This is a genomic window from Mesorhizobium sp. M0808, from assembly GCF_040320025.1.
Taxonomy (GTDB): domain Bacteria; phylum Pseudomonadota; class Alphaproteobacteria; order Rhizobiales; family Rhizobiaceae; genus Mesorhizobium.
Genome location: NZ_JAMYOX010000003.1, coordinates 63,309 through 118,318, shown reverse-complemented (window position 1 = coordinate 118,318; position 55,010 = coordinate 63,309). Strand labels below are relative to the sequence as shown.

Sequence of the window (55,010 nt, the reverse complement as noted above, 5' to 3'; positions counted from 1 at the left end):
CGCCAACGAGGAAGACGCGATCAACCCGGTAGCGATCGGCAAGCCGGGCGTTCATCATGTAGGCCGACGCCCAGGCGACCGAATCCACCTGCACATCGGCGCGGCCTGTCCGCTCATTAATCAAGCGGCCCAGTCCTTCTACCGAGAGGTCCACTTCGCCGTCTAACGGAATGGGTGCCTGAATTTGGAAGAGATCGGTTCCGGCGAGCGGGCAAATCGCGACCATTCGCTCCATGTCACCGTCGTTGAACTGGTGCCACGCATCGCGGTCTAGCCCGGTCAACAGCACAGCCGCCACGATCGCACGCACGCCCAGCGTCTTGCCGGGGAAATCCAAGCCGAGCGTGCCCCGCACGAAGCTACGCCCGCCGTCCGCCCCGACAAGATAGCCTGCGCGAACGGTTTGCTCGCCATTCGGCCCCGCAAGACGTGCCATGACACCGTTCTCGCCTTGCTCGAACCCAACCAACTCACATCCGTACTCGACCCTATGGCCTAGTTCGGCTAGCCGCTCTCGCATGATCCGTTCGGTGAGGAATTGCGGGATCATCAGCGCGATATGGTAAGGCTCCGCCGGCGTCGGATCGGGACGCTCGCCGGTGTCCTTTTCGGTATAGCTGCCGTCATCGCTATACACGCGCAACGGCGGATAGACGCCGCCTGCGGCAACGACCTTGTCGAGAATGCCGAGGTCTTCGAAAATCTCCTGTGTTCTGGGCTGGATACCCTTGCCGCGCGAGCCACGGAAGGGGCCCCTCATCTTCTCGATCAGCCGGAAAGACATCCCGCGCCGTGCAAGCTCGATCCCCAGCGTCAGGCCAGCCGCTCCTGCGCCGCAGATGAGCACATCTGCCGCAAAACCATTTGTCATGTCGATCTCCTTGTGTGTAAAATGCACATAATAGGAGAGTTGGAGTGCCGTCAATGAAAAAGGTGAAAAATACACATATCGAAAGTCGTCAGATTCGCGAACTCCACGGAGCGCTGATCGAGATTGCCAGCCTTATGAACCGGCCTCAGCGCGATGAGCAGATGGTAAAGGAGGCCGGAATTGCGCTCGACCGCGCACTGTTTCCCCTGCTGGTCGGGATAGAGCGGCTTGGGCCGATCGGGATAGTGGACCTCGCTGACCGGGCTGGCCGCGATTACACCACCGTCAGCCGCCAGGTGGCAAAACTCGAAAGCCTTGGCTTGGCCGTGCGCCGGCAGAGCGAGACAGACCGCCGTGTGAATGAGGCTGTCGTCACGCCCAAGGGCAAGGCGACGACCGACAAGATTGACGCTGCACGAGAGAGAAACGCTCGCGCCATCTTCGAAAACTGGGACGCACACGACATCGACGAACTTGTGCGGCTTATGCGCAAGTTTGCCGACGCTGTGAAAGAAGAACCAGAGGACTCTAGCGCGTCCTGAGATGTCACATTATTCCTAAATTTTGTGACCAGATCGCCGACACGGAAACGTCAGGGAAAATTCCGTCGCAAAATTCGGACGCAAAACTCGGCATTCCGCCAATGACTTTCGCGACAGCCAAGATCATCGTCCTGTGTCAGCTTTCTTGAAAATCTTGAACAAACCGGACCGTCTCTTTCCCACCCTGAGCGTCTGTTGTCGTTGGGTACCAAGCGTCAAAACTTCATCACTAGGGCGTTCCCGGCAGCCAGCCTGGTTCGGCAAGTTCGAAGGCGGCGAAATCGAAACCCGGCGCCACGGTGCAGCCGACCAGGGTCCATTCGCCGAGGCTGCGCGCCGACTGCCACCAGCCTGCCGGCACGACGATCTGCGGTCGCTCGCCCGCGGCAAGCGCCGTACCGAGGATCTCCTCGATGACGGGACCGCCTTCTCGGTGTATCGATAGCGCCAGCGGCGCGCCGTCATAGAAATGCCAGACCTCGGCCGCGTCCTTGACCCGATGCCAGGCCGACAATTGGTCCTTCTCGAGGAGGAAATAGATCGCCGTCGAATGGCCGCGGGCGCCTGCCGCGCCGTCGCGAAAGGTCTCGGCATACCAGCCGCCTTCCGGATGCGGCTTCAGGCCGAGCAGGGCGATGATTTCGGCGGAACTGGTCACGACCCTAGCTCCTGGCGCCGCTCAGAAATTGTCTTTGCGCTTGCGGATCTCGGCGAACACTTCGGCGTCGGAGGCGTTCTCCAGGCCGAGATGCCTGCGGATCGCCGGGTCGTGCCAGCGCAGGAACGGATTGGTCGACAGTTCCTCGCCGATTGTCGTCGGCAGCGTCGGCTTGCCGTCGGCGCGCAGCGCCTCGATCTTGGCGGCGCGCTCTTTCAGCGCCGAATTGGTCGGGTCGACGGTCAGCGCGAAACGGGCGTTGGCCAGCGTATACTCATGGCCGCAATAGACGACCGTCTCGGCCGGCAGCGCCGCGAGCTTCTTCAGGGATTCGTACATCACCGGCGGCTTGCATTCGAGCAGCCGCCCACAGCCGAGCGCAAACAGCGTGTCGGCGGCGAAAGCCACTTTCGACGCCGGCAGATGATAGGTGACATGGCCGGCGGTATGGCCGGGTGTGGCGATGACCTCGATCCGCTCATCGCCGAGGTGGACGACCGAGCCTTGCTCGACGGTTTCGTCGATGCCGGGAATCTTTGCCTTTTCGGCTTCCGGCCCGACAATGCGCAGCTTGAAGCGCTCCTTCAGCGCCAGATTGGCCTCGACATGGTCGAGATGGTGGTGGGTGGTCAGGATCATCGTCGGGGTCCAGCCGGTGCGCTTGATCGCTGCCAGGATCGGCGCCTCCTCGGGCGCATCGATGAGCGCCGTCTGACCGCTTTTCGGGTCATGCACCAGCACGCCGAAATTGTCGCTGCGGCACATGAATTGTTCGATCTCGACCGGCATCGCATCTCTCCCTTTATTGCCGCAGACATAGGGCGCCTGCCAGCCGATGTCATCTGCCTTTGTTGAACTTGGACTGCTTCGAAGCTACCGTTCCGCGCATGCATTCAGACATTGTCGATCTCCGTTCGTTTTATTCGACCACGCTCGGCCGCCTGGCCGAACGCTCGATCACCATGGCGCTGTCCTCGATATGGGCCGTCGTGCCCAACGAGCGGCTGGTCGGCCTCGGCTACACCTTGCCGTGGCTGGAGCGCTTCGGCAGCGATGCCGAGCGCGTCTTTGCCTTCATGCCGGCGACACAGGGCGCAGTGGTCTGGCCGGCGACGGGGCCGACGGCGACCGCCCTGGTCTTCGATGAGGAACTGCCGCTGGTCGATTCCTGCATCGACCGCATGCTGCTCGTCCATTCGCTCGAACATGTCGAGAACCCACGCGAGACGCTGAACGAGATCTGGCGGGTGCTGTCGCCGGCCGGCCGTGTCGTCATCGTCGTGCCCAACCGGCGCGGCGTCTGGGCACGCTTCGAGCATACGCCTTTCGGCAATGGCCGGCCGTTCTCGCGCAGCCAGCTGACCGAATTGCTGCGCGAAGCGAATTTCACGCCGGCGGCGTGGTCCGATGCGCTGTTCTTCCCGCCGTCGCCGCGACGTTTCATGATGCAGTTCCACAATGTGCTGGAACGTGCCGGCCGGCGCTTCTGGCCGATCTTTTCGGGCGTTATCGTCGTCGAGGCGCAGAAGCGGCTCTATCAAGGCGTGCCGGTCGCCCAGCGCGCGTCCCGCCGCGTCTTCGTGCCGGTTCTCTCGCCGCATGGCGCGCCGACGCTTGGCCGGCTGTCGCGGGCCGAACACCCGGCACCGCCAGGATGACGCGTTCGTGATCCGAGACGTGCTTTTTCACGCCTATCTGACGATATCAGGTTTGCTGTCCGATTGAAGGCCGTGCGGCCGATCCCTATGACCGGTTTGGCATTGCTCCGAATGCAAGGATTTAACCGATGGATGATCGTCCGGATGTCGAGGCCAGCGCCCAGAAGCTTGCCACGTCGATCGAAGCCAGCAGCCTGCGTGAGCAGCTGGCAACAATCAAGATAGCGCTGACCACCTCGCCGGTGCGAAAACAATTGCTTTGGGCAGCGATCGGCATCGTCGCCGTCATCGTGGCGAGCTCGATCGGGCAGGTTCTGCTCAATCGCTGGAACCAGCCTTTCTACGACGCGCTGGCGCGGCGCGACATGCCGGCTTTCCTGCATCAGCTTCTGGTCTTTGCCGGCATCGCCGGCGGGCTTGTGGTGCTCAATGTCGGCCAGACCTGGCTCGACCAGATGCTCCGCCTGAAGCTGCGCGAGGCGCTGACGCTCGACCTGATCGACGAATGGATGCGGCCGGCGCGTGCCTTCCGGCTGACCCATGCCGGCGCCATCGGCGTCAATCCCGACCAGCGCCTGCAGCAGGATGCCGGGCATCTCTCCGATCTTTCCACCGGTCTTGGCATCGGCCTGCTGCAGTCCTGCATCCTGCTTGCCTCGTTCGTTGGCGTCCTGTGGTCGCTGTCTTCCGGCTTCGTCTTCCACATAGGCGGCCATTCGCTGGCCATACCCGGCTACATGGTCTGGGCGGCGATCCTTTATGCTGGCACCGCCTCCTGGTTGAGCTGGCTGGTTGGGCGGCCGTTGATCCGCTTCAACAACGATCGCTATACGCGTGAAGCGGAGCTGCGCTCCTCGGTGGTTCGCGTCAACGAGAATGTCGATGCCATCGCGCTGGCGCATGGCGAGGCCGATGCCAGGCGCCGGCTCGAATTCGATCTCGGCACGGTGCTGGGCGCCATGCGGCGCATCTACAGCGCCCAGATCAATCTTTCCTGGGTTACCGACACCTATGGCTGGATCACTGTCGTCGCGCCGATCCTGGTCGCCTCACCGGTCTATTTCGCCGGCGATATCAGCTTTGGCGGCTTGATGATGGCAGTCGGCGCTTTCAACCAGGTCCATTCGTCGCTGCGCTGGTTCATCAACAATATCGGCGGCATCGCCGATTGGCGCGCTACGCTGATGCGGGTCGCCGACTTCCGCATCGCGCTTGGCGACACCGACGCGCTGCACGATACGGAACGGCGCATTTCGTTCGGCGAAAACCCGGACGGCAGCCTGACATTCGAGAAACTCGAGATCGCCTCGCCGGAGGGATGCACCAAGCTTGCCGAGCCGCATGTCGAAATCCGCGCCGGCGACCGGGTCATGATCACCGGAGATCCGGGCGCCGGCAAGACGCTGTTCTTCCGGGCCATTGCCGGTCTGTGGCCATGGGGCAGCGGACGGATCGGCATGCCGGCCGGAGAAGCGCCGATCTTTGTTCCGCGTACCCCCTATTTTCCGCTCGGCAAGCTGCGCGAGGTGCTCAACCATTCAGACGGCGCGGCGGAGGCGAGCGATGCCGAGATCTCGGAGGTGCTGGCCGATGTCGGGCTGCAACGCCTGTCGTCCTCGCTCGATCGCTCGGCGCGCTGGGAGCGTGAGCTCAGCGACGACGAGCAGCGTCTGCTGGCCTTTGCCAGGCTGGCCTTGCGACGGCCGAAATGGGTGATCATCGACGAGGCGCTGGACGCGTTCGACGGCCCAACGCTGAGGCAAGTGCTGTCGATGCTGGAGAAGCGCCTTCCCGACGCCGCGATCCTCAATATCGGCCGCGGCCAGCACAATGCCCGCTTCTTCCGGCGGGCGTTGACCATCGTCAAGGATGCCGGCCAACCGCCACTCAAGCCGGCCCGTATCAGGGCAGGTGCCATCGAACCGCCGCCGGTTATCGTTTCGGCTGGCCGAAAGAAATAGAAGGCAAGCTTTATTTCGCCGCGATCGCGGCGAAAAACTGTCGCGATCGTTTCAGATGGGAACGTTCCGATCAGCCATGCTTGACGCTCTCGCCCTGCTCGCCTGCCTTGCCTGCACCCCGGCGGCACCTGCGGCCGCACCGGCCAATGCAATTGCCGTCGATGTCGAGCTGGTGCTGGCCGTCGACATCTCGCAGTCAATGGATGAAAGGGAGTTTGCCCTGCAGCGCGCCGGCTATGTCGCGGCGCTGCGCCACCCCGACTTCATCAACGCCGTGCGTGCCGGCACCTTCGGCCGCATCGCCATCGCCTATTTCGAATGGGCCGGCACCATCCGCGACGATGCGGTCATTGCCTGGCAGGTCGTCGACAGCAAGGAGAGCGCCAACGCTTTCGCCGACAAGATCGCGGCCCGCCCGTTCAGGAGCTTTCGCGGCACCTCGATTTCCGGTGCTGTGGCTTTCGGCGCCGAGCTTTTCAACGGCACGGCCTTCACCGGCAAACGCCGCGTCATCGACGTCTCGGGGGACGGCCCAAACAACACCGGCTTGCCGGTCACAACGGCACGCGATGCGGCGCTGGCGAAGGGCATCGTCATCAACGGGCTGCCGATCCTGATCAGCCCGTCACCCACCTTCAGCCATCTCGACCGGTATTATGCCGAATGCGTTACCGGCGGGCCGGGCTCGTTCGTGCTGCCGATCTATGCTGCTTCCGAATTCGCCACCGCCACTCGCCGCAAACTGATCCTCGAGGTCAGCGGCATCGAGTATCCCAAGGTGGATCCGAGGACGATCCGCATCGACGCACCGATCGACTGCCTGCAAGGCGAGCGCGACCGAAGGTTTTTCTCGGACCCATATTTCCCGGAACTTGACCGATAAGGCTGGCCCAGGGGTAAGCTAGGCTGGTGGCAGGCCGAAGGCCGGGAACAGAGATGGCCCGAGCGGCCCTATGAAGATCGTCAAGGAAGCGATCCCGCCCTCGGCTGCGTCGAACACATGCAGGGAATGGGCCCGCCATTCAGGGCCATCGTGGCTGCGGGAATAAACCCCGACCGCCGGCTGGGCATTGGCCCGGGTGGCCAGCGTGCGAAAGCCGCCAAACCTCGGCCAGACGGTCTCGAAGAAACCGCGGATCGCTTCGCGGCCTTGATACCATTCACGCCAAGGCGGCATGGTGTAGATGGCGTCCTCACGCAGCAGCTCGATCAAGCTGTCGAGATTGGCGGCCTGCCAGGCCTGCATGTAGCGTTCGAGCAGCAGGCCTTCTTCGCGGCTGGGCCGTGATCGGCTGGCCGGCCGTCCCTGAGGATAGCGCGCTGCCAGCGTTACGCGGGCCCGCTGCAACGCGCTGTTGATCGAAGCCGTCGATCCGCCCAGCAAACGCGCCGTCTCGACAGCCGACCATCCGAGGACGTCGGCAAGCAGCAGCGCGGCGCGCTGCCTGGGCGGCAGATCCTGGATCGCCGCGACGAAGGCGAGCTGGACGGCCTCGCGGCTCTCGTAACGGGCTTCCGGACCTGGCTCGCTGCCGGCAATGTCTGGAAGCTCGGCGTCGGGGTAGGGCTCCAGCCAGGCGATGTCGGCTACGGGCCCGCCTATGGCCGCCCCGTGCGAGGGCTGCCGTCCGGGTTCCCGGAGAATGCGACGCGCCCTCGACCTCGCCTTGATGGCGTTGAGGCAAGCGTTGGTCGCGATCATGTAGAGCCAACCGCGAACCGAACCTCGCCCGTCGAACTCCGATCTTGCGCGCCAGGCGCGAAGCAACGTGTCCTGGACGAGGTCGTCGGCCTCGTGCAGCGAACCCATCATGCGATAACAATGCAGCTTGAGCTCGCGGCGATGGGCGGCCGTGACCTTCTCGAAGGCCAGCCGATCGAGGATCGGCTGGCGTGCTGGTTCCAGAGGTGGTTGAGCGTCTGTCATGTGGCTTGTGCGGTTACGAGCGAGCGTTGCATTACGCGCCCCTCAGGCGGCCGGGGCAAGCCCGCTACCGCTCACCATGAAGGAACTGCCTTGCGGCTGGCCGGTGGCGAGTGCGACCACCGCCCGTCCGACATCGGCCGGCGTTTGTATGTCGGTCATGGCGGCGATGAAGTCCGCCGGCTGGATGCCCATATAGGCCGCTATGCTGTCGACGCCGGCCTTGCCCACGCCGGTTTCCGGCATGATGCGCATCGGCGCGAGCGCCATGAAGCGCAGGCCGAGGCCAAGCCGGTCGGCCTCCTTCTGGCTATGACCGGCCAGGAACATCTGCATGCGTTTTGCGCCGGCATAGCCGCCGGCGTTCGGTGGTCCGCCGGTCAAGGCCGCGCCGCTGGAGATCAGAACGATCCGGGTCCCCGGCTTGAGCGGACGCCGCAGAGCGGCCCGGCAAAACAGGAACGACGCCTTGACGTCCGTGTCCCAATTTGCCGAGAACGCCTTCCAGTTCTGTTCATGCACCGGCGCAGAAGGCGCCAGCGCGCCTGCACAGATCACCAGCACGTCCGGCTCAAGCGCGGCGAAGACCTTATCCGGGGCGGAGTCCACCGTAGCATCGACCGCGAGCGTCTTCACGCCCGAGACCTCCCAGGCAAATTGCGCCAGGGCCTGTTTTCCGCGGGCAACGGCCAGCACCGCCGCTTTCTCCTTGAGAGCGGCCTCCGCGATCGAGCGGCCGACACCACGGCTGCCTCCGACGACGACGACATTCTGATTTTGCAACGATCCCATGGATCACCTCTCGTTCCCGGCCGCCGGACCATCCAGGCGCGCTCATCGATAAGGACAGCGCAGGTGTGCCAAAATCATCGGTGCCAGGTGGAAATATCTTTCAGGTGACGGCAGCCGCGCTTCGTTTTTGTATTCAGTGTCATTACCTCTGGGGTAATCGACCAGCGCATTACGTCTCGGCAAACTGCTCCCATCAAGCCGGTTGTCCGGCCTTCGACCACAAGGAGATACGCCATGACCGCCTACGCCGTCGCCCATATGCGCCAGGTCACGCCGGGGCCGCAGATCGTCGAGTACCTGCACAAGATCGATGAAACGCTGGAACCGTTTGGCGGCCGCTTCGTGGTGCACGGAGGCGAGGTGGAAGTCGTTGAAAACACCTGGCCGGGCCACCTCGTCATGATCGAATTTCCAGACATGCAGCAGGCGCGCGCATGGTACCGCTCGCGCGCCTATCAGGAGATCTTGCCGCTGCGCACCGAGAATTCTCAGTCCGACGTGGTCCTGGTCGATGGCGTTGCGCATCCGCACAAGGCCACCGACGTTCTCGAATAAGGGGACGATCTGCGACGATTGGCTCTTATCGTTTCAGCAGAAACACCGCCTGCTGGCCGAAAAAATTCCAGAACCACCACGGCATCGAGAAGCCGATCCGCTGGCCATTGGCGTCGAGCGCGGTCGCCTTTTCCACCGTCGCGCCAAGCTCGTCGCACAGATTGACGAAATCGCGAATGGTGCAGAAATGGATGTTGGGGGTGTCATACCAGGAATAGGGCAGGTCCCTGGTCACCGGCATGCGGCCGTTGAAGAGCAACGAAAAGCGCACCCGCCAGTGGCCGAAATTCGGGAATGAGACGATGGCGCGGTTGCCGATCCGGAGCAGTTCGTCGAGCACCAGCTTCGGATTGCGTGTCGCCTGCAAGGTCTGCGACAAGACGACGAAGTCGAAGCCCTTGTCGGGATAGAATTGGAGATCCTTGTCGGCATCGCCCTGGATGACCGACAGGCCACGCGCCACGCATTCGTTGACGCCGCGCTGCGACAGCTCCAGGCCGCGGCCATCGACCTTCTTGGTCGCCTGCAGCAATTCGAGCAGCAGGCCGTCGCCGGAACCGACATCCAGCACCCGCGACTGCGGCGGGATGAGATCGGCGACGACTTCGAGGTCGACGCGCTGGGCGCGGTTGACGCTCATGCGTTCGCCTCTTGCCTGGCGCATGATCCTGATCCGAAAAGTCTGCAACTTTTCGGGGTCATGCGCTGATGCCTGGCGCATGGTCCTGATCCGAAAAGCCGGCAACTTTTCGGGGTCATGCGCCGAGCCCTCTCGCCCGAGCGGCCGAGGCGATGAAGCCTTTGATGGCGGCGAACAGTTCGGGCTCGTCGAGCAGAAAGGCGTCGTGGCCGCGGTCGGTCTCGATTTCGACGAACGATACCGAGGCGCCGGCCGCGTTCAGCGCGTGCACGACCGAGCGGCTCTCTTCGGTCGGGAACAGCCAGTCGCTGGTGAACGAAACCAGGCAGAAGCGCGTCTTGGTGCTGGCGAAGGCATCGGCCAGCCGGCCGCCATGGTCGGCGGCGAGATCGAAATAGTCCATCGCCCGGGTCATGTAGAGATAGGAGTTGGCATCGAAGCGATCGACGAAGGTCATGCCCTGATGGCGCAGATAGCTCTCGATCTGGAAGTCGGCATCGAAACCGAAGGTCAGCGCTTCGCGGTCCTGCAGGTTGCGGCCGAACTTGCGATGCAGCGCTGCTTCCGACAGATAGGTGATGTGGGCGGCCATGCGCGCCACCGCCAGCCCCTTTTCCGGCCGCTTGCCATGCTCGAAATATTTGCCGCCGTGCCAATCGGGGTCGGCCATCACCGCCTGCCTGCCGACCTCGTGGAAGGCGATGTTCTGCGAAGAATGGCGGGCGCCGGTCGCGATCGGCAGCGCCGAGAAGACGCGCTCGGGATAGCTGGAGGCCCATTGCAGCACCTGCATGCCGCCCATCGAGCCGCCAAGCACGCTGAACAACTGTTCGATGCCGAAATGCTCGACCAGCATCAACTGCGCCCGCACCATGTCGCGGATGGTGATGATCGGCAGGTCGAGCCCGTAAGGCTTGGCTGTGGCGGGATTTGTCGAGGCGGGGCCGGTGGAGCCGAGGCAGCCGCCGATGACGTTTGACGAGATGACGAAGAAACGGTCGGTGTCGATGATCTTGCCGGGGCCGATCAGCACCTCCCACCAGCCCGGCTTGCCGGTCACCGGATTGGTGTTGGCGACGTGCTGGTCGCCGGTCAGCGCATGGCAGACGAGGATGGCGTTGGAACGCGCGTCGTTGAGCGTGCCGTAGGTCTGGTAGGCGATCTGGAACGGCGACAGCAGCGTGCCGGCGTCGAGCTTGAGCGGCTTGTCGGCGCCGAAACGCAACACCGGGCTCGACGGCTGGTCGGCCTCGTTGTTGGTTTTTCGAGCGCGCAAAGCGACCATCACATCTCCTTGCCCGGCCTTCCGTTGTCCACCGGTCCGGGCAACAGCCAGTCAGGGCAACAAAAAACCGGCCATGCCTTCGCAAAGCCGGTTACAAGATGCAAACGGCCCTTTAGCAAGTTGTTTAACGTGGCTGCAAGCCGACCGGCCAAATCACCACGGAACTGTCGATGCTCTTCTATGACTCGCGCGTGGGTTCGTCAACGGCAAGTTCTTGATCCCGAATTGCCGCCCCTCGACATTCCGGGCCACGGCTTGTATTTCCGCTGCGGCCTCCGGATGGAGGCATCCTCGACGGATTTCATGGAATGAGCCAGACACCGGATCAGACACGTCCAAGGCCCCGCGCCGGCATCATGGACATTGAAGCCTATGTGCCCGGCAAGAGCGCGGCGCCTGAAGGTGTCGCCAAGGTCCATAAATTGTCGGCGAACGAGAACCCGCTCGGTCCTTCGCCAAAGGCGATTGAGGCCGCGCGCGCGGTCGCCGACAAGCTCGCGGTCTATCCCGACGGCAGCGCCAGGCGCCTGAGGGAAGCGATCGCCGAGGTGCACGGGCTCAACCCGGCGAACATCGTCTGCTCCAACGGCTCCGACGAGATTCTAGGCCTGCTGGCGCAGACCTATCTCGCACCCGGCGACGAAGCCATCATCACCGAACACGGCTTCATGGTCTACAAGATCTACATACAGTCGGCCGGTGCCGTCCCGGTAACGGTCAAGGAGACCGATGAGCGCGCCGACATCGATGCGATCCTCGCCGCGGTGACGCCGGCTACCCGGATCATCTTCCTTGCCAATCCAAACAATCCAACCGGCACCTACGTGCCGTTCCAGGAGGTGCGCCGCCTGCATGCCGGCCTGCCGCGAAACGTGCTTCTGGTGCTGGATGCAGCTTACGCCGAATATGTCCGGCGAAACGATTATGAAGCCGGCGTCGAGTTGGTGGGCAGCGCGGAAAACGTGGTCATGACCCGCACTTTCTCCAAATTGGGCCTGGGCGGGGCGCGGATCGGCTGGATGTATGCGCCAATGCACGTCATCGACGCGATCAACCGCGTGCGCGGGCCTTTCAACGTCAATGCGACGGCGATCGAGGCCGGCATCGCGGCGATCCACGACCGCGCCCATATCGAACGCAGCGTCGCGCACAACGAGACCTGGCTAGCCTGGCTGAGCGAGCAACTAAGCGAGCTCGGGCTGCGGGTGACGCCGAGCGTAGGCAATTTCATCCTCATCCACTTTCCCGAGGATAAAAAGCATTCGGCGGCGGCCGCCGACGACTACCTCAGTGCGCGCGGCTACATATTGCGGCGCGTTTCCGGCTACGGTTTTCCGAGCGCGCTGCGCATGAGCATCGGCACCGAAGAGGCCAATCGCGGCGTTGTCGCAGCACTCGCGACATTCCTGAAAAGCTAGAACACCATGACCTCACCGATGTTCGAAAAGATCGCGCTGGTCGGCATCGGCCTGATCGGCTCGTCGCTGGCCCGCGTCATCCGCCGCGAGGGACTCGCCGGCCAAGTCGCGATTTCGACGCGCAGCGACGCGACGCTGGCACGCGCGAGCCAACTCGACCTTGGCGACACCTATACGACGGATGCGAAAGAGGCGGTTGGCGATGCTGATCTGGTTATCGTTTCGGTGCCGGTCGGCTCTTCAGGCACGGTCGCCGCAGAGATCGCGCCGGCGCTGAAGAAGGGCGCCATCCTCACCGATGTCGGCTCGACCAAGGCGTCGGTGATCGCGCAGATGCAGCCGCATGTGCCTGATGGCGTGCACTTCATCCCCGGCCATCCTTTGGCCGGCACCGAAAAATCGGGACCGGACGCCGGTTTTGCCGAACTGTTCGAGAACCGCTGGTGCATTTTCACGCCGCTGCCCGGTACCGATCCCGCAGCACTGGAAAAGCTCTCGGAATTCTGGCGCTGCTGCGGCTCCAACATCGACACGATGGACCCGCAGCATCACGACATGACGCTGGCCATCGTTTCGCACCTGCCGCATATCATCGCTTACAATATCGTCGGTACCGCCGACGATCTGGAGTCGGTGACCAAGTCCGAGGTCATCAAATACTCGGCTTCCGGCTTTCGCGACTTCACCCGTCTCGCGGCGTCCGACCCGACCATGTGGCGCGACGTCTGCCTGCACAACAAGGACGCCATTCTCGAAATGCTGGCGCGGTTTTCCGAGGATCTGTCCTCGCTGCAGCGGGCGATCCGCTGGGGCGACGGCGAAAAACTGTTCGACCTGTTCACCCGCACCCGCGCCGTCCGCCGCTCGATTATCGAGGCCGGCCAGGACATCGACGTACCGGATTTCGGCCGCCAGGCAGTCGAACACCCGCCGAAGGGATAAGCCGCGGCAGGCCGATGGCAGGCCGGCCCGGCTTAGAGCGGTTCATCGTTTCACAGAAACGCCGAACCGCTCTATCTCTTTGTTTTTGCGCAATTCCGGACGGAAAACCGTTTCACACTTTTCCTGGAATTGCTCTAGTCGAGCGGCTTGATCTTGCCGAGCGGGATGAAGCCGAGCGAGGCCTTGCCCCTGACGATCTTCAGCGGCATCGACGGCTGGTTGCCGAGCAGCGCCAGTCCGGCAAAGCCGGTTTGGATCTCTTTCTTCTGCTCGGGGATGGCGGTGGCGAGGATTGCCGCCACGGCCTTCGGATCATTGAGCCTGATCGTCAGGTCGGCATTTATGAGACCGTCGTCATCGACCGACAGCGGTCCGGAAACGGTGATGCGCGCAGTTCCGGACGACAGATCGAGCTCGTGGATTTCGGCCGCCTGGCCGCGCAGGCTCTTCGGATTTGCCTTGATCAGCGTCACGCCGTTCTTCAGCGTCACGTCGCCGCTGCCGTCGAGCGGCGGCAAGACGCGCCCGTCGATGGCCGCCGCGTCGATTTCGAGATCGGTGAAATTGCCGGTATAGTCGATGTCCGGGCCGTTTGGGCGCAATTGCCCGATGGCAGTTCCGGCGCTGAACAGCGAGACGGGATCGGTGTCGTCTGCCGGATCGGTCTGGCCGGACAGGCCTTCTGCCTGCAGCGAGAGGCGTCTCGGCAGCGGCCAGGACAGCTTCATGTCGGCCCGCAGATCATCCCAGTCGATCCAGAGCGGGGTCATGCCGGGAACTGAGGTCCTGAGCGGCCCCCTGAGCTCGGCGGCAGGCGACAGAAGCCGCGTGATCTGCGTGGCGGCGTTGATCTTGCCTGTCGATGCCGCGACGTTGCGGCTGTCGTCCTCGTAAGCCAGGCTGTCGCAGGAAAGGGTGAAGCTGAAGGGATAGCCGCTGACCGCGAGATTGGCGCAGTCGGCCTTGATGCCTTTGTCGTCGAGGTCGGCGACCGCCTTTTTGGCTGCGCTCTCGACCAGGTCCGCCAGGTAGAACCAGCCCGCGCTGTAGATGCCGAACAGCACGAGAATGAAAGCGGCAAGCCACAACAGGCGGCGACGTTGGCTGGGCGGCGGGCGCTCGTCACTTGACGTCATGCTGCGGCTTTCGTTAACGCGGGGTGGCACGGGTGGGCTGTCGCTTGCGGCACCAATAGGCAGACGGACTGAAACACCACCGGTGAGGTGGTCGTCACAATCAGGCTTGGCGATATGGGCGATTTTTGGGTTTTTGGCTACGGCTCACTGATCTGGCGACCGGGATTCGCGCATGTCGAGACGCGGCGCGCCCGCCTGCATGGCTACCGCCGTTCGCTCTGCGTCTATTCTTTCGTGCATCGCGGCACGCGCGAACGGCCGGGCCTGGTGCTCGGCCTCGACCGCGGCGGCTCCTGCATCGGGCTGGCGTTCCGGGTTCCAGGCGAGCTGCGCAACGAGGTCATTACCTATCTGCGCGAACGCGAGCTGGTCACCAACGTCTATCTCGAACGTGTGCTCAGCGTTCGCCTCGACAAGAGTGAAACGGATGGGAGCGGGACGGTCGAAGCCATCGCCTATGTCGTGGACCGCAGCCATGAGCAATATGCCGGTGCGCTCGACCCGGCCGAGGCGGCGACCGTCGTTCGCGGCGCCGTCGGCCAGTCGGGGAGGAATGAGGACTACGTGCTCAGCACGCTGGAGCACCTCGAAGCACTGGGTATCAGCGACCACTGGCTGGAAGACGTGACAAGACGGATCGCGACGTAGCTTCTTTTATCGTTGACCATGATGTTTTCGGTGGTCTGGGCTACATCCTGAAAATCTGTTTTCCAAGATCGGCGCGATCCAGGCTGTTTGCCACGGCAAGCTTGAACTCGGTCAGCGCGTGGAGACCGCCGACAGGAACGTGGAAGCCGGGCTGGCCGAAGGTGTCGATAACCTCGCGTAGCACAGGCCGGTCGGCTTCGGCCGGCGGCGAAAAGAAATAGCGATAGATATTCGCCCTGATCTCGACGCCGCTCAGCAACACATCGAAATTGTGCAGTTCGAAGCGCTCGGCACTCATGCCGCCATTGATCACCATCTGCCCGCCGAGCGCCAGGGTGCGGATCAATTCGCCGCTGACAGGTCCGCCGACATTGTCGATAATCCCGTTCAATCCGGCGCCACCGGTGATATCCATCACCGCTTCCCGGATACTTGCCTTCAAGTCAGAAAGGTCAAGAATGGCGGCGGCGCCAAGCGTCTTCAGATCGAAGCTTTGGTGCGAGTGCCGCACCAGCGCGATGACGTTGATACCGCGTCGTTGGGCGAACTGCATCACCATTGTCGAAATCGACGAATAGCCGGCCGTGACAGCCAGCCACTGGCCAGGCCGCACACGGGAATCCACCAGCAGATCCCACGCGGTAATGGGGTTCACCATCTGCCCGGCGCGTTCGACCGGATAGCCGGCAGGCAACGGGATCAGCCATTCGGCGGGAATGGCCGCGTACTCGGCCCAGCTGCCATAATAGCTGAATGCGACAAGCGTGCCCGGTTCCAGCAAGACGTTCGCGCCGACGGCTTCGACGATGCCGGCGCCATGGTTTCCTGCGACCTGCCGGGGAAAATGCGGCTTCTTCGGTTCGGGATAGAGGTTCTGGATAAACAGGAAGTCGCCCGGATTGATCGAGGCCGAGACCATCCTGACCAGCACCTCGCCGTCGCCGATGCGCGGCATCGGCAGGTCGTCCATGTAGAGCACGTCGCGCGGCGAACCGATGGCGTCAAATACAATTGCTTTCATTCCGGTCTCCACAACAAACGATCCGGGGCAAACAGTCCGGGCTTGGCCAGACCGTGCCGAGATTTGCGTCGGCGCCGCGGAACCTATGGCCGGCCGGCAAAGGTCTGAATTGGCAGATTTGACAATCTATGTGCTAAACTTGCCAGATTGTTTCCTCAGAGGGTACTGGTTTGGAAATTCGGGACAGCGTCTTGAAGCCCGACACGGCGCGGCGGGTCGCGGTTTTGTGAAGCGCCGGCGGGCTGGAAAAGAGGCTATGCGTTTGACGTTGCCACGGTGCGACATAGGTTAGCCCGGTCGGCGGCTCCCACCCGCCCCAGCATGAATCACCATGGAGATCAGCCTTGCAGAAACGTCGTCTCGGTCGCACCGACCTATCCATCGCGCCATTGGTTCTGGGCGGCAATGTGTTCGGCTGGACCGCCGATGAGAAAACCTCGTTCGACCTGCTCGACCGCTTTGTCGACGCTGGCCTCAACGCCATCGACACGGCCGATTCCTATTCGCGCTGGATTGCCGGCCACCAGGGCGGCGAATCCGAAACCATCATCGGCCGATGGATGAAGAGCCGTGGTAACCGCGACAAGGTTGTCGTTATCACCAAGGTCGGTTCGGATATGGGACAGGGCAAGAGGGACCTGTCCGCCGCCTATATCGAAAAGGCCATCGATGCTTCGCTGAAGAGGCTGCAGGTCGATACAATCGATCTCTATCTGTCGCACTGGCCTGATCCGGCCACTCCCTATGAGGAAACGCTCGGCGCCTACCAGAAACTGCTCGACAAGGGCAAAATCCGTTATGCCGGCGCTTCCAACCTCGACGCCGCCCAGTTGCGGGCCGCACTTGACGTAGCAAGCCTGCGCGGCCTGCCGCGCTACGAGGTGCTGCAGCCGGAATACAACCTTTACGACCGCTCGTCCTTCGATGGTCCGCTGCGCGATCTGTGCGCGGCCGAGGACATCGGCGTCATCACCTATTTCAGCCTCGCCAAGGGGTTTCTGAGCGGCAAGTACCGCAGCGAGGCCGACCTCGGCAAAAGCCCGCGCGGTGGCGGTGTGAAGGGCTATCTCAACACCCGCGGCATGCGCATTCTCTCAGCGCTCGATGCCGTTTCAGCCAGACATTCGGCCAAGCCAGCGGAAGTGGCGCTTGCCTGGGTCATGGCACGGCCCGGCGTCACCGCTCCGATCGCCAGCGCGACGACGCTCGACCAGCTCGACAGCCTGGTGCGTGCCGCATCGTTGCAGCTCAGTCCGGACGATATCGCCGAGCTCGACAAGGCCAGCGCATAGCCGCGCACGATCGTTCAAGACCGGCGCCGCTGCCTTGCCCTACCGTCCCTGCCTCGTCGCAGGATGCAGGGACGCCGCATGGCCGGACAGGGTCTTCTCGATCAGCAGCTATGGCAGCAATTGCTGGCGCTGGTGCTGGCATCGGCCATCGTTATGGGCAGCCCGGGGCCGGCGACGATAAGCGTCACCGCGGTCGGTGCTGCGTTCGGCCTGCGCGATTCGCTCCGTTATGCCTCGGGAATCGTTGTCGGGACGGTCCTCGTGCTTTTGGTGGTGGCGACGGGCATCATGGCCGTTCTCATCGCGCTGCCGAAGCTCGCAGCGCTGTTGGCGGTCGCGTCAGCAGCCTACATCCTCTATCTGGCGTTCAAGATAGCGACGGCGCCGCCACTGGCGGCACGCATTGGTGGGGCGGCGCTTCCCACTTTCCTGGGCGGGTTCCTTCTGGCCGTTGCCAATCCGAAAGCCTATGTGGCGATTGCCGCCGTGTTTGCCGGCGCGTCTTCCGGCGCCGGCGGTCTTGCTATTTCAGCCAAGCTGGCGGTCCTCGCCTTGATGATTGTTGCCATTCATCTCTTGTGGCTTCTCGCCGGCGCGGCTTTTGCACGTTTGCTGCGCAAACCGCTGGCGTCGCGGATCATCAATCTGGTGTTTGCCGTGACGCTGGTTGCAACAGCCGCCCTGGCTGCCTTGCCGTGAGCCTTTCTGGCATCCGCGGCGGGTGTCTCAGCCTTTCAATTCAGGTTTCGCATCCAGCTCACCAAGCCGTTTCATTGCCGTCGGCGGCATCGGCGGCGGGTTCGGCGTCTGCGACGCTTCGACGAGGAGCTGGTCGCAGGCGGCCTCCGTCTCGCCGATCAGCCGTTGCATGAATTCGTCCTTGCCGAGGCCGGGCGGGATCGGTGGCAGGAAGCGCGCCTTGATCGTGCCGGGATAGCGCAGGAATTTGCGGCGCGGCCAATAGAGGCCGGCGACGTGAGCGACCGGCACCACCGGAATGCCAAGTTGCGCGTAGAGTTCGACGATGCCGTATTTGTAGACCGGTTCGTCGCCCGGCGCCCGGCGGGTGCCCTCGGGATAGATGATCAGCTGGCGCGGATTGCGCGCCAATTCCTGTTTGGTCGCGGCGATCACCGTCTTCAATGCCTTCGAGCGGCTGCCGCGGTCGACAGGAATCATCCGCATCTTCAAAATGTACCAGCCGAAGAACGGGATCCAGGTCAGCTCCCGTTTCAATATGTAAACGGGATCGTCGAGATAAGGCAGGAAAGCGATCGTGTCCCAGAAGGACTGGTGCTTCGGCGCCAGGATGAAGGAGCCGTCAGGCAGGTTTTCCTGGCCGGTGATCTCACTTCTGGTGCCGGCGATCTTGTCGTAGAGCCACATGCTGGTGCGCGACCAGAATTTCGGCACGAACCAGGCGCGATGGCGTGGCGACAGGAAATAATACGGGGTCCAGAGGATCATCTGGACGATCAAATTGAGGTAGAAGGCGAGATTGAACGCCAGCGAGCGGAAATACAGCATACAGCAAGTGCCCGGTGAGGAGGTGTGCGTTGGTTACACCAAGCGCCGGCAAAAAGGAAACGCTGCGAGGCGGGCGATCGGCCCGGCCTTGCGATGGGCCGTCTTCGTCACGTTTGCCACGCCGCCTGCAGCAGGCGCTGTCTCAGGCGCGGGGCGGCGAAGTCGAGGAATGCGCGCAGCTTCACCGGCAGTAGCCCCTGGCCGGCATGGACGAGGCTCACCGGCCATGGGTCTGGCTCAAACTCTTGCAGCACCGGGCGCAGCGTACCCGACCGAACTGCGGCGGCGATCTGGTAGGAAAGCAGCCTCGTCACGCCGACGCCGGCAATCGCCGCATCGATTGCCGCCTCAGCGGTGTTGACCCGTAACCTGGAGCGGACCGGTACGGTGAATTCGGCCTTGCCGGTGGCGAAGGTCCAACTGGCAGCGGTGAGCCCTTCAAAGGTGATTGCACTGTGCGCCGCAAGCTCCTGCGGCGTTTTCGGCGTGCCGTGCTCGGCGAGATAGGCCGGGCTCGCGCAAACGACGCGGTGGATCGAACCCAGGCGGATAGCGACCAGGCTCGAATCGGCAAGCTCGCCGATGCGGACGGCGAGGTCGATGTGCTCTTCGACCAACTGGGTTATCCGGTCGGCGAGTGTCAGCCGCACACTCACGTCGGGGTAGGCGGCGAGAAAGGCGGTGACGACCGGCAGCACATGCAGGCGGCCGAAGACGATCGGCGCAGTGACGATCAGTTCGCCGGTCGGGGCGCTGTATTCGCCGGCGGCTATTCGCTCGGCCTCGCCGACCTCGTCGAGAATGCGACGACACGCGGCGAGATAGGCATGGCCCGCATCGGTCAGCGACAGCTGCCGCGCCGTGCGGGTCAACAGCCGTGTCTTCAGATGCCGCTCCAGGTCCGAAACCTTGCGGCTGACCGTCGTCAGCGGAATGCCGAAGCGGCGCCCGGCAGCCGAGAGGCTGCCTGTCTCCGCCGCGGCAACGAAAAGCGACATGGACTGGAGGCGATCCATAGCTCTCCCGAAAATTTGCCCTCCCGAAAAACGGAAGGATAGATTGCAGATATGGCATCTGCATCTCGAAGATGGAAGGACCTATTTCCTGACTAGCAATGCAGCGCAGCTCGGCGCTTGAGGAGGCTTCCATGAACGCTCACACCAGCGATGTTGCTTTCACCCCGACGGTGAAGGCGATTCAGGCGCGCAAGGGCTCGCGCCAGGCCTATGCCCGTGTCGAGGAGCGTGGCGGCTGGCAGGCGGCAATCACGCCCGATCTCGCCGCCTTCATCGAGGCGCAGACCAGCGTCTTTCTGTCGACCGCCAATGCGGACGGGCAGCCTTACATCCAGCATCGCGGCGGGCCTGCCGGTTTCCTCAAGGTGCTCGACGAACGGACGATCGGCTTTGCCGATTTTTCCGGCAACAGGCAGTTCATCACCCAGGGCAACCTCAGCGACAACCCACAGGCTTTCCTATTCCTGATCGATTATGCGCACCGGCAGCGCATCAAGATCTGGGGCAAAGCGCAAGTCGTCGAGGGCGATGCCGAGCTGACGGCAAAGCTGATGCCGCAAGACTATAAGGCGCGACCCGAGCAGGTCATCCTGTTTACGGTTTCGGCTTGGGATTCAAATTGCTCGCAGCACATCCCGCAGCGTTTCGAAGCGGCCGACGTGGCGGCGGCGCTGGGCGAACGCGACAAGCGCATCGAACGGCTCGAACAGGAGATCGCACGCTTGCGCTCGGGTGCAGCAGCTAGGGAATAAAAGTGCCGGTGCCGTTCAGTTTCCGCCCGCGGCGTCGGCCAGCGTGACGCCGTTGGGCGATTGCTTCACCGGCATGATGCCGCGCGCCAGCGCCAGCAGGTATTTGTTATATTCGGTGAACAGCACGCGCAGCGCTTCTGGCTTGGTCAGCCAGCGGCCATTCTCGAGGTTGGTGTTGACCACCGGATAGGGTTCGAGCCTGGCGCCGTGCAGCAGCCGGCCCATTTCCAGCAGGCTGCGCGGCATGTGATAATTGTTGGTGACGAGAATGACCGTGCCGTAGGCATGGTCCTCGACCCATTTGGCACTTTCCTCGGCATTGCCGATCGTGTCGAGCGCGGCGCGGTCGATGTCGACGCAGCAGGAAAACAGCCTGTTGTCGCCGCCGGTCGCGGCCTGAAGCTGGCGGCGGCTGGCGGAGGGATGGACGCCGCTGATCAGCAGCCGCTCGCCCTTGCCTAACGAAAGCAGGCCCATCGCAGCGTCGAGGCGCGACTGGCCGCCGGTCAGCACGATGATAGCGTCGGCCCTTGCCGGATTGGCGGGCGTAGTCAGGCGGCTGACGGTATTGGCGAACCAGCCGAAGCCGGCGACAAACAGCGCCATAAAGGCGAGCAGAAGGAGAGCCGAGATGCGCAAGGAGCGGGCTGCCAGCAGCCGCCCATGTTTGGCGAACTGACCCGGCTTGGCAAATTCATCAGGCTCGGCGAATACAGGCGGGCGCGCAACCAGCACTGGCATGCATCCAGCGGTATCGGTCGAGTCCCGAACGTCCATCATGAAATGGTTAATCCCGAAATACGGCCTTTGGTAGGAAAAAAATGCAATTTTCGTGACGATGCGTTTTCATCCGTGATCGATCTTTCCTTTAGCCGGCGTCCGGCTGGCGAATGTCGATGTCGCTGAGATAGGTAACCACGGTGAAATGGGAGGTTGCCGCCGTCAGCGCGCCGATCACCAGCACCATGACAGCGACCCCGAGATAACCCGCCGAGCCGATGGCGAAATTGCCGAATAGGGCGGTCGCCTGGTCGGCCAGCGGCGTTGCCATGTTGCGTGACGACCACCAGGAGAAGACGATGAAGACCAGGATCGCCGCGGGGCCGCCGGCCGCGGCGCCCTTCATGCCGGTGACCAGAAAATGCCGGCGGAATTCGCGCGCGATGAAGCGCGCCTCGGCGCCGACAAAATGCAGCACCTCGATGATGTGGCCATTGCCGGCCATGGCGCCGCGCGTCGCGAATACCACGGTCAGCACCGTCGCCGACAGCATCAGCGCCAGCACTGCAATACCGATCGTTACCGTGGTGCGGGCCATGGCAACCAGCCGGTCGACCCAGGTGCGATGATCGTCGAGCGAGGCACTCGGCAGCTTCGGCGTGATCGCCGCGCGCAGTGCGGCGAAATCGGGCGGACTATTCTCGTCGATGGTGATGATGATCAAGCGCGGCACCGGCAGCTCATCGATGTTCAGGCCCGAGCCCAGCCAAGGCTCGAGCAGCCGGGCCGTCGCTTCGCGGTCGACGATCCGGGCGCTTTTCACGCCAGGGAATTCGCCGGCGATCTGCGAGGCCAGCGCAAGTGCGGCCTCCATGTCGAGGCCGTCGACCGGCTTGATCTGGATGGTCGCCTCGCGCGAGATCTGGTTCTCCCAGACGGAGGCGGTGTCACGCACCAGCGTGACGGCGCCAAACGTCAGGCAGGACAGAAACGTCATGATGGCGATGACCAGCACCAGCGCCCGGCCGGCGATGTTCTGCGCCGGCACGATCGGCGCCATTTTGCGCTGGACGCGGGGCTTTGCCGCCGCGGCGTCCTGACCCTCGAAATGTTCGACGGAGAGCTCAGTCATAGATGTCCAGCCTTCCGCCGGCCAGGATCATTCGCCGTGCGTCGACCTGTTCCATCAGGCCGAGGTCGTGTGTGGCGATCACCACGGCGGTGCCCAGCCGGTTGAGCTCGATGAACAGCCGCAGCAAGCGTCGTGCCAGCGGCGGGTCGACATTGCCGGTCGGCTCGTCGGCGAGCAGGATCTCGGGCTGCTCGATCAACGCCCGGGCGATGGCGGCGCGCTGCTTCTCGCCGCCAGACAGCACCGGCGGCAGCACATGCATGCGCTCGCCGAGGCCGACCCATTTCAGCAGCTCGGTGACGTCGGTGCGATAGGTCGCCTCCTCGCGGCCGCGCACGCGCAGCGGCAATGCCACGTTCTCGTAGGTGGTCATATGGTCGAGCAGGCGAAAATCCTGGAACACCACGCCGATGCGTCGTCTCAGATGCGGCAATTCGGTACGCGAGATGCGCGAGCGGTCCTTGCCGAAAATGGTGATCAGGCCGCGTGTCGGCTTCAGCGACATGAACAAAAGCCGCAGCAACGTCGTCTTGCCGGCGCCTGAAGGTCCGCTCAGGAACTGAAAGGAGCGCTCCGGAATGTGCAAGGAGATGTCGCGGAGGATCTCCGGACCCATGCCATAGCGGAGGCCGACATTTTCGAAGCGGATCACTTTCGACGACCTGAAATTCTCGGCGGCAAGATGCCAGCCCTTTCTATGGAAAGACCATCGGCCGGCATGGTTAACCGACGGTTAATTTGGGGGCTTTTCGAGCGAGTCACAGGGGTTCCGGTGGGGAAGCGTTAACCATTTCCGTTTACCCAAAAAAAACGAACAGCGAACGGTGCGGTAGTGTTGGGCCATGATGGCTGAGGATCGAACCGCGCGCCCGGTTTCCGGCGAAATCATGACCGATCCGGCCGCCGAGCCGGAACGCATCATGCGCGACGTGACCGCCGAGGTCATCGATGCCGATTATGAGGTGCTGCCCCGCCATTTTACACGTCCAGACTTTGCGCCGCTGCCTGCGCGCATGATGTCCATGCCTTCGATCGAAGGCATGGACATGTTGCGCAAGCCCGAAACCGCCGTCGAACGCCCATTGTGGGTGCATGGTGGGCCGATCTTCTGGATTGTCGGCGTCGGTGCCGCCTTTGCCGCCTTCTGGATTTCGGGCGGCCATGCGCTGGTTCGTTAGAGCGGCGCCAGAAAATCAACAGGTCACCAGATAAACGATCAGCGACGCGCTGCGGACACCCGACCGTTCGCGGGCGTCCTGCGAAAGATTTGGCCTTGCCAGCCGGCTCGACATGCCTAGAAACAGGTTGAAGACCGTTTTCGGTCGGCTTCGCCTACAAGGCGATCATTTCTGGAAGGGCAGCCAATGCCAGTTGTGCGCGGCAAGGACATCGAAGTCCTGTTTTCGGCGTCCGCCATCGCGCGGCGGAACCTGGAACTTGCCAAGGAGATCGCCGGGCACGACTACCACGACCTTCTGGTAATCTCGGTGCTGAAGGGATCGTTCATCTTCGCCGCCGATCTTATCCGTGCCATGCACGATGTCGGCCTGTCGCCGGAGGTCGAGTTCATCTTCATCTCCAGCTATGGCGCCGGCACGACCAGCGGTGAGGTGAGGGTGCTGCGCGACATCGACAACGAGGTCGCCGGTCGCGATGTGCTTTTGATCGATGACATTCTGGAATCCGGCAAGACGCTGAGTTTCACCCGCGACCTCATGCTGTCGCGCGGCGCGAGGAGCTGTGCCATCGCCGTGCTGCTCGACAAGCGCATGCGCCGCCAGACCACGCTCAACGCCGACTATGTCGGCTTCGACTGCCCCGATTATTTCGTCGTCGGTTATGGCATGGACGTCGCCCACGCGTTTCGCGAATTGCCCTTCGTCGGCATCGTCAAGGGCGACGCTTGAGGCCTTTTGATAATTCTACTCCGGCGGCCACCTGACGCAGTTTTCTGCGCTTCCGGTGCTCTCGGACTCGAACGTCCGCTCCGCTCCGGTTCTCGAAAACCACGCTATCTGACTTGGCGGAGCGAATTCTGAAAAGGCCTCATCGACCCTTGGCGCCTTCAGGAAACATCAACTTTTCCCCGCCAAATATCCTGCCCATGGCAAAGCTCCTGATCGTCGAGGACGATGAATCCGTCCGCACTCTCGCCGCTCGCGCGCTCGAACGCGCCGGGCATAATGTCACTGTTGCCGCCGACGGCGCACATGGCCTTTCTCTGATCCGGGCGGCGCAAGGGAGCTATGACCTTGTGCTGTCCGACATCCGCATGCCGGAAATAGACGGCATCGAGATGGCCAAGGCGGCAGCAGCGCTGTTCCCGGCGATGAAGATCATGCTGATGACCGGCTATGCCGACCAGCGCGAGCGCGCCGAGGAATTGGACGGCATTATTCTCGACGTCGTGCAAAAGCCGTTCACGCTGGCTGAAATCCGCGCCCGCGTCGAACAGGCGCTCGCCTGCTTCGCCTAAAGCCCAAGGCCGACCGCCTTCAGGCAGGGTCGCAGGTCGCCGTAATGGCTGGCGCGCCGCTCAGGCGCCGGCTGGCATTGAGCGCAAACAGGCCGGCGCCGATGATGAGGGCTGCGCCCGCCGCCGTCGCTGGTCGCGGCACTTCGGCAAAGAACAGAAAACCCCATAGCGGCGACCAGATGATACCGGTGTATTCGAAGGTGGCGACGCTGTTGGCGGGCGCCAGCCGGTAGGCCTGCGACAACAGGATCATGCCGGCCGAGGCAACGAAGCCGCATGCCCCCATCTTGAGGAGATCCGGCGTCGCCGGCCAGACCCATGGCCGGACGAGGAATTCGAGACTCGGATGCACGGCGTGGTCAATGCCTGCCAGCCAAAACAATGCCGCCACAAATGCGGCGCCGATCAGATAAGCGCCGTTCTGATAGAAAGCCATGACAGTCGAGGATTCGGTGTCGCCGATCTTGCGTGCCATCAGCTGCGAGAAACCGTAGAGCAGAGCCGAACCTAGCGACAGCAGCGCTGCCCAGTCGAACAAGCCGGCGCCCGGGCGCACCATCACCAGCACGCCGAGCATGCCGACCAGGACGGTGGCGAGCGCCTGCCAGGACACGCGTTCGCCGAGATAGGGGCCGGCCAACGCCATGATGAACAGCGGCGCCATGAAATAGAGCGCCACCGCGTCAGCCAGCGGCAGGGCGGCGATTGCCAGGTAGTAGGCCGTGTAGGAGGTGAACTGGATGAAGGCGCGCATCGTCAGCATGCCGAACCGCTTCGACAGGATCGCCTGCAATCCGACATCGGCGTGGACAAGGAAAACCAGGATCGGCAGGGCGACGATCGAGCGGATCGCCATCACCTCGGTGACCGGATAGTGGCTCGACACCGCCTTGACCAGCGGGTCCTGCAGCGAAAAGACCAGCACGCCGAGACAGAGGCTGAGGATGCCGAGCACAAGCCGATTCTGCATAGGCGCTCCTGTCTCCCGCGTGCGCGGCCGAAAGCAGGCCTGCATCCGGGTAAAAAGAACCCGCCACCGTTTCGGGCAGCGGGTACGAGTGAGGACTTTTGATTGGTCCGCAGCCGATTTCCCGGCCGCATATCCAATGGGTAAGGCGACTATCGTCCGCCGTTTGACATGTTGCAAACGAATTGGAATGATGCCAGCAATCAGATTTTCTTATGGCGGGCACATGCGACCCAATCTCGACAGCGACCTGTTGCGCACCTTCGTGGCGGTCGCCGACACCGGCAATTTCACCAAAGCGGCGGAGCGGGCCGGCCGCACCCAGTCGGCGGTCTCGATGCAGATGAAGAGGCTCGAAGGCATGATCGGCGACAGCCTGTTCGAGCGCGGGTCGCGCGGTGTAGCGTTGACGCAGCGCGGCGGCGAACTCATCGCCAACGCCAGGCGCATCGTTTCACTGCTCGACGAGACGGCGGCATCGATGGTCGCGGCGCCGCTTGGCGGGCCGGTGCGCATCGGTATCCCGGAAGAATATGGCCACGCGATCCTGTCGCGGGCACTCGGCGCCTTTGCCAAGCGCCATCCTCAGGTCGACATCACGGTCCGCTACGCGCATTCCGGTGCGCAGATCGCGGCGCTCGCCGCCGGCGAGCTCGATCTGGCGGTGGTGTTCGAATGGCAGGATCTGTCAGGCGGTGAGGTGCTGATGCATGACCCGACCGTATGGGTGACGTCGGAGCTGCATCACATGCATGAGGAGCGGCCGGTGCCGATCGCGCTCTACAATCGTGCCGGTTGGTGCAAGGATTTCGCCATAAAGTCGCTGGAACAGCGCGGTCTCGCCTATCGTGTCGCCTACACCAGCGATACCAATGGCGGCCTGCGGCTCGCCGTCACCTCCGGGTTGGCGATTGCGCCGATCTCGCGCAGCAACATCCCGGCCGGCTGCCGCGAGCTTACGGCCGCCGACGGGTTCGGCGACATCGATTCCTCGAACGTGGTGCTGCGGCGCAATCCGAACGCTTCCGGCGAGGCCATCGACGGCATGGAAGAGGCGATCCGCGAGGCGTTCACCAACCGTTAAAACGTGCCGCTCAGTCCGGCGGTGGCGGCCTCCACGGACCGCACGGCGATCTTCCGAATATTGGGGGGCAGCCTTACTTCAGCTCCAGCAACCGCTCCAGATAGCTGCGCTCGATATCCGGGCTGAGTGCGTTGCCGAGCCGCTTGCGGATCGCTTCGAGGATCTGGCGGGCACGCTGCACATCGATCTCGTCAGGCACTCTCACCGAACTTCCGTCATCGGGACCCTCGCTGGTGCGGGGCCGCCCGAGCGGGTCACGGTCGGCATTCTGCTGGCGCCCGCCCTGCCCGTTGCCGCCCTGGTCGCCTTGCATCGCCTGCAATTGCTTCATCATGTCCTTGGCGCCCCTGCGCAAGGCTTCCAATGCGCGGCCCTGGTGACCGACGGCCTGGTCGCCTTCGCCCTCGCCGAGCGCCTGTTCGGCATTGCCCATGGATTTGCCGGCCTCGCCAAACCCCTCATTGGGGTCGAGGCCCATGCCTTCGAGGCTCTTCCTCAATTGATCGAGCTCGCTCTGCAGCTTGCCCTGGCCTTCCTGCAATTGCTTCAGCGCATCAGCAAATTCCTGCGGCGTCATCGGCTTCGGCCGGCCGAGCGGATCGCGGTCGTCACCCGGGCCGGGCTTGCCCTCTTCGCCCATCGGGCCTGGCTCACCGTTCTCGCCGAGCTGCTCGTCGCGGTTCTGCCCGCGCTGTTGCTGGCCGCGCTGCATCTGGTCCATACGGAAAGTGTCGTTCATCATCTCCTGCTGGCGCCGCATGATCTCGCCCAGCTTGTCCATCTGCTGGCGCATCTCGCTGTCCTGCTGGCCGCCCTGTTGCTGGCGGCCTGCCTGCAGATTGTTCATCATGTCCTGCAACTCGGACAGCAATTGCTGCGCCTGGTCGCGATTGCCGGATTTCGCCAGGTTCTCGATCTGGTCCATCATGCGGTCGATGTCGCTCTGGCGCAGTTCCTGACCGTTCTGCTGCATCTGTGGCGCATTCGGATTCTGCTGCGCCCGCGCCGCGAATTCCTGCAGGAACTGGTTCATCGCCTCGCGCAGTTCCTTCATCGCCTTCTCGATCTCTTGGTCGCTGGCGCCGTTCTTGATCGCATCCTGCAGCGCCTGCTGCGCCTGGCGCAGCCGCTTCTCGGCCGCCGACAGATTGCCTTCCTCAATGCCGAGCGCGATCTCCCAGAGGTAAGCGACCTCGTCGCGCAACTGGTCGTCGCTGTCTGCCATCTTCAGCCGGGTGCGGGCGCTCATGATGGCGAGGTAGTGCGCCATGTTGTCGAACGTGTCTTCCGGCCTGAGCGTGATTGCATCCATCAGGTCGAGCACGCGGTCCTTGGCATAGGCGTCGAGCGCCAGTATGCGGCGCTGCTCGACCACAGCCCGCGCCAACGGGTTGGAGAATGGCCGCTCCGGCATCACCAGCGTCTTGGTTTCGCTGGTCGCCGTGTGTCCGGCACCGTCGGTGGCGACAAGCGACAGCTTGACGTTGCCACCTGCCCAGACATGGTCGGTCAGGTCCTTCGTCGTCTTAGCGGCATTGGCCTTGCCGCCGCGGCGCGGCAACGTCAGCGGCATTTCCGGCGGGCCATAGAGCGGATGCGCGTTGGGCACTTGCGGATCGGCCAACGCGAAAACCGCCTTGGCGGAGGCCGCGCCATAGTCGTCGTCGATCTGGTAGTTGAGCTCGAAGGCGCCGTTGACGGCGCGCTTCGGCTCGCCGACAAAGCGGATCTGCGGCGGCTTGTCGGGAATTATGGCGAAGGCCCAGCGGCCGAGCTCGCCGTCGCTGGACTGCAGCGTCAGCGTGCCGTCGGCCGTTAACTTGCCGCTGAACTGGCGCACGGTGGAAGGCGTTGCCGGACTTGCCTCAGTCTTGGCGGCTTGCGGCCCGGTCGGATCGATGGCGCGGGTGTTGCCGCCGGTGTCGGCGTAGCTCAGCGTTTCCTCGCCCGAACCGCCGGTGACGCGCAGCGACACATCGCTGCCCTCCGGAATCGTGAAGGTCGGCGGCGCTTGAGTGGCGTTGTTGGCCAGGACCGGGGCGTTCAGGAATACCGGCGGCCTGCCGGTATAGGCCGGCGGCGTCACCCAGGCATCAATGCGCGGCGGCACGACGTCGCGGGCGGCACGGGCAACAAAACCGTCGCTCAGCCTGCCGCCCGATGGCCCGAAGGAGAAGGCAAAGGCAGTGACCAACAAAAGCGCGGCAACGGCGCGCAGCGCCCACGGGTCGCGTTCCGGCACGCGTGTGCGCGGCACGTCGCCGCCAAGCTCGCCCAGCCGGTCGGCCATGCGCCGCTGATGCTCGCGCCACAGGGCTTGCGAAAAAATGCTTTCCTTGCCGCTCGGGCGATCGGTCTGGACCTGCACCGGGCTGTGCAGCAATCGGTTGGCCGCCTCGATGCGGCGGTCGACCTCGGCACTGGATGGCGTGCGGAAGAAACGCAGTGGATAGAGTGCGGCAAGCGCTGCGACGCCGAATGCCGTGATAAGACCGATCCGCGCCAGATCGGGCAAAAATGGGAACAGGCCGAGCCACGAAATGCTGAGGAACAGGCTGGCGACGATGATCAGTGGCAGCAGCAATGGCCAGCCGCGTTCGACGATTATCGAGACCTGCGTCCCCAGCCGGCTCAAGGCAAGGCGCCTGGCCAGACTGCGATCGCTGGTGAAAATGGGTCGTTGTGTCATCGGCCCTTCCTGGCCGGGCGGGATAGCCCAGGCCTCACGAGTCTATCGCATGGGCCCGAAAAGTCGATTTTCGGGAAGCACGATGCGAAGACCTAAAATCTAAGCGCGTACTTCGTGCGTCCAAGCGGATGCACATCGCCCTAAGGATACCAACAAACACGGCGAAGGCGAGGCGGTTCCCCAAAACGTGAACAATAATGCCCCGGATATTGTCAGAATTTCGCCGGATTGGCGTTTGCGCCGCAGACCAGTACGGCAACGCGCTCGCCTGCAACCGGTGCGTAGCGGCCGGACAGGAGCGCCGCGAAGGCGGCCGCACCGCCCGGCTCGGAGATGATTCGCACGCGGTCCCACAGCGCCGCCTGGGCGGCGATAATGTCGTCGTCGCTGACCAGGATCGAGCGCTCGACGAATGCCTCGGCGATAGGAAACATCATTTCGCCGACACGCTTTGGCGCGAGCGAATCGGCGGCGATGCCCTCCGCCGGCGCGTCGACGGGTCGGCCCGCCTCGAAGGCGCGATGAAGCGTCGGCGCACCCTCCGGTTCGACGGCGATGATCCTGATGCGGCCGGAAAACCAGGCGGCGATGCCGCCTATCAGGCCGCCGCCACCGACGGCGACCAGCAGGGTGTCGAGCTTCGGCAAGTCGGCCTCGATCTCGAGGCCGAGCGTGCCTTGCCCGACAAGCGTCTCCTCCTGGTTGAAGGCGTGGATCTGGAGCGCGCCGGATTTTTCGGCGAAGCTCTCGCTGGCGGCCAGCGCCTCGGCATAACGGGCGCCGCCGACGATCAGCTCGGCGCCGTAGCCGCGGATGCGGTCCAGCTTGGCCTGCGGGCTCACTTCGGGAACAAAGATGGTCGCCTTGTGGCCGAGCCGCATGGCGGCATAGGCGACGGCGGCACCGTGGTTGCCGCCCGATGCGGCGACGACGCCGGCCGCAGGAACCGGCCGTTCGAGGAGATTGGTGAACGCACCACGTGCCTTGAACGAGCCGGAATGCTGCAAGCACTCAAGCTTCAGGTCGACAGGCAGAGGCGGGCGGCCGAAATCGGCCATGTCGACGCGCAGCACCGGCGTGTGGCGCACGAAGGGCCGGATGCGGGGTTCTATCGCTGCAATGCGCTCGCGTGTGATCGTGTGGCCGTGCAGCATGATTTCACTCCCAGAGTTGACATTCAGAGTTGACATTACTTAGTAACTTGGCAAAGTGCCTAAATGCAAGAGGTCGATGTCTTCAAAGCAATCGCCAACGAGCGCAGGCTGCAGATCCTCGATTGGCTGAAGGACCCACGCGCGCATTTTCCGCCGCAGGCGGACGGCGATCTGGTCGAGGACGGCGTCTGCGCGCTGCTGATCGCGGAAAAGCTGGGGATCACCCAGGCGACGCTCAGCGAGCATATGCGCGTGCTCACCCAGGCAGGGCTTTTGCGCAGCAAGCGCATCAAGCAGTGGATATTCTATCGCCGGAATGAGGACAGAATCGCCGAGACCAGGGCGCTCATTCAGCACCGGCTGTAGCTGCAGAGTTCTACTCCAACCAGTCCGGCACCGAGTCCAGTCCGATCAGCTCGTCATAGGTCTGGCGCGGGCGCACAACGTGGAAGCGGTCGCCGTCGACCAGCACTTCCGGTACCAGCAGCCTGGTATTGTAGGTGCCGGCCTGAACGGCGCCATAGGCGCCGGCGGTGGAGACAGCGATCAGGTCGCCGGATTTCAGCCGGGGCAGGTCACGGTCGAGCCCGAGATAGTCGCCGGTCTCGCAAACCGGGCCGACGACGTCGACCTTCATGCGTGGTGCTGCGGCCGGCTGCTGCGCCACCGGCCTGATGTCGTGGAAAGCGTCGTAAAGCGTCGGCCGGATCAGGTCGTTCATCGCGGCGTCGACGACGAGGAAGTTCTTGGCGTCGCCCTCCTTCACGAAGATCACCTGCGAGACCAGGATGCCGGCATTGCCGACGATCAGCCGGCCTGGCTCGAACATCACTTTCAGCCCAAGTTTGGCAACATGCTTCCTGACGATCTGGGCATAGGCATCGGGCAAAGGCGGCGGGTTGTTGTCGACGCGGTAGGGAATGCCAAGGCCGCCGCCGACATCGATGTGCTCGATGGCATGACCGTCGGAGCGCAAGGCGCCGACCAGCTCCACCAGCAGCGCAAAGGCGTCGTCGAAGGGCTGCAATTCGGTGATCTGGCTGCCGATATGGGTGTCTATGCCGGTGACCTTGATGCCCGGCAGCTCAGCCGCGCGCGCATAGACCTTCCGCGCATGCTGCCACGGAATGCCGAACTTGTTCTCGGCCTTCCCAGTCGAAATCTTCTTGTGCGTCCTGGCGTCGACATCCGGATTGATGCGCAGCGAGATCGGCGCGATCTTGCCCAGCGCGGTGGCGCGGGCCGACAGCAGCTCCAGCTCCGGTTCGGATTCGACGTTGAAACAGAGAATGCCGGCCGAGAGCGCAAAATCCATTTCGCGCGCGGTCTTGCCGACGCCCGAAAACAGGATCTTGCTTGCCGGGATGCCGGCCGCCAAAGCGCGGCGCAATTCGCCCTCCGAGACCACGTCGGCGCCGGCGCCGAGCCCTGCCAGCACCCTCAGCACGGCCTGGTTGGAATTCGCCTTCATGGCATAGCAGACGAGAGCATCGAGCCCGGCAAAGGCCTCGGTGAAGACGCGAAAATGCCTGGTCAGCGTCGCCGTCGAATAACAGTAGAACGGCGTGCCGACGCTGGCGGCGATGTCTGATATCGCCACGTCCTCGGCATGCAGCGCGCCGTCGCGGTAGTCGAAATGGTTCACGAGATTGGTCCGAAATCAGAGCAGCGGGTCGAGGATGAATTTCTTGTCCTCGACAGGTTTTTCCGGCTCCGGCGGCAAAGGTTGCTTGGCCTTCTCGGCGTCCTTGCGGGCCTGCACGGCTGCCGCGTACGGCGTGTCGAGCGCAGCCTTCCTGCCGCAGGCCGCAACGGTGGCCATTGCCGCCAGCAGCGTCAGCGTCACCAAAATCCTGCTTCCGGTCATCGTGCCATCCGTCCAAAACTGTTGCCCGCAGCCGCTTCTAGCCGAGTTTTGCGGCCATTGCACCCCGCGTCTTACGCCTTGGCGAGCCGCTTTTTCCAGTAGCGGATCTGCTTGCGCACCTCGGACGGCGCGGTGCCGCCGAAGCTCGTGCGGCTCTTTACAGAATTCTGCACGGCAAGAACCGAAAACACGTCGGCGCTGATACCGGGGTGAATGGACTGCAGATCCTCCAGCGAAAGCCTGTCGAGCCCGATCTTCCTGTCCTCGGCCAGCGCCACCGCCCGGCCAGTGATATGGTGCGCCTCGCGGAACGGCAGCCCGAGCGTGCGCACCAGCCAGTCGGCGAGGTCGGTCGCAGTCGAATAGCCGGCGCCGGCCGCCTTTTTCATCGCGGCAGTGTTCACCGTCATGTCGCGCACCATGCCGGTCATTGCCGCCAGCATCAGGTCGAGCGTCTCGGCCGCGTCGAAGACGGATTCCTTGTCTTCCTGCATGTCCTTGCCATAGGTCAGCGGCATGCCCTTCATCACCGTCAGCAGGCCGACGAGGTGCCCGGTGACGCGGCCGGTCTTGCCGCGCACCAGTTCGGCAGCGTCCGGGTTCTTCTTCTGCGGCATGATCGACGAACCCGTCGAGAAACTATCCGACAGCCTGACGAAGCCGAATTGCGGCGTCGACCAGATGATGATCTCTTCGGCCAGCCGCGACAGATGCGTCGCGCAGATCGCCGCCAAGCCCAGGAACTCGAGCGCGAAATCGCGGTCCGAAACACTGTCGAGCGAATTGCGCATCGGCTCGCGGAAGCCAAGCGCCTTCGCCGTCTGGTGCCGGTCGATGGAAAAGCTGGTGCCGGCAAGGGCGGCGGCGCCGAGCGGGCTTTCATCCATCCGCTCGATGGCGTCGCGGACACGCGACAGGTCGCGTGCAAACATCTCGACATAAGCCATGCAGTGGTGGCCGAAGGTCACCGGCTGCGCCGCCTGCATGTGGGTGAAGCCCGGCATCACCGTTGCCGCATGCTCCTCGGCCCGATCCAGGAACGCCGTGATCAGGCCCTTCAGCGCCTCGGCGACACGAAAGCATTCGTCCTTGACCCACAGCCTGAGGTCGACCGCCACCTGGTCGTTGCGCGAGCGGGCGGTATGCAGGCGGCCGGCGGCGGGGCCGATCAAATCGGCCAGACGGGCCTCGACATTCATGTGGATGTCTTCCAGCCTGGTCGAGAACTCGAATGTGCCGGCCTCGATCTCTGCGAGGATCGTGTTCAGCCCGTGAGCGATTTTTTCTTGATCGGCCGCCGAAATAATGCCCGTTTGCGCCAGCATCTGGCTATGGGCGATCGAGCCGCGAATATCCTGCGCATAGAGTTTGCGGTCGAACGAGATCGACGCGTTGATCGCTTCCATGATTGCGGCCGGACCCGAGGCAAAACGTCCGCCCCACATCTGGTTGCTGGCCTTCTTGTCGTTCATCGCTATAACCCGTGCTCCGGAGCAGTTTTTCAAAAATGGCAGACGGCAATAGATTTTTCCCGGCTTTGCGTCTCATCCTCGCCGCTTTGGTTGCGGGCGTGCTGGCCGGCGCGGTCGCGGTATATGTCAGGGAAAGCAGTTCTGGCAACAAGGCGCCCGCGCAAGTGGCCGCCGGCGGCGGCAAGGACGACGTCGCCTGCGCCGCCAAGACCGACCGTGCCAAGAAGATCGCCGCCGCTGCCACCGGCCAGGTTGCCGCGCTTTTGCCGGCGGATCCGCCGCAATCGCTGAAAAGCCTTGCCTTCAACGGCCCCGACGGCAAGCCGACGACGATCGCCGATCATGCCGGCAAGACGGTGCTGCTCAATCTGTGGGCGACATGGTGCGCACCTTGCCGCGCCGAAATGCCGGCGCTCGATGCGCTGCAGAAGGAGATGGGCAGCGATGCGTTTCAGGTTGTTGCCGTCAACGTCGATGCCGGCGACGATGCCAAACCGAAGAAGTTCCTGGAGGACACCGGCGTCAAGTCGCTCGGCTACTATCGCGATGCCACGATGGCGCTGTTCAACGACGTCAAGACGCGCGGCCTGGCGCTCGGTCTGCCGGTCACCATGCTGATCGATGGGCAAGGCTGCCTGATCGCCCATATGAATGGCCCGGCCGAATGGTCGGGGCCGGATGCCAAGCGTCTGGTCGAGGCGGCGCTTCAGCCGGGATAGGCTCAGACCGTGCGCAGGCGCGGCTTGAGCACGGCAATGCTTGCGCCGCGTCGGCTGGCGGTGCGGATTGCCGGAGCGGCCACGCCCGTCAGTTCCCCGAATGTCTCGATCGGAGCCGGTTTGCCGAGGTAGTAGCCTTGCCCGATCTCGCAAGCCTCGGCGTCCAGGAACTGCAATTCACCCGGCGTCTCGATGCCTTCTGCCAGAACCGGTAGGCCGAGACCGCGTCCAAGCCCCAGCACGGCGCGAACGATCGCCGCGAACTGGGCGTTCTTGTCGACCGATTTGATGAACGACCCGTCGATCTTGATCTTGTCGAAGGGAAAGGCGCTGAGGTTGGACAGCGAAGAATAGCCGGTGCCAAAATCGTCCATCGCCACATGCACGCCAAGCGCCTTGACCTGCCTCAAGGTTGCCAGCGCGCGCGGCATGTCCTTCACCAGGGCCGTTTCGGTGATCTCCAGTTCGAGCCTGCCGGGGGCCAGGCCGGATCTCGTCAATGCGTCGTGCACCTTGCGGCTGAAGTTCGGATTGTGAAGTTGCACGGCGGAGACGTTGACGGCGACCATCAGCGGGTTTGTCCAGCGAACAGCATCGTTACAAGCCGTCGTCAGCACCCAGTCGCCTATCTGCGCGATAGCGCCACTGTCCTCGGCCACGGGGATGAAAACGGCCGGAGAAATGTCACCCCGCTCAGGGTGCTGCCAACGGACCAGGGCTTCGAAGCCGATCATCCTGCCGCCGCGGATCTCCTTCTGCGGCTGATAGACGAGGTGGAACTCCTTGCGGGCGATCGCCTGGCGCAATTCATGCTCCATCACGCGCTTGTCGCGGGCCGCGGTGCCCATGGCTATCTCGAAAAACCGATAAGTGTCCCTGCCTTCGGTTTTGGCGCGATGGAGTGCCGTGTCGGCATGGCTGATCAGGCCGGCCTGGTCTTCGGCATCCAGCGGAAAGAAGGCGATGCCGATGCTGGCCGAGACGAGGCCGGAGCCGACCGAAACCCTGTTTTCCTCCCGGATCGCCGCCAGCAAGTCCTCGGCTATCCGGCCTGCGGCCAGGGGGTCGGGGAGGTTCGGAGCTATGATGGCAAATTCATCGCCGCCGAGACGCGCGAGCATCTGTCCGTGGCGCGGGATGCCGGAAATGCAGTGCGCCAGCTTCTGCAGCATAGCATCGCCGGCCCCGTGGCCATAGAGGTCGTTGACTTGCTTGAACCGGTCAAGGTCAAGCAGCAGGAGCGCCAGATGTCCATCCTTGCCGCCACGATCCATCGAGGCGAATTCTGCTTCCAGCCGGGAAGAAAAGCTCCGCCGATTGGCAAGCCCGGTAAGCGGATCGAAATGCGCGAGGCGGAGGATCTCTTGTTCTGCCTTCTTGCGCTCACGGATGTCGCGAACGGCAAGCACCGTATGAGGCCTGCCGCAGTAGGTGATTTTCCTGGCGATCAGCTCGACAGGAATTCTCGCCCCGTCGCTGCCCCTTAACTTCGCTTCCTGCGCCTGTTCGCCGAAGCCGGACATATCGGCTGCGCTCTGTCCGTCGAAAAGCTCGCCGAATTGCATCGTGTTCAGGGTGGCTGTCGCTGTTCCGGTCAGCTTCGCCATACTGTCATTGGCGCTGACAATGCGGGTGCCATCGCAAACGATCAGACCTTCCACCGCCGCATTGGCGAGATCGTGCATGCGATCGGCCTCGAGCTTCTGGCGGCGAAAGCGCAGGTCGATCCACAGCGCGGCACCCGATAGCACAAGGATTATCAGGCTGGCGACCGCTGCGGCAAAGGCCTGGGAAATGGGCTCGATGGAATGTTCGGATATTTCAATCGAGGAATCCGGAATGATCGACACCGCAGCCATCGCGATGAAATGCAAGCTGCAAATCGCCAGCGTTAAAAGCGCGGCGCCGCCGAAAGTCGCGAGCGCTGACGGACGGCGCAAGACGACAAGGAGCGCCAGTGCCGCGAGGGTCACGCCGGCCAGAAGCGATATCGCGACAAGGAGCAGGTTCCATACGACCCGGCCTTCGACCTCGAAAGCTGCCATGCCGATGTAGTGCATCGTCGCGATGGCGCCGCCCAGAATGGCGCCACCGGCGAGGAAATGGTCGATGCCGCGGCGCAAGGTGGCGACCCACATCCCAAGCGCGGTCATGATAACGGCGGCGGCAAGCGAAAAGGCGGATAATCCCGGATTGTATGCGTTCGGTATTCCCGGCGTAAACGCGGTCATGGCGATGAAATGCGTCGCCCATATGCCGAACCCGGTCGAGGCTGCGGCGATCATCAGCCAGACAAGCCGGTTTCGCTCGGTCGATCGGCCGACATGCTTAAGGAGATTAACCGCTGAGAAGCAAGAAATTCCACAGACGAGTGCGGCAAGCGCAACCAGTCTCGGATCGTGCTGACTTACAATACAATTATAGACCGTCAGCATCCTGGTTCACTCGGTCTGCCAAAACTAACAGGGGAGGTGTGACTGATTAGTTCTTGGAGATTTTAACGAATGGTTAACCCGCGGGCCATGAGGCGGGTCTTTTCGGGGGAAAACCGACGCCGCTGCGCCGAAAAGACGGTGATGTGATTTCTTGCGCCCGGTTCGGTAGCGAGTGCACTTTAGGAAGGAATGATGTTCATTGATCCGCAATAAAACCGTTGTCCGATTGTCATCAGCGCCACATATTGGCTTTGCGGAAGTGCCCCTTTCGCCAATGACAAACGGGAGATGAAACATGAAGTTCTTCGGCTTTGCGGCCGGTATCGCCGCCACCGTGACCCTGCTTTCCACCACCTCCGCCTTCGCCGTCACGCAGATCAGCTGGTGGCACGCCATGACCGGCGCCAACGCCGAGGTCGTCGCCAAGATCTCCAAGGATTTCAACGCCAGCCAGAGCGACTATGAGCTCGTTCCGGTGTTCAAGGGCACCTATCCGGAGACGCTGAATGCCGGCATCGCTGCCTTTCGTGCCGGGCAAGCGCCCGATATCCTCCAGGTGTTCGACGTCGGCACCGGCGTGATGATGGCGGCCGAGGGTGCGATAAAGCCGGTGGCCGATGTGATGACCGGCGCCGGGATGACTTTCGACAAGAGCCAGTATCTGCCCGGCATCGTCGGCTATTATTCGAAGCCGGACGGCACCATGCTATCGTTCCCCTACAACTCTTCCTCGCCGATCCTCTACTACAACAAGGACATCTTCCAGAAGGCAGGCCTCGACGTGAACAATCCGCCCAAGACGTGGAACGAGGTGTGGGAAGCTGCCAAGAAGATCAAGACGAGCGGCGCCGCCCCTTGCGGCTATACCTCGACCTGGCTGACCTGGATCCACCTGGAGAATTTCGCGGCGTGGAATGACGTGCCTTGGGCCACCCAGCAGAATGGCCTGGCCGGCGGTGATGTCGAACTCAAGATCAATGCGCCGATTTTCGTCAACCACTTCCAGGCGCTCGCTGACCTGGCCAAGGACGGCACATTCAAATATGGCGGGCGCACCTCCGAAGCCAAGCAGATATTCCTCGCCGGCGAATGCGGCATCTTCACCGAATCGTCGGGCGGCCTCGGCGATATCGTCAAGTCCGGCATGAACTATGGCATCGGCCAGCTTCCTTACGACAGTGACGCCAAGGGTGCCCCGCAGAACACGACGCCGGGCGGTGCCAGCCTGTGGGTGTTCGGCAACAAGTCGGACGAGGAATACAAGGGTGTCGCCGCCTTCTTTGCCTATCTGTCCAAGACCGATGTGCAGGAATATCTGCACCAGAAGTCGGGATACCTGCCTGTGACGCTCGCCGCGTATGAGGCGACGAAGAAATCAGGCTTCTATGACAAGAACCCCGGCCGCGAGACACCCATCCTGCAGATGATCGGCAAGTCGCCGACCGACAATTCGAAGGGCGTGCGCCTGCCGAATCTGCCGCAGGTGCGCGATATCCAGAACGAGGAGCTGGAGAAGATGCTGGCCGGCCAGCAAACCGCCCAGCAGGCACTCGACAATGCGGTTGCGCGCGGCAACGCGGCGATCAAGGAAGCGCTGGAGAACTGACGGGATTATCTCGGTTAGTCGGTTGGAATATCGCCCACGCGAGCCGGCGTGGGCGATACCTGGATAGCGAGGGAAATCAGCCTGTCTCCACGCGTCGTCTTTCCCAACAAGATCCTGCCCTACCTGCTGGTGGCGCCACAACTCGCCATCACCCTGGTTTTCTTCTACTGGCCGGCCGGTCAGGCGCTTTACCAGTCGATGCTCAGGCAAGACCCGTTCGGGCTGAAGAGCAGGTTCGTCTGGTTTGCCAATTTCCGGAAGGTGCTGGCCGATCCGGCCTACCTCAACTCGATCAAGGTCACCGTAGTGTTCTCTCTTGCGACCGCGATCGTTGCCATGGTTGTGGCCCTGCTGCTCGCGGTCATGGCCGAGAAGGCCGTGCGCGGCAAAGGCCTCTACCGCACACTGTTGATATGGCCTTACGCCGTGGCGCCGGCGATTGCCGGCATGCTTTGGCTTTTCCTGTTCAATCCCTCGATCGGCTCGTTGGCCTATTTGCTGAGAAGCCTCGGCATCGTATGGGACCCGCTGCTCAACGGCACCCACGCCATGATCCTGCTGGTGTCGGCTGCTGCCTGGAAGCAGATCAGCTACAACTTCCTGTTCTTCGTCGCCGGCCTGCAGGCGGTGCCGAAAACGCTGATCGAAGCGGCGGCCATGGACGGCGCCGGCGAAACCAAGCGCTTCTGGACCATCGTCTTCCCGCTGCTTGCGCCGACAACCTTTTTCCTGCTGGTCGTCAACACCGTCTATGCCCTGTTCGACACGTTCGGCATCGTTCATGCCGTCACCGGCGGCGGGCCGGGCAAGACGACCGAGACGCTGGTCTACAAGGTCTACAATGACGGCTTCGTCAATCTGATCCTGGGCGATTCGGCGGCGCAGTCGGTCATCCTGATGGCCATCGTCATTGCGCTCACAGCGATCCAGTTCCGCTATGTGGAACGCAAAGTCCATTACGGCTGAGGGCAGCGATGATCGGCCAGTCCCCGCTCCGCACCTTCATCGCCCATGCCGTGCTCATCCTCGGCATATTGATCGTGGCTTTTCCGATCTACTACACCTTCGTTGCCTCGACGCACACGCTGCAAACGATCCTCAGGCCGCCCCTGCCGCTCTTGCCCGGCGACCAGCTATGGAACAATTACAGCGAGGCGCTGTTCGGCGGCATCGGTCGTATCGGCGGGGTCAGCGTCGGCAGGCTGCTCCTCAACACCACGATCATGGCGCTCGGCGTTGCGGTGGGAAAGATCTTCATCTCGATCCTGTCGGCCTACGCGATTGTGTTCTTTCGCTTTCCGCTGCGCATGACCTTCTTCTGGCTGATCTTCATCACCTTGATGCTTCCAGTCGAGGTGCGCATCCTGCCGACCTACAAGGTGATGGTCGATCTCGGCATGATCGACACCTATGCCGGCCTGATCGTCCCGCTGATCGCCTCGGCCACCGCAACGCTGCTGTTTCGCCAGTTCTTCATGACCATACCGGGCGAATTGGTCGAGGCGGCGCGTGTCGACGGTGCCGGGCCATGGCGCTTCTTTTTCGATATTCTGGTGCCGCTGTCGCGGACAAACATCGCCGCGCTGTTCGTGATCCTCTTCATCTATGGCTGGACGCAGTATCTTTGGCCGCTGCTCGTCACCAACAGCAACGACATGAACACCATCGTCATCGCGCTGAGAAAGATGGTTTCCTTCGCCGATGCCGACACCCAATGGCACCTGGTGATGGTCACGGCAATGCTGGCCATCGTGCCGCCGATCCTGGTGGTCGTGCTGATGCAACGCTGGTTCGTGCGCGGTCTGGTCGAATCCGAAAAGTGAGAAGCCGATGGCGACCGTGGATCTGAAGGATGTCAGGAAAATCTATCCCAGCGGTGTCGAGGCCGTGAAGGGCGTTTCCATCGCCATTCCCGACAAGGAGCTTTGCGTGCTGGTCGGCCCCTCCGGCTGCGGCAAGTCTACGCTGCTGAGGATGATCGCCGGGCTGGAGACGATTTCTGCCGGTACTGTCGCCATCGACGGCAAGGTGGTCAACGCCATTGGCCCGACCGAGCGCGACATCGCCATGGTGTTCCAGAACTACGCGCTCTACCCACATATGAAGGTCTATGACAACATGGCCTATGGCCTGCGCAACCGCGGCACGCCGAATGACGAGATCGACAGCAGGGTACGCTCGACTGCCAAGGTGCTGGAGCTTTCGGCGCTGCTCGACCGGCGCCCGCGCGAGCTTTCCGGCGGTCAGCGCCAGCGCGTCGCCATGGGTCGCGCCATCGTACGCAACCCGAAGGTCTTCCTGTTCGACGAACCGCTGTCCAACCTCGATGCGAAATTGCGCGGGCAGATGCGCATCGAGATCAAGAATCTGCAGCGCTCGCTTGGCGTCACCTCGGTTTATGTCACGCACGACCAGCTTGAGGCGATGACGCTGGCCGACATCCTCGTCGTCATGAACGCCGGCCTGGTCGAGCAGACCGGCGCGCCGCTTGATGTGTACGAGAAACCGGCCTCGACCTTCGTCGCTTCGTTCATAGGCGCACCGCCGATGAATCTGCTGGCGCTCACAGGGGCCTCCCCAAGCTCGGTATTGGCGGACGGCACTGTGATTGGCTTGGCGCCTCGACAGGGCAAGGCAGTGACACTAGGCTTTCGTCCGGAGGACGCCGACATCACCTTCGCGGCAGAGGCGCCGGCCGGCGCGCTCGCGCTGCCGGCAACAGTGGAAGCGGTCGAACCGGTCGGTGCCGAAAGCTTTCTCCATTGCGTGGCAGCCGGCAGCCGCATCGTGGTGCGCGTCTCAGGCCGCGCTAGCGCCAAGCCAGGCGACCAATTGCGCGTCGTGGCTAGGTCCGAAAAGCTGCATTGGTTCGATCAGGCGGGCAAACGGGTCGATTGAAGTCGGCCTTGCGCAAAACCGTTCAGGCAAACACATGCGCCTTGCCCGACACGGTCAGCCGGACGATCTCGCCGATCGCCGGCGCGTCCATGCCCGGCTTGCGCAGGATCAACGGCGTATTGCCGATGGCGGCGGCGTCGGGCGGATCGGGGCTGTTCAACAGACGCACCGCGATGGTGCACATCGAGCCGGCGAACTCCGATTCCGTCACCTCGCCGAACAGCATGTCCGGCGTGCCGGACATGCCTTCACGCGATGTGCGTTTCAGCAACACCTGCTCCGGCCGCAGCATGATGCGAGCGACGTCGCGCCGCTCCGAGCTGTCGACAGCGATGCGGCCGAGCGGCGAGATTGCGAAGCCATCGGCGATCCTTGCCGGCAGGACGATGGCGTCGCCAAGGAACTCGGCGACCATCCTGTCCTTCGGCTTGAAATAGAGCTCGCGCGGCGTGCCGACCTGCGAGAATTTGCCGTCGCGCATCACCGCGACCTGGCTGGCGAATGACAGCGCCTCGGCCTGGTCGTGGGTGACCAGGATGGTGGTGATGCCGGCGGTTTCAAGGAGCTCGGCCACGGCCTTGCGCATCGAGGCGCGCAGGCCGGTGTCGAGCGCCGAGAACGGCTCGTCGAGCAGCATCAGCCGCGGCTTCATGGCCATGGCGCGGGCGAGCGCGACGCGCTGCTGCTGGCCACCGGAGAGTTCGTGCGGACGGCGCTTCAGGATACCTTTGTCCAGCCCGACGACATAGGCGAGCTCGGCGATGCGCTCACTGCGCTTTTCCTCGTGACGCCCCATGCCGAAGCCGATATTGGCGGCGATGCTCAGATGCGGGAATAGAGCGCCGTCCTGCGCCACCAGCCCGATGCCGCGGCGATGCGCCGGCACGGCCGTGTCGCCATCGGCCAGCACCTCGCCATCAAGCACGATGCGGCCCTGGTCCGGCGCCTCGAAGCCGGCGATCAGCCGCAGCAAGGTGGTCTTGCCGCAACCGGACGGCCCGACGACAGCCGTACGGCTGCCGCTGGCCACGCTGAGGTCGACGCCGGCAAGTGCTGCGACCGGCCCGTAGTGCTTGTGGATGCCGCTCAGCTCGAGAAAGCTCATCGCCCGGCCATCCGCTTCGACTGGACGTAGAGCAACCAGGTCAAAGGCAGCGACATCGCCACCATGATCAGGGCATAAGGCGCCGCCGACGCATAGTCGATCTCGCCGCTATAGGACCAGAACGCCATGGCCAGCGTGCGGGTGCCGTTGGGCGCCAGCATCTGGGTTGCGGTCAATTCGTTCATGATACCCAGCGCGACCAACGCCATGCCGGCTGCGGCGCCCGGCGCCGACAGGCGGATGGTCGTCGACCACAGCGCCTTGAGCGGCGACCGGCCGAGGCTGGAGGCGGCGCGTTCGAGCTCGACCGGCGCCTGTGCGATCGACGCCCTGAGGCTAATCAGGGCGCGCGGCAGGAACATCAGCGCATAGGCGACCAGGATGGTGAACAGGGTCTGGTAGAGCGGCATGGCGATACGCACGGCGATGGTGACCAGCGCCAGGGCGATGACAACGCCGGGCAACGCGCCGACGATATAGTTGCAGCCCTCCAGGACGCGTTGCAGCCGCCCCGGCGCGCGGATCGAAATCCACGCCATCGGCATTGCCGCGACGGTGGCGAGCAGCGCGCCGGCAATTGCTAGGAACAGCGTTTGGCCAAGCGCCAGGCCGATCTCGTCGAGCCGCCAGACATCGGCGCCGCCGGCCATGAGCCAGCGGCCGATAGTGGCGAACGGCACGCCGAGCGCCAGCAGCGTGGTAATGGCAGGCAGCAGCAGGCAAGGAATGGTGGCGCGCCCAAGGCCCGTGCGCTGCTGCTGGCGCGCAGCACCCGAACCGACGCGGGCATAGCGCTCCTCGCCGCGCACCAGCACCTCCAGCCCGAGCAGCACAAGGCAGCAGGTCACCAGCACGCCGGCCAGCATGTTGGCGGCGGGACCGTTGAAGGTCGACTGGAACTGGTCGACGATCGCGGTGGTGAAGGTGTCGAAGCGGATGAAGACATAGAGCCCGTATTCGGCCAGGAGATGCAGGCCGACCAGCAGGGAGCCGCCGCAAATGGCGAGCCGGAGCTGCGGCAGCACGACACGCCTGAACACACGCCACGGGCCGAGACCAAGGGCTGCCGCTGCATCCTCGAGAGCGGGATCGAGCCGGCGCAATGCCGCCGCCACCGGCAGATAAAGGAAGGGGAAATAGGCGATGACCGACACAAGCACGCCGGCCCACAGGCCGTGCAGTCTGGGCACCATGGTGACCCAGGCGTAACTGTGGACGAAGGCCGGAATGGCGAGCGGCGCCACCGACAGCCAGGCCCATAGGCGGGCACCCGGCAGATCGCTGCGCTCGGTCAGCCAGGCCAGCATGACCGACAGCACGATCGAGATCGGCACCGCCAACACCACCAGCAGGCTGGTGTTGACCAGAAGTTCGCCGACGCGCGGCCTGAACACCAGCGCCGCCACCGTTTCCCAGCCGGTCTGCACCGCCACCCAGACGATGAAGGCAAGCGGCAGCAGCGCGAAAAGCGAGACAAAGACGGCAGCCAACGCAATCCATGAGACCGACCAACGACGTGCCCGCACGGCCGTGGCGTCGGCCGGCAAGCCTGGGCGTGCGAGATCGATCGCGGATTGCATCAGATCAGACGTTGCGCCAGCTCCGCCCGGAGGCGGAAACGATCGGCGGCGGATAATCTCGCGGGTAGCTTGTGGTCATAGGCAAATGCCATCTTGAAAACAGAGCGCTCCTGTGGAAAGCGAATTCCCACAGGAGCGCAGTCGGTTGCCCTTTTAGGACGAACGCCGGCTAAAGCAAGCCGGCCGCCGTCATCAGGTCGGTCACCTTTTTCGAGTTCAGCGTCGTCGGGTCGACTTTCGGCGCCTGCAGATCGGCCAGCGGCACCAGCTTCGGATTGGACTCGGCGCCCTTGCCGACTGCGTATTCGAACGAATCGCCTGTTTTCAGCACGTCCTGGCCGCCATTGCCGGTGACCCATTTCAGGAAAGCCTGCGCTTCCTTCGGGTGCTTGCTCGAGGCCAGCACGCCGCCGCCGGAAATCGAGACGAAAGCACCGGGATCCTGATGCTTGAAATAGTGCAACTCGACGTTCTTGCTGTTCTCGCCGGTCTTGGCCTGATCGCCGTAGTAGTAATAGTGATAGATCACGCCGCCTTCGACCTCGCCGGCATTGACCGCCTTCATCACCGTGCTGTTGCCCTTATAGGCGGTAAAATTCTCCTTCATCGCCTTCAGCCATTCGGCCGTCGCCGCCTCACCCTTGAGCTGCAGAAGCGCGCTGACGATCGCCTGGAAATCGGCGCCGGAGGGCGAAGCGGCCCAGCGGCCCTTCCAGCTCGGATCGGCGAGATCGAGCAGCGATTTGGGCAGCTGGTCGGCGCTCAGCTTGGTCTTGTTGTAGGCAAAGACGGTGCTGCGCGCGGCGACGCCGACCCATTTGCCGCTCGCCGGCTGGTACTCCTGCGGAACCTGGGCCAGCGTCTCGGTGCCGACCGGTGCGAACAGGCCGGCCGCCTCGACTAATGCCATGGCCGGCGAATTCTCCGTCAGGAATACATCGGCGGGCGAAGCGGTGCCTTCCGCAACGATCTGATTGGAGAAATCGCTGTCGCCGCCATTGCGGACGGTAACCTTGATGCCGGTTTCCTTGGTGAATCCCTCCGCCCAGGCCTTGGTCAGGTTTTCGTGCTGGGCGTTGTAGACGACGATGCCCTCGTCCTCTGCTATTGCCGGGCCGGCGATCAGGCTGATTGCAAGTGCTGTCGCACCGGCAAGGGCGGAAAGAGCATATTTCATGGCGTCGTCCTCGATTTCGATGGTCTTTGGCTTGGCACGCTGCACCTACCAATACCTGACTGGTGCAGTCAACATTGCTGGCCCACTCAATCGCTCAAAAGGAGCAAACTTTCGTGATGCTCAGCTAATTTGCCTTGGACATTATTTCGCCGGCCCCGTAACAAATCAGCGCCGAGACGCGAATATCGGGGAGTGAACTCTTGTGAGCGGCAAGGACGAAGCCGAGCTTTCACGCCTGCTGCGGGCCGCGATCGCCGGAGACGAAAGGGCCTATGCCGACTTTCTGCACCGGATCGCCGCGCTCGTTCGTGGCTTTGCCCGGCGCAAGATCGTGCAGGGCGGGGTGGATCCCGAGGATGTCGTGCAGGAAACCTTGCTGGCCATTCATGTGAAACGACACACCTGGCGCCATGATGCGCCGGTGCTGCCTTGGGTCTATGCAATAGCCCGCTTCAAGCTGATCGATGCGTTCCGGCGGCGCGGTCGGCGGATCGAGATCGAGATCGACGAAATCGCCGAGACCTTTGCCGAGCCGGAATCGGAGACGGTGAGCGAGCGCGACATCAACCGGGCGCTCGACAGCCTGTCGCCGGCACAGCGTTCCGTCGTCTCGGCCGTATCGGTCGAAGGCCGGTCAATCGGTGAGACCGCGGCCAAATTCGGCATCAGCGAGACGGCTGTGCGGGTGTCACTGCACCGCGGGCTTGCCGCCATTGCCAAACGGTTCAGGGCGGGGCGGGAATAACATGAGGACCGAAGATCTCATCAAGGCGCTCGACGCCGATGCCCGCAGCAAGGCGCTGCCGCTAGGCACCACCTGGTGGCTTGCCACCGGCGCGGCCATCGTGATCGCGGCCGCGGTTTTCTGGCTGACGATCGGCCCGCGCCCCGACATCGCGATCGCCATGCACACGATGCGGTTCCTGTCCAAATTCGTCTTCACGATTGCTCTTGCCGCCAGCGCCTTTGTCCTGGTGCGTGGGCTGTCGACGCCCGGTGCATCGACCGGCCGGGCGGTGAGCTGGATGGTCGCCGCGCCGCTGCTGGTGATTGTGGCTGTGATTCTCGAACTCTTCGCCGTGCCTGCGTCCGACTGGGGCACGCGCCTGGTCGGCACGAACATGGTCATCTGCCTGACCTTCATTCCGTTGATCGGGATCGGCCCGCTTGCCGTCTTTCTCGCGGTGCTGCGCCATGGCGCGCCGACAAGGCCGGTGCTTGCCGGTGCGGCCGCGGGCCTGCTTGCCGGCGGGCTGGCGGCGACCTTCTATGCGGCGCATTGCTTCGACGATTCGCCGCTTTTCGTCGGCACCTGGTATACGATCGCGGTCGCCATCCTTGCCGTGCTCGGGGCGCTCGGCGGACGACTTTTTGTGCGCTGGTAGCGAGGCGATCAGCGTGTCGGAACGGGATGCTCGCCGCGATAGTCGTAGAAGCCGCGGCCGGTCTTGCGGCCGAGCCAGCCAGCCTCGACATATTTGACCAGCAGCGGGCAGGGGCGGTATTTCGAATCCGACAGCCCGTCATGCAGCACCTGCATGATCGACAGGCAGGTATCGAGCCCGATGAAATCGGCAAGCTGCAGCGGCCCCATCGGATGGTTGGCGCCGAGCTTCATGGCGGTATCGATGGCGTCGACCGAGCCGACACCTTCATAGAGCGTGTAGATCGCCTCGTTGATCATCGGCAGCAGGATGCGGTTGACGATGAAGGCCGGGAAATCCTCCGAGACGGTTATCGTCTTGTCGAGCTGCTTCACATAGGTTTTTGCCGCCTCGAAGGTCTGGTCCTCGGTGGCGATGCCGCGCACCAGTTCGACCAGCTTCATCACCGGAACCGGATTCATGAAATGTATGCCGATGAAGCGTTCCGGCCGGTCGGTTTGTGAAGCCAGCCGTGTGATCGAGATCGATGACGTGTTCGTCGCCAGGATGGCCTCGGGGTTGAGCTGCGGGCAGAGCTGGGCATAGATCTTGCGCTTGACCGTCTCGTCCTCGGTCGCTGCTTCGATCACCAGATCGGCGCCCGCAAGGTCGGCCATGGCCGGTGCCGACGAAATGCGCGCCATCGCCTCATTGCGCAGCTTTTCCTCGAGTTTGCCGGAGCCGACCTGACGGGCCATGTTGCCGCTGATCGTAGCGATGCCCTTTTCGGTGCGGTCGGGCGAAATATCGTAAACCAGCACCTTGTAGCCCGCCAGCGCCGACACATGGGCGATGCCGCCACCCATCTGGCCCGCGCCGATGATGCCGATCGTCTCGATCTTGCTCATTACCCGATCCCGTCGAGGCCTTTGCGGCCCGTTTTTTGTGCAGTGCAAACTAAAAGGGCGGGGCGACTTCGTCTACCCCACCCCTCAGAATTTAATACGCTTTGGCAGAAGGCGTCAAAGCGCCTTTTGCAGTTCCGGCAGAATGACGAAGAGATCGCCGACGAGACCGTAGTCGGCGACCTGGAAGATCGGCGCTTCCTCGTCCTTGTTGATGGCAACGATCACCTTCGAATCCTTCATGCCGGCAAGGTGCTGGATGGCACCGGAGATGCCGACGGCAATATAAAGGTCGGGCGCTACCACCTTGCCGGTCTGGCCGACCTGCCAGTCGTTCGGCGCATAGCCGGCATCGACGGCGGCGCGAGATGCGCCAACCGCCGCACCGAGCTTGTCGGCGACCGGCAGGATGACCTCCTGGAACTTCTCGGAGGAGCCCAGCGCACGGCCGCCCGAGATGATGATCTTGGCCGAGGTCAGCTCTGGACGGTCGGTCTCGGAGAGCTTGTTCTCGACAAAGCTCGACAGGCCGGGATTGGCCGCCGCCTGGACCGTCTCGACCGGCGCGGAACCGCCCTCGGGTGCTGCCTGGAAGGAAGCGGTACGCACCGTGATGACCTTCTTGGCGTCACTGGACTGCACCGTCTGGATGGCGTTGCCGGCATAGATCGGCCGCTTGAAGGTGTCGGGCGACACGACTTCGATGATTTCAGATATCTGGGCGACATCGAGCAGCGCCGCCACGCGGGGCGCGACGTTCTTGCCCGACGAGGTCGCCGGCGCGATGATCGTCTCGTATGGCTCAGCAAGCGAAACGACGAGTGCCGCCAGCGGTTCGGCGAGACGCTCGGTCAGTTCGTCGGCGTCGGCGAGCAGCACCTTGGTGACGCCCTTGAGCTTGGCGGCGGCGTCCGCTGCCGGCTTGGCACCTTTGCCGGCAACCAGCACATGCACGTCCGAACCGATCTGCAGCGCCGCCGAAAGCGCCTTGGCGGTCTGGTCGGAAAGCGCAGCGTTGTCGTGTTCGGCAATCAGAAGAATAGCCATGATGTTTTCCTGACTTTCGTCTTCGAGGCTCCTGAAATCCGGTCAGGCCGAGTCGAAAACGGTTGGTTTCGAGAACCGGAGCGGAGCGTACTTCAGTACGTGAGCACCGGAAGCGGAGAAACCGGCCGTTTGCAGGCCGGCCTCATCGGATTTCCTTAGAGCACGCCGGCTTCGTTCTTCAGCTTGTCTACCAGTTCGGCGACGCTCTTGACCTTGACGCCCGCCTTGCGGCCGCCCGGCTCCTCGGTCTTGATCACTTTAAGCCGCGGCTTGACATCGGCGCCGTAATCGGCAGGGCTCTTCTCGTCGAGCGGCTTCTTCTTGGCCTTCATGATGTTGGGCAGAGACGCGTAGCGTGGCTGGTTCAGCCGCAAATCGGCCGTGACGATCGCCGGCATCTTCAGTTCCAGCGTCTGCAGGCCGCCATCGACCTCGCGCGTCACCGTGGCCTTGTCACCGTCGAGCACGATCTTGGAGGCGAAGGTGCCCTGCGCCCAGCCGAGAAGTGCGGCCAGCATCTGGCCGGTCTGGTTGGAATCGTCGTCGATCGCCTGCTTGCCGAGAATGACAAGGCCGGGCTGTTCTGCCTCGACGACGCCCTTCAGCACCTTGGCGACGCCCAGCGGCTCAGTCTGCTCGTCGGTCTTGACCAGGATGGCGCGGTCGGCGCCCATGGCGAGCGCCGTGCGCAAGGTCTCCTGTGCCTGCTGCGGCCCGATCGACACGACGATGATCTCTTCGGCCTTGCCAGCTTCCTTTAGCCGGATCGCCTCTTCGACCGCGATCTCGTCGAACGGGTTCATCGCCATCTTGACGTTGGCGAGTTCCACCGCCGAACCGTCCGCCTTAACCCGGACCTTGACGTTCGCATCCACAACCCGCTTCACGGGCACAAGGATCTTCATTTGCCTGTCACCTCTTTCACGATAGTCTCTTCACGCTCGTCGGGCGCGCTATAGCAGCGTGCACCTCTTCAGAGTTGTCGAAAGCCGACATTCCGGACGGAATTCTGGTCTTCGCCACGCCAGTAGGGTGGCGCTTCCGTAGTTGCGGCGACCCCGCGCGTCAATATCGGGGCGCACTCGGATCCTCGGCGAAGCACTCAAATCGGTTCAGTCCGGACCGGAAACGGTCCCCCGGCCCCAGCGCGGCGCCGGCTGCGCAGGTTGTGGGTCGCTTGGCGCCGGCTCCACGGCTACGGGCACCGGACCGGCAACCACGGCCGGCTCCTCGTCTGCGCCGGCGAGTAGCGGTACGCCGCGGCTGCGCAAGACAAGCACCAGCACGGCTCCAGCGATGATGCCGCCAATATGGCAGGCCCAGGAAACCTGATCCTCGCCCCCCTGGGCGAACATGAAGATCTGGAACAGGATCCACAGGATCAGCGGGATGAAGGCCGGGATGCGCAACGGGATGCGCGCGAAGACCAGCACCCATACCTTCACCCGCGGATAAAGGATCAGATAGGCGGCGACCACACCGGCGATGGCGCCCGACGCGCCAATCAGCGGCACCTGCGAATCCCAGGCAACCAGACCCTGGAAGAAAGCGCCGGCGATGGCGCAAAGCAGGTAGAAGACGAGGTAGCGGACATGGCCGAGTGCATCCTCGACATTGTCGCCGAACACCCACAGGAACAGCATGTTGCCGCCGAGGTGGAAGATATCCGCGTGCAGGAAGGAATAGGTCAGATAGCTCAGGCTCTCCGGAATGACGACAAATTGCGGAGCGAGCTCGACGCTGTCATGCACAACCGACGGGATGAAACCGAGGCCCAGCACCGCGGCGTTGGCGAAATCCTCGCCGCCCAGTGTGGTGACAAAGTAGATCAGCACGTTGAGCGCGATCAGGCTGATCGTCACATATTGCAGCTTGATGTGCCGCAGCCGGTTGGTGTCGTAAAGCGGGATAAACATCAGGCCTCTCCCGCTTCCAAAACCTGAAGATCGTGGATGACCCGGCAGATTCAGCGGTTCTTGCCGGGAACCCATAGCACGTCGGCATTTCCGTTGTCATTGACCGCGCGTGCGGCGACGAACAGAAAGTCCGAGACACGGTTGATGTATCTTATCGCCTCGCGGTTGACGTGCTCGTCCGGGTCTTGCGACAGCGCCACCATGATGCGCTCGGCGCGGCGGGCCACCGTGCGGGCGAGGTGAAGGGCAGCCGCTGCCGGCGTACCGCCGTTGAGCACGAAGGATTTGAGCGGCTCAAGGTCCTTGTTGAGGAGATCGATATCCTGTTCGATGCGGTCGGTCTGCGAGGCGATGATGCGCAACGGCTCGTAGTCGAGCGGCTTGCCATTATCGGGGACTGCCAGATCGGCGCCGAGGTCGAAAAGGTCGTTCTGGATGCGGCCGAGCATCGCATCGATCGCCGGATTTACTGCCGCGGTATGAATGCGGGCCATGCCGATGCAGGCATTGGCCTCGTCGACCGTGCCGTAGGCGTCGATGCGAAGGTCGGATTTCAGCCGCCGCTCGCCAGAGCCGAGGCCTGTGGTGCCATCGTCGCCAGTGCGGGTGTAGATCTTGTTGAGCTTGACCACGGGTTACCTCCCGGCTGGTGGCTGCTGCGTCACTTACGGGTGAAATACACCGCCAGCATGATCAGCACCAAGGCCACGAACTGCAAGAGCACGCGCGTCTGCATCAGTTTGTTGGAGGTCATGCTGGAGCCGCCGCGCATCATGTTGATGAGGCCGCGGATCAGTACGATCACCACGGCGACCATAACGAGAACGGCGAGAATGTTGAAGACGGTTGCCATGGTGTGTTCCAGTTGGATTGCGTTCAGGCGCGTTTGGCGAGCAGACGGTAGAGTGCCGATGACGGCAGGATGCGTTTAAGGATCGCGCCGATCCTGGCCGGCACAGTTACCACATAATGCGGGCGCGGGCGCCGCGACAGAAGCGCATGATGCAAGGCGGAATAAACCACCTCCGGCCCGGGCTTCAGCCGCGATGTGCTGCCGCCGGCCCGCAGCCGTTTGAGTTGCGCCGCATAGGCGAGGCGATGAACGGACTTCTCGTGATCGATATTTGCCAGGAACCACGCAAGGCTGTTGCTGGCGATCTTCGATTTCACCGGCCCCGGCTCGATCAGCGAAACATGGATTCCGCTGCCGAGGAGTTCTTGGTAGAGGGACAGCATCAGCCCTTCGATAGCGTGCTTCGATGCCGAGTAGGCGCCGCGAAAAGGCACCGGCGCCAGGCCGAGGATCGACGAGCAATGAACGAGACGACCATGGCCCTGGCCGCGCATCACCGGTACGACACGGCGAGTGAGGTCATGCCAGCCAAAGACATTGGCCTCGAACTGCTGCCGTAAAGCCTCGACCGGCAGGTCCTCGACGGCGCCGGGCTGTCCGTAGGCGCCATTGTTGAATAGCGCATCGAGCCGGCCGCCGGTCCGTTCCAGCACCGACGCCACCAGCGCCTCGATCGATCCGGACTCGGTGTAGTCCAGATAAAAGGCCTCGATGCCGTCGGCCTCGAGCGCAGCGATATCTTCGGGCTTTCGGGCCGTTGCGAACACCCGCCAGCCTTCCTTCTTAAGAGCATGGGCGCAATAGGCGCCTATACCGGAAGAGGCACCTGTGACAATGATGGTGCGCAACTCTTCTCCGGGAGGAATGGTGGTTTGACCTAGGGTTGTCATTTACCGCAAACCCTTCCCATATTCGCGGCGTCGGGACAATCGAAGGGAACGCGGTTCTTGTTGCGGAAGATCGTAGCCCTCAAACGCGTCCTCTACGACGCGCTCGGCCATTTCAACACCGACGACGGCTGGGCAATGGCCAGCCATCTGGCGATCACCGCGCTGATGGCGCTTTTTCCTTTCCTGATCTTCGCCACGACGCTGGCGAGTTTTTTCGGCGCGCAGGCTTTCGCCGACACCGCCGTGCACCTTGTGTTCGACACATGGCCCGAGCAGATCGCCAAACCGATCGCGCGCGAGGTGCTCAACGTGCTTACCGTCCGGCGCAGCGACCTGTTGACCTACGGTATCGTGCTTGCCGGATATTTCGCCTCGAACGGCATCGAGGCGCTGCGCACCTCGCTCAACCGGGCCTATCGCGTCTCGGAAACGCGCGGCATCATCTACCGGCGGGTGCAGAGCATCATCTTCGTGCTGATCGCGACGGCCGGGTTTTTGGCCATCAGCGTGCTGCTGGTCTTCGCGCCATTGCTGGCACGGCTGGCCGAGTCGCATTTCGAATGGATAAAACCCTATATGGGCACGATCACGCTGTGGCGTTACGTCATCGCCTCGGTAGTCATCATCGGCGGCCTGTTCGCCGTGCATTTCTGGTTGCCGGCCGGCAAGCGCCGCTTCGTTTCGATCGTGCCTGGCATCATCTTCACGCTGGTCGGCTGGCTCATCGGGTCGACCATCTTCGCCGCCTATCTCGATCATTTCTCGTCCTATGTGACGACCTATGCCGGCCTCGCCTCGATCATGATCGCCGTCGTGTTCCTCTATATCGTCTCAGCGATCTTCATCCTCGGTGGCGAGCTCAACGCCGCGATCAGCCGCTATTTAGAGGCGCGTGCCCGCGTCGGCGGCTGAGCCGTCGCCAGCCCGACGCCGAGCGTCGCGATCGCCATGCCGGCGATCTGGAGCGGGCTCAAGTGCTCACCGAACAATGCCCAGGCGATGACCGCGGTGACAGCCGGCACGAGGTAAAACAGCGAGGCGACCTTCGACATTTCGCCGTCGCGGATCATCACCATCAACAGGAAGATGGCGCCGATCGACAGCACCAGCACGAGCCAGGCCATGGCGAAGATCAGTTCGCCGTTGACGATGACCGTTCGGGTCTCGAAGGCGAGCGAGGCCAGAGCCATCACCGATGCGCCGCCGACATATTGCCAGAACGTGGCAGCCACCAGATCGCCGCCGGAAGCAAAGCGCTTCTGCCAGATGGTGCCGGCGCTCATGCCGAGTACCGAGACCAGCGAGGCGCCCAGTGTCTCGGCCGTCACGCCGCCGCCGAGCGCACCGAGCTTCGGCCAAAGCACGATCACCACGCCGATCAACCCGAGGCCGAGACCGGCCCAGTGGCGCGGCAGGATGGCCTCGCCGAGAAGCCGGCCGGCGAGCACTGCCGTGATCAGCGGCTGCAGGCCGACGATCAGGGCTGAAAGTCCGGCGGGCATGCCCCGGTGGATTGCCCAGAACACGCCGCCGAGATAGATGCCATGCATCAGGATGCCGGCACCGGTCGCGTGCAGCGCCTCATCGCGGGTGGCGCGGCTCGAACCAAGTGCGGCCATCAAAGCGACAAGCAGGATTGCGGCCAGGACAAAGCGCGCGGCCAGGAACGTAAAGGGCTCCGCCCACGGCATGGCATAGCGCGCGCCGATGAAGCCGGTCGCCCACAGGGCGACGAAAGAGGCGGGGATGAACCGCTTGAGGCTGTGCATTTCCGGAGGCCGCGATGAATTCGGGTGAGGGATCGACTGCGGCGACTGCTTAATGCCGTTCGGGCCGGCAAGCAAAACCAAACGGTTGATCCATAGAGTCATTTGAATTGAAGGAGCGCCGTTGATGGCCGCGAGCTCACCGGTCTAGTCTAGAGACCGACCAGCCGCTTGAGATCGGCGGGCGATGCGCCCGCCTTACGCTGGGCGGCAAGGCCGGTATCGCCAAGGCTCTTCGACAGTTTTCGTCCGTCCGGGCCCAGGATCAGGCGATGGTGAAAATAGGCCGGCTGCGGCAGGCCAAGCAGTTGCTGAAGCAGCCGCTGCACGCTGGTCGCGGAATAAAGGTCCTGGCCGCGCACGACATGGCTGACGCCCTGCAGCGCGTCGTCCATGGTGACGGCGAGGTGATAACTGGTCGGGATTTCGCGGCGCGCCACGACCACGTCGCCCCAATCCTGCGGATGGGCTTCGACACGACGCGTCGCGGAGAGCGTCTCGTCCGTGTGTTCGGCCCATGACAGGTCCTTGCCGGCGCGCGCTATTGCCG

At 63.2% G+C, this 55,010-nt stretch carries 57 protein-coding genes and 1 riboswitch (2 of these 58 cut by a window edge); of the genes, 24 read left to right on the top strand and 33 right to left on the bottom strand.

Annotated elements, in window-relative coordinates; genetic code table 11:
* A protein-coding gene (locus tag NKI25_RS06245; protein ID WP_352998262.1) for an FAD-dependent oxidoreductase crosses the window boundary here: on the bottom strand, positions 1-871 show its 5' portion. 650 nt of this gene lie to the left of the window's left edge; the window shows 871 of its 1,521 coding nt (coding positions 1-871); its start codon is at positions 869-871; its stop codon lies beyond the left edge, outside the window.
* Positions 872-915: 44 nt separating this feature from the next.
* Here NKI25_RS06245 and NKI25_RS06240 point away from each other — a divergent pair, with 44 nt between their 5' ends.
* Positions 916-1,413, top strand: a complete 498-nt coding sequence (locus NKI25_RS06240) for a MarR family winged helix-turn-helix transcriptional regulator (protein ID WP_023677901.1) — start codon at positions 916-918, stop codon at positions 1,411-1,413.
* Between the two features lie 229 nt (positions 1,414-1,642).
* Here the strand turns inward: NKI25_RS06240 and NKI25_RS06235 are convergent, their stop codons facing one another.
* Positions 1,643-2,071: a cupin domain-containing protein gene (locus NKI25_RS06235; RefSeq protein ID WP_352593897.1), complete on the bottom strand. Its 429-nt coding sequence runs from the start codon at positions 2,069-2,071 to the stop codon at positions 1,643-1,645.
* A gap of 21 nt (positions 2,072-2,092) precedes the next feature.
* Positions 2,093-2,860 (bottom strand): hydroxyacylglutathione hydrolase, encoded by a 768-nt coding sequence (gene gloB / locus NKI25_RS06230; RefSeq protein ID WP_352998261.1) that lies wholly within the window; start codon positions 2,858-2,860, stop codon positions 2,093-2,095.
* A 98-nt stretch (positions 2,861-2,958) separates the two neighbouring features.
* Between gloB and NKI25_RS06225 the strand changes: the two genes are divergently transcribed.
* From NKI25_RS06225 to NKI25_RS06215, 3 genes are all read left to right on the top strand, one after another.
* Positions 2,959-3,729, top strand: coding sequence for a class I SAM-dependent methyltransferase (locus tag NKI25_RS06225; RefSeq protein WP_352593899.1), 771 nt, complete (start codon positions 2,959-2,961; stop codon positions 3,727-3,729).
* A gap of 128 nt (positions 3,730-3,857) precedes the next feature.
* Positions 3,858-5,690 (top strand): ABC transporter ATP-binding protein/permease, encoded by a 1,833-nt coding sequence (locus tag NKI25_RS06220; protein WP_352593900.1) that lies wholly within the window; start codon positions 3,858-3,860, stop codon positions 5,688-5,690.
* A gap of 76 nt (positions 5,691-5,766) precedes the next feature.
* Positions 5,767-6,573, top strand: a complete 807-nt coding sequence (locus NKI25_RS06215) for a DUF1194 domain-containing protein (RefSeq protein WP_023677905.1) — start codon at positions 5,767-5,769, stop codon at positions 6,571-6,573.
* An 18-nt stretch (positions 6,574-6,591) separates the two neighbouring features.
* Here the strand turns inward: NKI25_RS06215 and NKI25_RS06210 are convergent, their stop codons facing one another.
* Together NKI25_RS06210 and NKI25_RS06205 are read right to left on the bottom strand one after the other, a co-directional pair.
* Positions 6,592-7,617, bottom strand: coding sequence for an RNA polymerase subunit sigma-70 (locus NKI25_RS06210; protein WP_023677906.1), 1,026 nt, complete (start codon positions 7,615-7,617; stop codon positions 6,592-6,594).
* Between the two features lie 42 nt (positions 7,618-7,659).
* Entirely contained in the window at positions 7,660-8,406 is a 747-nt protein-coding gene (locus NKI25_RS06205) for an SDR family NAD(P)-dependent oxidoreductase (RefSeq protein ID WP_352998260.1), read from the bottom strand.
* A 234-nt stretch (positions 8,407-8,640) separates the two neighbouring features.
* Between NKI25_RS06205 and NKI25_RS06200 the strand changes: the two genes are divergently transcribed.
* The gene (locus NKI25_RS06200) at positions 8,641-8,961 is read left to right on the top strand and encodes a DUF1330 domain-containing protein (RefSeq protein WP_023677908.1); all 321 of its coding nucleotides are present in this window, start codon (positions 8,641-8,643) and stop codon (positions 8,959-8,961) included.
* Positions 8,962-8,986: 25 nt separating this feature from the next.
* On the opposite strand, the gene metW is transcribed toward NKI25_RS06200, so the two are convergent.
* Positions 8,987-9,601, bottom strand: coding sequence for a methionine biosynthesis protein MetW (gene metW / locus NKI25_RS06195; protein ID WP_023677909.1), 615 nt, complete (start codon positions 9,599-9,601; stop codon positions 8,987-8,989).
* A gap of 115 nt (positions 9,602-9,716) precedes the next feature.
* Complete coding sequence (gene metX, locus NKI25_RS06190) at positions 9,717-10,886, bottom strand: homoserine O-acetyltransferase MetX (RefSeq protein WP_023677910.1); 1,170 nt, start codon at positions 10,884-10,886, stop codon at positions 9,717-9,719.
* A 92-nt stretch (positions 10,887-10,978) separates the two neighbouring features.
* A riboswitch (SAM riboswitch) is annotated at positions 10,979-11,056 on the bottom strand.
* Between the two features lie 138 nt (positions 11,057-11,194).
* Here metX and hisC point away from each other — a divergent pair.
* Both hisC and NKI25_RS06180 read left to right on the top strand, forming a co-directional pair.
* Positions 11,195-12,304 (top strand): histidinol-phosphate transaminase, encoded by a 1,110-nt coding sequence (gene hisC / locus NKI25_RS06185; RefSeq protein WP_352621618.1) that lies wholly within the window; start codon positions 11,195-11,197, stop codon positions 12,302-12,304.
* Between the two features lie 6 nt (positions 12,305-12,310).
* Positions 12,311-13,246, top strand: coding sequence for a prephenate/arogenate dehydrogenase family protein (locus tag NKI25_RS06180; protein WP_352621620.1), 936 nt, complete (start codon positions 12,311-12,313; stop codon positions 13,244-13,246).
* Positions 13,247-13,380: 134 nt separating this feature from the next.
* Here the strand turns inward: NKI25_RS06180 and NKI25_RS06175 are convergent, their stop codons facing one another.
* On the bottom strand, positions 13,381-14,382 hold the full coding sequence (locus NKI25_RS06175; protein WP_352703653.1) for a DUF2125 domain-containing protein: 1,002 nt from the start codon (positions 14,380-14,382) through the stop codon (positions 13,381-13,383).
* A 114-nt stretch (positions 14,383-14,496) separates the two neighbouring features.
* Between NKI25_RS06175 and NKI25_RS06170 the strand changes: the two genes are divergently transcribed.
* Positions 14,497-15,030 carry a gamma-glutamylcyclotransferase gene (locus tag NKI25_RS06170; protein WP_352703651.1) on the top strand — a complete coding sequence of 178 codons (534 nt, stop codon included), beginning with the start codon at positions 14,497-14,499 and terminating at the stop codon, positions 15,028-15,030.
* Positions 15,031-15,070: 40 nt separating this feature from the next.
* Here the strand turns inward: NKI25_RS06170 and NKI25_RS06165 are convergent, their stop codons facing one another.
* On the bottom strand, positions 15,071-16,051 hold the full coding sequence (locus tag NKI25_RS06165; RefSeq protein WP_352577230.1) for a quinone oxidoreductase family protein: 981 nt from the start codon (positions 16,049-16,051) through the stop codon (positions 15,071-15,073).
* 344 nt (positions 16,052-16,395) lie between these two features.
* Here NKI25_RS06165 and NKI25_RS06160 point away from each other — a divergent pair, with 344 nt between their 5' ends.
* Both NKI25_RS06160 and NKI25_RS06155 read left to right on the top strand, forming a co-directional pair.
* The gene (locus NKI25_RS06160; protein ID WP_352593905.1) at positions 16,396-17,343 is read left to right on the top strand and encodes an aldo/keto reductase; all 948 of its coding nucleotides are present in this window, start codon (positions 16,396-16,398) and stop codon (positions 17,341-17,343) included.
* Between the two features lie 78 nt (positions 17,344-17,421).
* Entirely contained in the window at positions 17,422-18,042 is a 621-nt protein-coding gene (locus NKI25_RS06155) for a LysE family transporter (protein ID WP_352577228.1), read from the top strand.
* 27 nt (positions 18,043-18,069) lie between these two features.
* On the opposite strand, the gene NKI25_RS06150 is transcribed toward NKI25_RS06155, so the two are convergent.
* A complete protein-coding gene (locus tag NKI25_RS06150) occupies positions 18,070-18,870 on the bottom strand; it encodes a lysophospholipid acyltransferase family protein (protein ID WP_352703649.1) in 801 nt (266 codons plus the stop codon).
* Positions 18,871-18,977: 107 nt separating this feature from the next.
* Complete coding sequence (locus NKI25_RS06145; protein WP_352703646.1) at positions 18,978-19,886, bottom strand: LysR family transcriptional regulator; 909 nt, start codon at positions 19,884-19,886, stop codon at positions 18,978-18,980.
* A 131-nt stretch (positions 19,887-20,017) separates the two neighbouring features.
* On the opposite strand from NKI25_RS06145, the gene NKI25_RS06140 reads away from it, so the two are divergent.
* Entirely contained in the window at positions 20,018-20,638 is a 621-nt protein-coding gene (locus tag NKI25_RS06140) for a pyridoxamine 5'-phosphate oxidase family protein (protein WP_352570568.1), read from the top strand.
* Between the two features lie 15 nt (positions 20,639-20,653).
* Here the strand turns inward: NKI25_RS06140 and NKI25_RS06135 are convergent, their stop codons facing one another.
* From NKI25_RS06135 to ftsE, 3 genes are all read right to left on the bottom strand, one after another.
* Complete coding sequence (locus tag NKI25_RS06135; RefSeq protein ID WP_352998259.1) at positions 20,654-21,418, bottom strand: YdcF family protein; 765 nt, start codon at positions 21,416-21,418, stop codon at positions 20,654-20,656.
* An 88-nt stretch (positions 21,419-21,506) separates the two neighbouring features.
* Entirely contained in the window at positions 21,507-22,490 is a 984-nt protein-coding gene (locus tag NKI25_RS06130; RefSeq protein ID WP_352998258.1) for a cell division protein FtsX, read from the bottom strand.
* The gene (gene ftsE, locus NKI25_RS06125; RefSeq protein WP_023677923.1) at positions 22,483-23,142 is read right to left on the bottom strand and encodes a cell division ATP-binding protein FtsE; all 660 of its coding nucleotides are present in this window, start codon (positions 23,140-23,142) and stop codon (positions 22,483-22,485) included. The genes NKI25_RS06130 and ftsE overlap by 8 nt, the downstream gene beginning before the upstream one ends.
* A gap of 235 nt (positions 23,143-23,377) precedes the next feature.
* Here ftsE and NKI25_RS06120 point away from each other — a divergent pair, with 235 nt between their 5' ends.
* The 3 genes from NKI25_RS06120 to NKI25_RS06110 all read left to right on the top strand — a co-directional run bounded on the left by NKI25_RS06120 (position 23,378) and on the right by NKI25_RS06110 (position 24,966).
* A complete protein-coding gene (locus tag NKI25_RS06120) occupies positions 23,378-23,668 on the top strand; it encodes a hypothetical protein (RefSeq protein WP_352646671.1) in 291 nt (96 codons plus the stop codon).
* A 186-nt stretch (positions 23,669-23,854) separates the two neighbouring features.
* Positions 23,855-24,397, top strand: coding sequence for a hypoxanthine phosphoribosyltransferase (gene hpt, locus NKI25_RS06115; protein WP_254816654.1), 543 nt, complete (start codon positions 23,855-23,857; stop codon positions 24,395-24,397).
* A 197-nt stretch (positions 24,398-24,594) separates the two neighbouring features.
* The gene (locus NKI25_RS06110; protein WP_023677925.1) at positions 24,595-24,966 is read left to right on the top strand and encodes a response regulator; all 372 of its coding nucleotides are present in this window, start codon (positions 24,595-24,597) and stop codon (positions 24,964-24,966) included.
* A gap of 19 nt (positions 24,967-24,985) precedes the next feature.
* Here the strand turns inward: NKI25_RS06110 and NKI25_RS06105 are convergent, their stop codons facing one another.
* On the bottom strand, positions 24,986-25,936 hold the full coding sequence (locus NKI25_RS06105) for a DMT family transporter (RefSeq protein WP_352703642.1): 951 nt from the start codon (positions 25,934-25,936) through the stop codon (positions 24,986-24,988).
* Between the two features lie 223 nt (positions 25,937-26,159).
* Between NKI25_RS06105 and NKI25_RS06100 the strand changes: the two genes are divergently transcribed.
* Entirely contained in the window at positions 26,160-27,017 is an 858-nt protein-coding gene (locus NKI25_RS06100) for a LysR substrate-binding domain-containing protein (RefSeq protein WP_023677927.1), read from the top strand.
* 73 nt (positions 27,018-27,090) lie between these two features.
* Here NKI25_RS06100 and NKI25_RS06095 read toward each other — a convergent pair whose 3' ends face one another.
* Together NKI25_RS06095 and NKI25_RS06090 are read right to left on the bottom strand one after the other, a co-directional pair.
* Positions 27,091-29,706: a TIGR02302 family protein gene (locus tag NKI25_RS06095; RefSeq protein WP_352783357.1), complete on the bottom strand. Its 2,616-nt coding sequence runs from the start codon at positions 29,704-29,706 to the stop codon at positions 27,091-27,093.
* Positions 29,707-29,918: 212 nt separating this feature from the next.
* Positions 29,919-30,860, bottom strand: a complete 942-nt coding sequence (locus NKI25_RS06090) for a threonine/serine dehydratase (protein WP_352998257.1) — start codon at positions 30,858-30,860, stop codon at positions 29,919-29,921.
* Between the two features lie 63 nt (positions 30,861-30,923).
* On the opposite strand from NKI25_RS06090, the gene NKI25_RS06085 reads away from it, so the two are divergent.
* Positions 30,924-31,226, top strand: a complete 303-nt coding sequence (locus tag NKI25_RS06085) for an ArsR/SmtB family transcription factor (RefSeq protein ID WP_352467561.1) — start codon at positions 30,924-30,926, stop codon at positions 31,224-31,226.
* A 10-nt stretch (positions 31,227-31,236) separates the two neighbouring features.
* Here the strand turns inward: NKI25_RS06085 and lysA are convergent, their stop codons facing one another.
* The 3 genes from lysA to argH form a co-directional block, all read right to left on the bottom strand.
* Positions 31,237-32,505: a diaminopimelate decarboxylase gene (gene lysA, locus NKI25_RS06080; protein ID WP_352783363.1), complete on the bottom strand. Its 1,269-nt coding sequence runs from the start codon at positions 32,503-32,505 to the stop codon at positions 31,237-31,239.
* Between the two features lie 15 nt (positions 32,506-32,520).
* The gene (locus NKI25_RS06075; protein WP_023677931.1) at positions 32,521-32,727 is read right to left on the bottom strand and encodes a hypothetical protein; all 207 of its coding nucleotides are present in this window, start codon (positions 32,725-32,727) and stop codon (positions 32,521-32,523) included.
* A gap of 71 nt (positions 32,728-32,798) precedes the next feature.
* Complete coding sequence (gene argH, locus NKI25_RS06070) at positions 32,799-34,199, bottom strand: argininosuccinate lyase (RefSeq protein WP_023677932.1); 1,401 nt, start codon at positions 34,197-34,199, stop codon at positions 32,799-32,801.
* Between the two features lie 35 nt (positions 34,200-34,234).
* Between argH and tlpA the strand changes: the two genes are divergently transcribed.
* The gene (tlpA, locus tag NKI25_RS06065; RefSeq protein ID WP_023677933.1) at positions 34,235-34,918 is read left to right on the top strand and encodes a thiol:disulfide interchange protein TlpA; all 684 of its coding nucleotides are present in this window, start codon (positions 34,235-34,237) and stop codon (positions 34,916-34,918) included.
* A gap of 2 nt (positions 34,919-34,920) precedes the next feature.
* Here the strand turns inward: tlpA and NKI25_RS06060 are convergent, their stop codons facing one another.
* The gene (locus tag NKI25_RS06060) at positions 34,921-37,353 is read right to left on the bottom strand and encodes a bifunctional diguanylate cyclase/phosphodiesterase (RefSeq protein ID WP_023677934.1); all 2,433 of its coding nucleotides are present in this window, start codon (positions 37,351-37,353) and stop codon (positions 34,921-34,923) included.
* 295 nt (positions 37,354-37,648) lie between these two features.
* Here NKI25_RS06060 and ugpB point away from each other — a divergent pair, with 295 nt between their 5' ends.
* The 4 genes from ugpB (at position 37,649) to ugpC (ending at position 41,857) form a co-directional block, all read left to right on the top strand.
* Complete coding sequence (ugpB, locus tag NKI25_RS06055; RefSeq protein WP_352471403.1) at positions 37,649-38,959, top strand: sn-glycerol-3-phosphate ABC transporter substrate-binding protein UgpB; 1,311 nt, start codon at positions 37,649-37,651, stop codon at positions 38,957-38,959.
* Between the two features lie 81 nt (positions 38,960-39,040).
* A complete protein-coding gene (gene ugpA / locus NKI25_RS06050) occupies positions 39,041-39,925 on the top strand; it encodes a sn-glycerol-3-phosphate ABC transporter permease UgpA (protein ID WP_023677936.1) in 885 nt (294 codons plus the stop codon).
* Positions 39,926-39,933: 8 nt separating this feature from the next.
* On the top strand, positions 39,934-40,782 hold the full coding sequence (gene ugpE, locus NKI25_RS06045; RefSeq protein WP_023677937.1) for a sn-glycerol-3-phosphate ABC transporter permease UgpE: 849 nt from the start codon (positions 39,934-39,936) through the stop codon (positions 40,780-40,782).
* Between the two features lie 7 nt (positions 40,783-40,789).
* Complete coding sequence (gene ugpC / locus NKI25_RS06040) at positions 40,790-41,857, top strand: sn-glycerol-3-phosphate ABC transporter ATP-binding protein UgpC (protein WP_352452447.1); 1,068 nt, start codon at positions 40,790-40,792, stop codon at positions 41,855-41,857.
* Positions 41,858-41,879: 22 nt separating this feature from the next.
* Here the strand turns inward: ugpC and NKI25_RS06035 are convergent, their stop codons facing one another.
* The 3 genes from NKI25_RS06035 to NKI25_RS06025 all read right to left on the bottom strand — a co-directional run bounded on the left by NKI25_RS06035 (position 41,880) and on the right by NKI25_RS06025 (position 45,719).
* The gene (locus NKI25_RS06035) at positions 41,880-42,962 is read right to left on the bottom strand and encodes an ABC transporter ATP-binding protein (protein ID WP_352577204.1); all 1,083 of its coding nucleotides are present in this window, start codon (positions 42,960-42,962) and stop codon (positions 41,880-41,882) included.
* On the bottom strand, positions 42,959-44,542 hold the full coding sequence (locus NKI25_RS06030) for an ABC transporter permease (protein ID WP_352577202.1): 1,584 nt from the start codon (positions 44,540-44,542) through the stop codon (positions 42,959-42,961). Before NKI25_RS06030 ends, NKI25_RS06035 begins: the two co-directional genes overlap by 4 nt.
* Positions 44,543-44,711: 169 nt before the next feature.
* Complete coding sequence (locus tag NKI25_RS06025) at positions 44,712-45,719, bottom strand: iron ABC transporter substrate-binding protein (protein ID WP_352577252.1); 1,008 nt, start codon at positions 45,717-45,719, stop codon at positions 44,712-44,714.
* A 202-nt stretch (positions 45,720-45,921) separates the two neighbouring features.
* Here NKI25_RS06025 and NKI25_RS06020 point away from each other — a divergent pair, with 202 nt between their 5' ends.
* On the top strand, positions 45,922-46,464 hold the full coding sequence (locus tag NKI25_RS06020) for a sigma-70 family RNA polymerase sigma factor (protein ID WP_352570551.1): 543 nt from the start codon (positions 45,922-45,924) through the stop codon (positions 46,462-46,464).
* A 1-nt stretch (position 46,465) separates the two neighbouring features.
* Complete coding sequence (locus NKI25_RS06015; RefSeq protein ID WP_352593919.1) at positions 46,466-47,104, top strand: NrsF family protein; 639 nt, start codon at positions 46,466-46,468, stop codon at positions 47,102-47,104.
* Positions 47,105-47,112: 8 nt separating this feature from the next.
* Here NKI25_RS06015 and NKI25_RS06010 read toward each other — a convergent pair whose 3' ends face one another.
* The 7 genes from NKI25_RS06010 to NKI25_RS05980 all read right to left on the bottom strand — a co-directional run bounded on the left by NKI25_RS06010 (position 47,113) and on the right by NKI25_RS05980 (position 52,694).
* Positions 47,113-47,991 carry a 3-hydroxybutyryl-CoA dehydrogenase gene (locus NKI25_RS06010; protein ID WP_352998256.1) on the bottom strand — a complete coding sequence of 293 codons (879 nt, stop codon included), beginning with the start codon at positions 47,989-47,991 and terminating at the stop codon, positions 47,113-47,115.
* Between the two features lie 114 nt (positions 47,992-48,105).
* A complete protein-coding gene (locus NKI25_RS06005) occupies positions 48,106-49,035 on the bottom strand; it encodes an electron transfer flavoprotein subunit alpha/FixB family protein (protein ID WP_023677946.1) in 930 nt (309 codons plus the stop codon).
* Between the two features lie 155 nt (positions 49,036-49,190).
* Positions 49,191-49,940 (bottom strand): electron transfer flavoprotein subunit beta/FixA family protein, encoded by a 750-nt coding sequence (locus NKI25_RS06000; protein ID WP_023677947.1) that lies wholly within the window; start codon positions 49,938-49,940, stop codon positions 49,191-49,193.
* A 207-nt stretch (positions 49,941-50,147) separates the two neighbouring features.
* A complete protein-coding gene (locus NKI25_RS05995; RefSeq protein WP_352456677.1) occupies positions 50,148-50,951 on the bottom strand; it encodes a rhomboid family intramembrane serine protease in 804 nt (267 codons plus the stop codon).
* Positions 50,952-51,001: 50 nt separating this feature from the next.
* Positions 51,002-51,583 carry a cob(I)yrinic acid a,c-diamide adenosyltransferase gene (locus NKI25_RS05990; RefSeq protein WP_023677949.1) on the bottom strand — a complete coding sequence of 194 codons (582 nt, stop codon included), beginning with the start codon at positions 51,581-51,583 and terminating at the stop codon, positions 51,002-51,004.
* A 29-nt stretch (positions 51,584-51,612) separates the two neighbouring features.
* Positions 51,613-51,804, bottom strand: a complete 192-nt coding sequence (locus NKI25_RS05985) for a twin transmembrane helix small protein (RefSeq protein ID WP_023677950.1) — start codon at positions 51,802-51,804, stop codon at positions 51,613-51,615.
* Between the two features lie 23 nt (positions 51,805-51,827).
* Positions 51,828-52,694 (bottom strand): SDR family oxidoreductase, encoded by an 867-nt coding sequence (locus NKI25_RS05980; RefSeq protein WP_352998255.1) that lies wholly within the window; start codon positions 52,692-52,694, stop codon positions 51,828-51,830.
* A gap of 57 nt (positions 52,695-52,751) precedes the next feature.
* Here NKI25_RS05980 and NKI25_RS05975 point away from each other — a divergent pair, with 57 nt between their 5' ends.
* Positions 52,752-53,606, top strand: a complete 855-nt coding sequence (locus NKI25_RS05975) for a YihY/virulence factor BrkB family protein (protein WP_292656768.1) — start codon at positions 52,752-52,754, stop codon at positions 53,604-53,606.
* On the opposite strand, the gene NKI25_RS05970 is transcribed toward NKI25_RS05975, so the two are convergent.
* Together NKI25_RS05970 and gluQRS are read right to left on the bottom strand one after the other, a co-directional pair.
* Entirely contained in the window at positions 53,573-54,463 is an 891-nt protein-coding gene (locus NKI25_RS05970) for a DMT family transporter (RefSeq protein ID WP_352593920.1), read from the bottom strand. The two genes, NKI25_RS05975 and NKI25_RS05970, sit on opposite strands and share 34 nt — an antisense overlap.
* Before the next feature lie 149 nt (positions 54,464-54,612).
* Positions 54,613-55,010: the 3' portion of a tRNA glutamyl-Q(34) synthetase GluQRS gene (gene gluQRS / locus NKI25_RS05965; RefSeq protein WP_352593921.1), read on the bottom strand. It continues 478 nt past the right edge of the window; 398 of the gene's 876 nt are visible here — the last part of the coding sequence; the start codon falls outside the window, past its right edge; its stop codon occupies positions 54,613-54,615.

Coding starts and splice junctions, on each gene's coding strand:
- gloB (WP_352998261.1), bottom strand. CDS start 2,860: ATGCCGGTCGAGATCGAACAATTCATGTGCCGCAGCGACAATTTCGGC.
- NKI25_RS06225 (WP_352593899.1), top strand. CDS start 2,959: ATGCATTCAGACATTGTCGATCTCCGTTCGTTTTATTCGACCACGCTC.
- NKI25_RS06220 (WP_352593900.1), top strand. CDS start 3,858: ATGGATGATCGTCCGGATGTCGAGGCCAGCGCCCAGAAGCTTGCCACG.
- NKI25_RS06215 (WP_023677905.1), top strand. CDS start 5,767: ATGCTTGACGCTCTCGCCCTGCTCGCCTGCCTTGCCTGCACCCCGGCG.
- NKI25_RS06210 (WP_023677906.1), bottom strand. CDS start 7,617: ATGACAGACGCTCAACCACCTCTGGAACCAGCACGCCAGCCGATCCTC.
- NKI25_RS06205 (WP_352998260.1), bottom strand. CDS start 8,406: ATGGGATCGTTGCAAAATCAGAATGTCGTCGTCGTCGGAGGCAGCCGT.
- NKI25_RS06200 (WP_023677908.1), top strand. CDS start 8,641: ATGACCGCCTACGCCGTCGCCCATATGCGCCAGGTCACGCCGGGGCCG.
- metW (WP_023677909.1), bottom strand. CDS start 9,601: ATGAGCGTCAACCGCGCCCAGCGCGTCGACCTCGAAGTCGTCGCCGAT.
- metX (WP_023677910.1), bottom strand. CDS start 10,886: ATGGTCGCTTTGCGCGCTCGAAAAACCAACAACGAGGCCGACCAGCCG.
- hisC (WP_352621618.1), top strand. CDS start 11,195: ATGAGCCAGACACCGGATCAGACACGTCCAAGGCCCCGCGCCGGCATC.
- NKI25_RS06180 (WP_352621620.1), top strand. CDS start 12,311: ATGACCTCACCGATGTTCGAAAAGATCGCGCTGGTCGGCATCGGCCTG.
- NKI25_RS06175 (WP_352703653.1), bottom strand. CDS start 14,382: ATGACGTCAAGTGACGAGCGCCCGCCGCCCAGCCAACGTCGCCGCCTG.
- NKI25_RS06170 (WP_352703651.1), top strand. CDS start 14,497: ATGGGCGATTTTTGGGTTTTTGGCTACGGCTCACTGATCTGGCGACCG.
- NKI25_RS06165 (WP_352577230.1), bottom strand. CDS start 16,051: ATGAAAGCAATTGTATTTGACGCCATCGGTTCGCCGCGCGACGTGCTC.
- NKI25_RS06155 (WP_352577228.1), top strand. CDS start 17,422: ATGGCCGGACAGGGTCTTCTCGATCAGCAGCTATGGCAGCAATTGCTG.
- NKI25_RS06150 (WP_352703649.1), bottom strand. CDS start 18,870: ATGCTGTATTTCCGCTCGCTGGCGTTCAATCTCGCCTTCTACCTCAAT.
- NKI25_RS06145 (WP_352703646.1), bottom strand. CDS start 19,886: ATGGATCGCCTCCAGTCCATGTCGCTTTTCGTTGCCGCGGCGGAGACA.
- NKI25_RS06140 (WP_352570568.1), top strand. CDS start 20,018: ATGAACGCTCACACCAGCGATGTTGCTTTCACCCCGACGGTGAAGGCG.
- NKI25_RS06135 (WP_352998259.1), bottom strand. CDS start 21,418: ATGATGGACGTTCGGGACTCGACCGATACCGCTGGATGCATGCCAGTG.
- NKI25_RS06130 (WP_352998258.1), bottom strand. CDS start 22,490: ATGACTGAGCTCTCCGTCGAACATTTCGAGGGTCAGGACGCCGCGGCG.
- NKI25_RS06120 (WP_352646671.1), top strand. CDS start 23,378: ATGACCGATCCGGCCGCCGAGCCGGAACGCATCATGCGCGACGTGACC.
- hpt (WP_254816654.1), top strand. CDS start 23,855: ATGCCAGTTGTGCGCGGCAAGGACATCGAAGTCCTGTTTTCGGCGTCC.
- NKI25_RS06110 (WP_023677925.1), top strand. CDS start 24,595: ATGGCAAAGCTCCTGATCGTCGAGGACGATGAATCCGTCCGCACTCTC.
- NKI25_RS06105 (WP_352703642.1), bottom strand. CDS start 25,936: ATGCAGAATCGGCTTGTGCTCGGCATCCTCAGCCTCTGTCTCGGCGTG.
- NKI25_RS06100 (WP_023677927.1), top strand. CDS start 26,160: ATGCGACCCAATCTCGACAGCGACCTGTTGCGCACCTTCGTGGCGGTC.
- NKI25_RS06095 (WP_352783357.1), bottom strand. CDS start 29,706: ATGACACAACGACCCATTTTCACCAGCGATCGCAGTCTGGCCAGGCGC.
- NKI25_RS06090 (WP_352998257.1), bottom strand. CDS start 30,860: ATGCTGCACGGCCACACGATCACACGCGAGCGCATTGCAGCGATAGAA.
- NKI25_RS06085 (WP_352467561.1), top strand. CDS start 30,924: ATGCAAGAGGTCGATGTCTTCAAAGCAATCGCCAACGAGCGCAGGCTG.
- NKI25_RS06075 (WP_023677931.1), bottom strand. CDS start 32,727: ATGACCGGAAGCAGGATTTTGGTGACGCTGACGCTGCTGGCGGCAATG.
- argH (WP_023677932.1), bottom strand. CDS start 34,199: ATGAACGACAAGAAGGCCAGCAACCAGATGTGGGGCGGACGTTTTGCC.
- tlpA (WP_023677933.1), top strand. CDS start 34,235: ATGGCAGACGGCAATAGATTTTTCCCGGCTTTGCGTCTCATCCTCGCC.
- NKI25_RS06060 (WP_023677934.1), bottom strand. CDS start 37,353: ATGCTGACGGTCTATAATTGTATTGTAAGTCAGCACGATCCGAGACTG.
- ugpB (WP_352471403.1), top strand. CDS start 37,649: ATGAAGTTCTTCGGCTTTGCGGCCGGTATCGCCGCCACCGTGACCCTG.
- ugpE (WP_023677937.1), top strand. CDS start 39,934: ATGATCGGCCAGTCCCCGCTCCGCACCTTCATCGCCCATGCCGTGCTC.
- ugpC (WP_352452447.1), top strand. CDS start 40,790: ATGGCGACCGTGGATCTGAAGGATGTCAGGAAAATCTATCCCAGCGGT.
- NKI25_RS06035 (WP_352577204.1), bottom strand. CDS start 42,962: ATGAGCTTTCTCGAGCTGAGCGGCATCCACAAGCACTACGGGCCGGTC.
- NKI25_RS06030 (WP_352577202.1), bottom strand. CDS start 44,542: ATGCAATCCGCGATCGATCTCGCACGCCCAGGCTTGCCGGCCGACGCC.
- NKI25_RS06025 (WP_352577252.1), bottom strand. CDS start 45,719: ATGAAATATGCTCTTTCCGCCCTTGCCGGTGCGACAGCACTTGCAATC.
- NKI25_RS06015 (WP_352593919.1), top strand. CDS start 46,466: ATGAGGACCGAAGATCTCATCAAGGCGCTCGACGCCGATGCCCGCAGC.
- NKI25_RS06010 (WP_352998256.1), bottom strand. CDS start 47,991: ATGAGCAAGATCGAGACGATCGGCATCATCGGCGCGGGCCAGATGGGT.
- NKI25_RS06005 (WP_023677946.1), bottom strand. CDS start 49,035: ATGGCTATTCTTCTGATTGCCGAACACGACAACGCTGCGCTTTCCGAC.
- NKI25_RS06000 (WP_023677947.1), bottom strand. CDS start 49,940: ATGAAGATCCTTGTGCCCGTGAAGCGGGTTGTGGATGCGAACGTCAAG.
- NKI25_RS05995 (WP_352456677.1), bottom strand. CDS start 50,951: ATGTTTATCCCGCTTTACGACACCAACCGGCTGCGGCACATCAAGCTG.
- NKI25_RS05985 (WP_023677950.1), bottom strand. CDS start 51,804: ATGGCAACCGTCTTCAACATTCTCGCCGTTCTCGTTATGGTCGCCGTG.
- NKI25_RS05980 (WP_352998255.1), bottom strand. CDS start 52,694: ATGACAACCCTAGGTCAAACCACCATTCCTCCCGGAGAAGAGTTGCGC.
- NKI25_RS05970 (WP_352593920.1), bottom strand. CDS start 54,463: ATGCACAGCCTCAAGCGGTTCATCCCCGCCTCTTTCGTCGCCCTGTGG.